The sequence below is a fragment of the Actinoplanes sp. 13 genome (assembly GCF_056134165.1).
The window spans coordinates 56,674-113,222 of the sequence record NZ_JBVYOQ010000008.1 but is presented as its reverse complement, the minus strand read 5'-3'; the positions used below and the strand labels follow the sequence as shown (position 1 = coordinate 113,222).

The window sequence follows — 56,549 nt, the reverse complement described above, 5'->3', positions numbered from 1 at the left end:
TACCCGGTGATCGCCGCCTGGCTCGGGCGGCTGCCCTTCCCGGAGTTGCCGGCCCGGGCCGAGGAGATCCTCGACGACCGGCCGATGCCGCGCCGGGCCGACGTCTTCGCCGCCGTGGTGCGCTCCGCCGAGGTGCTCAGCGGGCTCCTGCTCTCCGCCGCCCTGTGCAGCTTCGTCGCGATGACCTTCCTCGCGCTCGCCCGTCCCAGCGTCTCCGCCGTGCTCCTGATGATCGCCGCGATCGCCGCCCTGCTGCTGCGCGCCCGGCTGCTGCCCACGCCCGCCCAGCGGGTCCCGTTGCTGGTCGCGGGCCTCACCGGCCTGGCCGGACTCGGCTTCGGCTCGGTGGTCACCGGCGCTCTCCCGGGCGTCGCCCTGCTCGCCGGCGCCCTGCTGGTGGCCGCCGGCGCACTGCCCGCCGCCCTGCTCTTCAGCCGCAAGCCGCCGTCGCCGTACCTGGGCCGGGCCGCCGACATCCTCGACGTGGCCGCCATCATGGCCCTCATCCCGCTGGCCTGCGGCGTCATCGGTCTTTACGGCGCGATCCGCGGTCTGTTCGCCTCGCTCGGCGGGTGAGCATGACCTCCCGCCGCGACCAGCTCCAGTCGTACCAGTTCATGAACCAGCGGGTCATCTCGGCGCTCGTCATGCGCGAGACCGATCCCGCCCAGTCCCCGCTGCGCCGCGGCATCGGCGCCCTCTTCGCCGGCCTGATGGTGGCCGTCCTGGTCGCCGCCGGCTTCGGGGTGTACGGCCTGCTCACCCGCACCGGCGACACCCGCTGGCAGGCCGAGGGCTCGGTGGTCGTCGAACGCGAGACCGGCGCCACCTTCGTCTATCTGCGGGACCGCCTGACCCCGACGCTCAACCTGGCCTCCGCGAAACTCGCCTCCGGCCGCCGCAACCCGCCGGTCTTCCGCATCACCGCCGAGTCCCTGGCCGGCACCGCCCGCGGCGCCCTGATCGGCATCCCCAACGCCCCTGACTCGCTGCCCGCCGCCGACCGGCAGGTCCGGCTGCCCTGGACCACTTGCACGGTCCCCGGCGAGACCCCCACCTCGGCCCTGCTCATCGCGTCCGCCGGCCCCGCCGCCACCCCCTTGGCCGACCGCGGGCTGCTGGTCACCGGCGGCGACCTCACCCACCTGGTCGCGCAGGGCCGCAAGCACCGCATCCGCAACGCCCGCGTGACCATCCCCGCCCTGTTCGGCGCCGCCCAGCCCACCGAGGTCACCGCCAGCTGGCTGGACACCCTCCCCACCGGCGCCGACATCGCCCCCGTCGACGTCGACGACCGCGGCGACCCCTCCGGCGCCGTCCCCGGCCGCGACAACGGCGACGTCCTGTTCACCGAGACCGGCACCGGCCGCCAGTTCTACCTGGTCCTCGACGACGGCCTGGCCCCCGTCTCCCCGCTGCAGCAGGCTGTGCTCAACGCCGCCTTCCCCGCCGAGCCGCAGGAGATCGAAGTCAGCGAAGTCTCCAGGTCCCCCACCAGCGACGCCCTCGCCAACGCCCCCCAGCCGCCCGCTGCGGTCCCCGACCTGGCCCCTCTCCCCCCGGGGCAGGCCGCCTGCGCCACCACCCGCACCGCCACGGACCCTCCCACCCTCACCGTCGGCGGCTCGCCCACCGCCTTCGCCGACGCCATCCCCACCTCCGCCGGCGAGGCCGTCCAGATCCCCGCGGGCCGTTTCACCCTGCTCCGCGCCACCGCCGGCTTCCTCGTGATCACCGACCAGGCCCGGCGTCACCCCGTCCCCGGCGACGAGGCCCTGTCCCGCCTCGGCTACTCCCCCGACGCCGCCATCGACGTCCCGCCGGCTCTGTCCGACGCCGTTCCGGCAGGCCCGGCCCTGGATCCCGCCGCAGCCCTGCGACCAGCCACTTCTTCGAACTGACGAACCCCTTCTGTCGTACGACCGAAGCCCCTTCCGTGCTCCACCTCTTCCGGCCCGCCCGCCCGAGCCCCGTTCCCCGCCAACCGGCCGCGCCGCCCGTCCGAGGCCCCGTTTCCCCGCCGTCCGCCCGCGCCGCCCGTCCGAGGCCCCGTTTCCCCGCCGTCCGCCCGCGCCGCTTCCCCGCCGTTCGGCCGCACCACCTCCGGCACCGCGGCCGTATCAGCCGAAGCCGGCCTGCGCCACGACAGCTCCAGCACACAGCCGGCGGTCGTTTCTCAGCCGTTTCGATCCCCCGGCTGTCTGCTGGAGCTGTCCGCGGGTCTCGATGGCAGCCCTGGCCGACAGCCGGATGCCCGGACGACCCGACTGGATCGGCGAGCTGCGGCAAGGAGCCGTCCCGCCCCCCGACGACATCGAGGTTCGGGCATACTCATGCGATGCCCAGCATGGTGCCGCCTCAGCTCGCGATTCGTGACGGTGTCCCGGTGCTCACGCTGGCCGTCGATGTGCCTGGTCAGCTGGTGGAGAGCGAGTGGTCGCTCGTGAACCGGCTCACCGTGGTGATGGTCGACGGCCCCGGCGACGAGGGTTTTCTGATGCCCCGCCTGACCCCCGACGGCGACGCCGCGCCGCCCGGCTGGGACGACGCGGTCGACCGGGCCGGGGGTAGCCACGTCCGTTTCGGCACAGGCGCCGACGCGCCCACCATGTTCGTCCGCAACCTGCTCTGACCGGGCGCCGCAAGGCCGCGGTATCGCAAAACAGCGCCGCGGCAAGCGACAGCCCGTGGCAAGCCACAGCGCCGCGACGGCCACGCCGGCCGAAGCCGGGGCGTGACCGTCGCCGTTCACCTGCCGACGCTGTTCACATGCCGGCGGCGATCTGCTGATCCACCTGCTGCATGCGGGTCGCCGACTCGCCCAGCCGCACCCCGACCGTCGCCAGCGCGGCCTTGATCTCGGCGGCGCCCTGGTTCCACTTCTGGCGGGCGTCGTCGCACGCCACGCCCGCCGCGCCGGTCCAGTCCTGGGCGAAGAGCTGGGTGAACGCCGTGTACAGGTCGTTCAGCTCGCGGTCCATCTGGTTCTGGAAGGTGTTGATGGCGGCCGAGACCTCGCCGATCTGGCCGAAGTTGTAGGTGATGTTCATGAGTCAGCTCCTTCAGCCGCGCAGGATGGTGACCACGGAGCCGTCGGCGACGGCACCCGCTCGGATCGACTGGGCCGCCTCTTCGTCGTTGACGCCGTACGTGGAGGCGGCGGACGACATCTTGCCGCCCAGCTCGTCCAGCGCCGTCATGATCTTCCGGAGGCCGTCGTTGAGCTGTACCGAGACGTCCTGAAGGGCGTTGTTCGCGGTGCCCTGGAAACCGCCGCCGCCGAGGGCCTGGATCTGGCCCATCAGCTGGTTCATGCCGGACGAGACGGTCTGCCCGGTCTCGCCGCACCGCCGCGCCATCGCGGTCAGTTGTTCCTGAGTGGCGTGGAACTGACCTGCTGCCATGGTCATTCTCCCGAAGTCCGGTGGTGGCCTATGACTGCCCGTACACCGTTTGCACACGGACGGTTCGAACCGGTTTCCGAAGTGGCGTGTACACGTCGGCATGAGTGCGGAGAATCCCTACGCGGAGCAGACCGCGGCGAACACCGGCACACCCTGGCTCGGCGACGGCCCGAAGGTGGAGGTCGATCTCGACGGGCTCCGCGAGTACGCCCGGCTCCTCGCCGACCAGCAGGCCGACCTCGCGGCCCGGGCGGCCCGTCTGGCACCGCTGAGCGAGATGCCGCACGCGGCGTGGGACGGCGACGTGCTGGGCGAGGCGGACGCGGTCAAGGCACAGCTGCTGGCCAACGCCGCCGAACTGACCATCTACCTCGGCAAACTCGGCGAGTCGCTGCGCAACATCGGGAACGCGGCGCAGTCGATCGCGAACCGGTACCGGTCGGGCGACGCGACCGCGGCGGCCTCCCTCGCCGACGTGAAGGCGGCCTTCGCGGTGACTCCGGGCAGCACCGGACCGGCGGCGGCAGTGCCGGCGGCGGACAGTCCGATGTGGCGGGAGGGGCCGGTTACGCCGGTCAACGCGTACCAGACCGCGCAGACCGCCACCGGGCCGAACGGGGAGCGACGCGAGGTACTGACGTTCACCGGGCCGGGCGGGGCGACGACGGTGACGATCACGGTCGCCGGGCCGGGCGGCGAGACGATCTCGACCGGCACGACGCGCACGACCACGCGCCAGGACGGCGCGGTCCGGACCACCACGGAGGAGACCTTCGGACCGGACGGCGAGCTCAGCGCCACGACGACGACCAGGCAGGTGTACGACCGGAGCACCGTCACCGACACTTCCACCGAGACTGTCGACCCACGGGGACGGACGACGAGTCTGACCACCGAGAAGCTGGATCCGGCCACCGGGGAGAGCACGTCGAGCACCTTCCGGCCGGACGACAGCGGCCTGCTCGAGGAGATCGACCGGGTGCGGGTCGGACCGCGTACCGCCGGCGCGAACGGCTAGACGATGGGTGAGTACTGGGGCGCGACCGCCGACCCGAACTACGGGTACAGCCCGTACAGCGGGCAGCAGCGCTACGCGAGTCACCCGGCCGCGCAGACGCCGTTCACCTCGCCGCCGGGGCTGGGCAACCCGCTGACCCCGGAGATCGTGGTCGCGAAGATCCGCAACATGCATCCCGAGCAGATGGCCGCGCTCGCCGACCAGTGGCAGAACGCGTGGACGTTCCTGGCCGAGGTCCGGCACTTCGTGGTCCAGCAGAGCACCGTCCTGCAGGACGAGCACTGGCGCTCCCCGGAGGCGCGCGACGCGTTCCTGCGCCGGGGTCCCGGTGAGGCGCTCACCTATCTCGACGTGTGGATGGACGCGCTGCAGCGCAACGTCACCGCGCTGCGCCATCTGGTCCTGGTCAGCCAGGAGGCGCGCCGCGAGGCCGACCAGTTGATGCAGCGGTACGAGCAGGAGATGCGTGAGGCGCGGGCGATCGGTTTCCCGGAGAGTCTCGGCGCGTTCCTGACCCGCGGGCAGAGCTGGGACGCGGCGGCCCGCGAGGAGGTCGCCGCGGACGTGGCCGAGGTGACCGAACGCTACCGGAGTGCGGCGCAGGCACTGGCGGTCAAGTACGGCGACCAGTACTTCGATTACATCGCGGTGGTGGCGAACGGAGCGGGGCCGCCGGTGCAGCCGGTGAACGGAGCGTTGAGCGCGCCGGGTGTGCCGGGTCCGGGGTTCGTCACGAGTCCCGTGGCCGGCAAGCCGGGCGGCTTCGCGCCGCCCGACGGGACCCAGCCGCCTGGTGCGGTCCCTCCCGGTGCTGTCCCGCCCGGCGCTCTACCGCCCGGAGTCGTCCCGCCCGGAGTGGTCCCGCCCGGATTTGTCCCACCCGGTGTCGTGCCGCCCGGCGTCGTGCCGCCCGGCGTCGTGCCGCCCGGAGTGGTCCCGCCGGGTGTGCGGCCTCCGGGAACGGTGCCGCCGGGTGGATCGCCGCCGGGCGCCGTTCTTCCGCCGGGAAAGCTCCCGCCCGGAGCGCTCCCGCCGGGGACCCTGCCTCCCGGGGCACTACCTCCCGGCGCAGTGCCGCCCGGGGTCGCGCCGCCCGGGACTCCGCCCGGGACTCTGCCGCCGGGTGTGCCGGGTCAGAACGGCGGCTCGCTGACCCCGCCGGGCACGGTTCAGCCGCCGCTGCCCGGTCAGTTCGGCCGTGGCGGTCCCGGCGGTACCCCTCTGCCGCCGCCCGGCAACGCCCCGCCGCCGGGACGGTCGGTGCGCCGCCCGATCGGGCCGCCCGATGGTGCTCCGGTCACGCCTCCGCCCGGTAAGGAGATCCGCCGGCCCGGCACCGGCCAGCCGTTGCCGCCGCCGCTCAGGCGGCGCCCCGAGGACCGGGCCGAGGGGCGTGCGCCGGGAACACGAACCACGGGAGACGGGTCGTCCGCCCGCACTTCCCATCCGAGTGCATTGCCCGTACTGAAAAATCCCGCGGAAAACCGTGACCGGCGTCCCGGCAGCAAGGAAGAGCTCAGCTCGCCCGCGGCCGAAGGCCGGCCGACCGCTCAGGGCGCCGCGCCGTCCGTGCTCGGCCGATCCGCGCCCGCCGCGCCGCCGCCGCGGCCGGCGCGACGGGATCGCGGTGCACTCGCATGGCTGGATTTGTTCGGTGCGGGGAAGGCCCGGTCCGGGGCCGGCGGCGGAAGCGTCGAACCGCCGCAGCGTTCGCGGCCGGAGAGCGGGCCGCGGGCGCTGCGCAGCCGGGCGGCCGAGCCGGAGACCCCCGCGCAGCGCCGGACGGTCCCGCCTGAGCTGAGCAAACGCCGGCAGCGCGGTGAGCCGGCCACCGAACGCGCCGACGGCGACATCGTCACCGACGAGCAGGCCTTCCGGGTACGCGGCCCCGGCGGCGGCGTGGTGAAGCGGGATTGACGCCGGGATTGACGCCGCACAGCGTGGTGAAAGCCGGATCAGCGTCGCGGAGCCGGGGTGACGATCGAGCCGGCTGTCCGGTCGTGCAGGCCGCGGCCCTGACTGTTCATGATCAGTGCCGGCACGAAGATGCCGAGCAGGGCCGCCCGCAGCAGGCCGCGACCGAGGCCGAGCACGCCGCCGTCGGGATAGGAGGCACAGCGGATCCGCAGCAGCCGCATCCCGGGGGTCTGCCCGAACAGGCCGACGAAGAACGTGTTCGCCAGCACCAGCACCACCACCGCCGGCCAGGCGACCTCGAACGGGCTGGCATAGAGGCTCGCGATGAGCAGCGAGAGAAACCAGTCGATCAGCAGCGCGGCCAGTCGCGGGCCCAGCCCGGCGGGTTCCAGACCGGCCGGGACCTGGGGCGACGGGTTCACGTCGTTCGTGGAAGCAGCCACGTCTGCCGAGCGTACGCGATAGTGTCCGGGAGGTCGGCTGGCGCTCTCGCCGTGCCCTCCGCGCAGTCCTTAACACGGCGGAAACAATAGGGATACGCCGGGGCAACTCCGCGCCCATAACGTCGCGACCAGCCTTGCCAGGTGGCGGCACCTGCCGCCCGGTATCGGAAAACTGTGCCAGGAGGACGTGTGTTCGCCAATCCCGAGGAACTCCTGCGATACCTCAAAGACGAGGACGTCAAGTTCGTCGACGTACGGTTCTGTGACCTCCCGGGTGTGATGCAGCACTTCAACATCCCGGTCGAGTCGTTCGACGACAGTGTGGTGACCGACGGCCTCGCCTTCGACGGATCCTCGATCCGCGGGTTCCAGGCCATCCACGAGTCCGACATGATGCTGCTCCCGGACGTGGCGACGGCGTTCGTCGACCCGTTCCGCATCCAGAAGACGCTCGCCCTGAACTTCTTCATCCACGACCCGTTCACCCGCGAGGCCTACTCGCGTGACCCGCGGAACGTGGCGAAGAAGGCGGAGGCGTACCTCGCTTCCAGCGGCATCGCCGACACCGCCTACTTCGGCGCCGAGGCGGAGTTCTACATCTTCGACTCGATCCGTCACGAGACCTCCGCCCACCAGGCGTTCTACTACATCGACTCGATCGAGGGCGCCTGGAACTCGGGCCGCGAGGAGGAGGGCGGCAACCTCGGTTACAAGACCACCTTCAAGGGTGGCTACTTCCCGGTGTCGCCGGTCGACCACTACTCCGACCTGCGCGACACCATGGTCCGCCAGCTGATCGACACCGGCTTCACCGTCGAGCGCTCGCACCACGAGGTCGGCACCGCCGGCCAGGCCGAGATCAACTACAAGTTCTCGACCCTGCTGCACGCCGGCGACCAGATGCAGCTGTTCAAGTACATCATCAAGAACACCGCGCGGGCCGCCGGCAAGACCGTCACCTTCATGCCCAAGCCGCTGTTCGGTGACAACGGCTCCGGCATGCACACCCACCAGAGCCTCTGGCTGGGCGGCGAGCCGCTGTTCTACGACGAGACCGGTTACGCCGGCCTGTCCGACATGGCCCGCTGGTACATCGGCGGCCTCCTGCACCACGCGCCGTCGCTGCTCGCGTTCACCAACCCGACCGTCAACTCCTACCGGCGCCTGGTGCCCGGCTACGAGGCCCCGGTCAACCTGGTCTACTCGCAGCGCAACCGCTCCGCCTGCACCCGCATCCCGGTGACCGGCAGCAACCCGAAGGCCAAGCGCGTCGAGTTCCGCGTGCCGGACCCCTCGGGCAACCCGTACCTGTCGTTCTCGGCCCAGATGATGGCCGGCCTCGACGGCATCAAGAACAAGATCGAGCCCCCGGCCCCGATCGACAAGGACCTCTACGACCTGCCGCCGGAGGAGTGGGGCAGCGTCAAGCAGGTCCCGGGCTCCCTGGACGCGGTGCTGAACTCGCTCGAGGCCGACCACGAGTACCTGACCGCCGGCGGCGTCTTCACCGACGACCTGATCTCGACGTGGATCGACTACAAGCGCGCCAACGAGGTCGACCCGGTCCGCCTGCGGCCGACCCCCCACGAGTTCGAGATGTACTACAACGTCTGACGCTGACCAAGGCTCTGACCAGCAGTTCCACCCGCTGATCTGATCTTGGGCACAACTCGGGCACAACTCCCGGGACGGCGGTCATGCTCGGCTCCCAGCCGACGTGGCCGCCGTTTCGTGTGTGCCGAGCGCCGCGTCGACGAGCGACCCGAGGACGTCCGGCCACTCGTGCACGTACACGTTGAGGGTGATCCTCGGAGCGGAGTGACCGAGCGCCAGTTGCACCGTCTTGACACTCGCCCCGGCGTGGATCAGCAACGTCGCGTAGTAGTGCCGTAGCCCGTGGAACCCCCACCGCATCGGCAGACCGACCTTGGCCCGCACCGGTGTCCAGGTCCGCGAGAAGGCCGAAGCGATCACCGGCTTACCGTTAGCACCTCGGAAGATGAGTGAGGCGGGCCGCCGAGTCGGCCGGCGAGGGTCGGTGTCGTCGTCGACTTCAACCGGATCTCCCAGGGTCTCCAGTTGTCGCCGGAGTGCCGCGCGAGCACAAGACTCCGGTCACGTACCCACGCCTGCACCTTGCTGGGACGCACCTGCCCGACTTGCAGATGTCCGAGGCCCGGGGTCTGTCTAGATGCCGGTCTGTCAGTCAAGTCCTGAGGCCCCCCAGAACGCGACGGCGGATGCGACGGCGGAGCAGGTGAGAACTTTCTCTACGTCTTCAAGGCGCGGCTCGGATCCGGTGCCTTACGCCTTCGGCCCGGCCGCGCAGTGAGAACTCTCGTCGGACACGACGAAGCTCCGACTTCGCGACCTAAGCCAAGGAGGACCAGCAGATAGGTCGCCCCTTATGAAGAGTGACCCAGATCACTTGCTCAACTCATTGCGCCCAATTGGTAGCGCAGACGGTACGGGCAGTGACGCTTCTCGCCGCGCTTCTATGGCGCACCCTTCGCCGTAACGTCGTCCGCCTCCGCGCAACCGTCTTCAACCGAGCCTGCACCGCTGGCGTGTTCGTCCTACTCGGAACCTGGGTCTGGTTCCGGTTCATGGCCTCACCAGCCGATGTGGCCGATCTGCTCGCGCCGTACCTCGCGGTTGCTACCTCTACATTCGCCTGGATCCTCACGCCTCCGCGCCGAGGCGACCACAGGCAGTCGTCCCACGAGCTGGCTCACCGCTCGAAAGTTCGTGCTCTAGCCGGACCAGGTTCCGTGAAGAACACGCGCCGCCAGCGGCCCTACCAAAAGAAGTAAGCCTCCGGCGCCCAGACTCCGCCCGGACCCGCTGAGAAACATGCCTCCGGCGGGCGCTCTGGGAAGCGGCTCCCCGCCACGCGCCGGAGGTCATCAGGTCGGGTGGCCGGATGAGGCAGAGCCCGCGCGACGGGAAGCCACTCGGCCCCTCGTTGGTAAAATCAAAGTCTGCCCGCGCCGAATACGCGCCGACACTACCGACACCAAGGGCCCACCCGCGCCCGCCGTCACTGGTCGACGGCATGATCAGACCCGGACCGGGCGTCGCTTTCCGGAGGCAACAATCCCGAAGTCGGCCAGCCTTCGGCGGGCAGGATCTCCGGCCCTGCACCCGGAGATTGCCTCCGGAGGCCAGGGCTGCCTGCCCTGGACCCGGGCGGCCCCGCGATGCCCGGCCCGGACGGCCCCTCACCCACCGGAGGCGGCCAGACCACGGCTGGCCGGGGGCCAGCGGGGCGGTGCCTGCGCAACGGGATGCCACCCAAGGCGGGAGGGACCCCCGGCTTGCATCAATCATGGCCCGGACCATCCCGAAGATCACCGGGCCCAACCACGGCACAATCGAGCCCAGAAAGCACTGTAAACGACGGCGATCGAAGGCAGGTTACTGTGCAGCTCAGAGCCTTCATCGGTTGCGTTTCCGCAGGTCGCCGCTCCCATGATTGGTTCGAGATGTACTACAACGTCTGATCCGATAAGCCGCGGTCCTGCGCCCTGCCGCGACCGCTGCTGAACGGCTCGAAGAGTGTGTGAAGGTCGGGTGCGCTACGCGCCCGAACTTCACACACGACGACGGCGGCCATGCCTGGCGTGGCCGCCGTTTCGTGTGCGCCGAGCGTCCAGCGTGGATCCTGCGCCGAGGCGCCGTCTCCGGGATCTCCGGATCAGTGGCTCGCCGGCGCCGGCCTTGGGTCCGCCGGCTATGTGGTGCGGTTGTTGAGTGTCATGTATTTCACGGTGTCGTTCTCCGTCTCGAACTGCAGCACCCAGCCGGAATGCCCCTCGACCGGCACGAAGTGCATGTGCTCGGAGCTGGATTCGAGGCCCGGATAGGCGGCCTTCGCCTCGGCCAGCGACGAGCCCCGCTTGACGCCCTCCGGGGTTGCGGCGTCCGCGGGCGCCGCGATGCTGTCGATCCGGCCGTCGGTGAAAGCGGCGCCGCCGGCGGTGAGGAAGGCGTTCAGGCGTACGGACATCCCGCGCATCGCGGTGGCGCTGAGTTCCATGGCTCGCGCCTGCCCGGCCATCGACGTGTCCTTCTCGGCGGCCGCCAAATCTGTCTCCAGTTTCTCGTCGGCGGCCACCTGGCTCGGGTCGGGCTGCGGTCCGTCCACGAACGAATACACCTTCATGCCCTGAATCGTGGACGTCGGTTCATCCTGGAGTTCACCGGTGGCGAGGGCTTCGGCCTCGGTCATCGTCAGCGTGAGCCTGCCGTAGCCGGCGGGACCGAAGTGTTGCGGTGCAGCGGCCGGTCCGGCCGCCGGTTCCGCGGAGGTGCATGCCGTCAGTGCGGCGGCTGCGGTCAGGGTGAGCGCCCCGGCGAGGAGGCGGCGACGGTCGATCATGGTGGGCAGCTTAGAACGGGGGTACGTCAATGCCGAGCCGCCGCAGGGCAGACTTCCGCACCCGGCAGACGCGGCTGCAGCCGATCGTGCCGTCGGTTCTGCGGATCCGGTAGAGGTCGAGGCGCACCTCGTCAGCCGTGAAGGGGTCCCAGTCGATGCCCCAGCCGCGCAGTCAACGATCCCAGGCCTGGTGCCACTCCCGCTGCGGCACTTCGCCGCTGATGGTCAGGACCACGACCCACTCGCTCATCAGGGCAGTTTACGCCTGGAGATAGTCGTACCGGCCGGGCAGCGGCTCGACGACGACCCGGCCGTCACGCACCTGCCACTCCTGCATCCCGGTCTCCTCGTTGTGGGCCAGGAACAGCCCACGGACCCGGTCCGCCGGCTCGTCCGGCGGCGCCGGGATCGCCGCTGCCTCGCGCAACGCGCCCAGCAGCCGGTCCACTCCGGAGTTGCGGATGGTTCCGCAGTACATCACCGCGACGTCGCCGTTCGGCCCGCGCACCGTCGACCAGCCACCACCGGATAAATCCTCGTCGTGCCGGCGAAGCACCTCACACACAGCGTCCAGCTGTCCGTCGACGCACTCCACCCAGCCGCGCACGCTGACATAGGCTCCCACCGCTTACCCGCCTTTCCTCGAACCGGTCAACTGCCAGCATGACTTACGCCGGCCGGCAAGCGCGCGATCTGGACGAGCGGCGACGCTGACACGGCGCCGGGCCTCGCGAGCCGGCGCCGTGTCAGCGGCTCAGAGCAGCCGGCCCAGGTCGAGGAAGACCGTCTCGCCGGTGGCGTCGTCGAGGCCGTCGTTGTCGGTGACCGCGTAGGTGCGGCCGTTCCCCGCCACCGCCAGCCCTTCGACCTTGTCCTGCACCCAGCCGCCGTCCGCCTTCAACAGCGGCAGCAGATCCTTCACCAGCTTCTTGCGCACCACACCCTGCGGCGACGCCGAGCGCACGTCGAACGTGTAGATCCGCTTGATCGCGGCCTGTGCCCCGCGCTGGTTGTCCCGTTCGATCACGGCGAACCTGGTCGCGTCGACCGCGACCAGCTCGGACAGGCCCACCCAGCCGGCCGGGGCGGCGTCGAGCGGGTAGAGCAGCCACGACCAGGTGCGGGTGACCGTGTCGTAACGGCCGATCCGGGCGGTGTTCGCCGGGTCGCCCGCGACGGCACGCTGGACGGCGACCCAGACCGAGGTGCCGACCTCGGCGACGCCTTCGAGGCCGTTGCTGGTGATCGCGCCGGCCACGTCGGCGGGCAGGGGGATCTCTTCCCGGACCTCGGCGCGCGCGTCCAGGCGTACCAGAAGATCGGGGTTCTTGCCCGCACCGGTTCCCTCGACGGCCAGCCAGTAGCCGCCCTGCTTGCGCACCACCAGGCCTTCGGCGTCGTAGCCGACCGGGACGCCGCCCTTGGTGACGGTGACCGAGGAGTCGATCGTCCCGCGGGTCGACAGGCCGAGGATCCGGGTCGGTGTGTAGACCGCGTCGGTGACCGCGGCCAGCCGGTCGCGCCGTCCCGGCACGGCCGAGAGGGCGGAGAGCGCGCCCCACGGGATGTCGTTCCTGGACACCAGCGTGGTGCCGGCGGGCCGGCCGAGGCCGAAGACCTGCACGGTGCCGCGGATGCCGATCGAGGCGTCGTCCTCCTCGCTGGAGACGACGACCAGGCCGCGGGAGGGGACGGCCACGACGCCCTCGGGACCGTTGGTGGTCGGCAGCAGCTGCTGGAACCGGGGCGCGATCGGGTTGGAGACGTCGTAGACGGCGGTGAAGTTGCCGCGTTCGGAGTTGACGAAGACGTAGGGAGTGCGGCCGATGCGGGCGAACGCCACGTTCTCCGGCTCGATGCCCTTGGCGTCGGAGCGCTTGTCCGGGTAGTGGCCGTGCGCGACCGCGATGTGTTCCAGGGTGTTGCCGGCGTCCCAGACGGCCTTGCCGGTCCGTTTGTCGAAAATCGACCAGCCGCGCGAGCCGCCCTCGTAGTCGCCCTCGTTGGCGGTGGCGAAGAGGTCGTCGGTGATCCAGGCGACGCCGTCGGGTTCGCGCTTCGCGGTGATCGTGCCGTCGAGGGAGATGGTGTCGTCGTCGCGGGTGTCGACGCGGCCGACCGTCACGGCGCCGGCGGTGAAGTGCGAGACGACGCGGCGCGACGGCAGCGAGACGACTGCGAGGTGGTTGTTCTCCTGGAGCGAGACCACGGCCTCGTCACGGGAGTTGATGCTGACGTACTCCGGCTCCGGGTCGGTCGGCGCGACCGCGGACAGGCCGGTCAGGTCGACCTTCGACACCTTCCAGGTACGGGTGTCGATCACCGCGAGCCAGCCGGGCGGCGCCTGCGGGATCGCGCCGTCGTCGACGTCCTCGTCGCGCTCGTTCTCGACGGCGACGGCGATGTAGCGGCCGCTCGGGGCGACCGCGACCGAGTCGGGCTGGCCTCCGAGCTCGATCTCGCGCAGCACGGACCGCGACTTCGCGTCGATCACCACGAGTTTGCCGGACGGCTCCGTGAAGCTCGCCCGGGTGTTCACGCCGGCCAGCAGCAGCCGGCCCAGGTGTGCCACCGAGGTGGGCTCGCCGTCCATCGGCAGGGTGCCGGCGGGCCGCGGCCGGGCCGGGTTCGTGATGTCGACGAAGCCGAGCCGCTTGCCGGGGCTGTCGGTGTAGACGACGGTGCGGCCGTCCTCGGTGACGGTCGAGATCTCGGCTGCCGCGGTGTCGTCGATCGACGAGTTCAGGTAGGCCGGGAACGTGGACAGCCGGTGGAAGGCGTCGGCGCGGCCGTGCGCGGCCGCCGCGGTGGGCATGCCGGCGACCGCGGCGAGGGCCGCGACGGACACGACCGCCGAGGTGGTACGACGTAGGGACATGCGCCCTGACTACGCGATGATCTTGTCCGGTTCGTGGACGTCAGACGAACGACGGGTGCCGATCGGTGTCCGGAGCAGCAGAGCCAGGCTGAACCAGACATAAATGTTGCCGCCGATCAGTTCCAGCGGTGGACGGGGCCGGCTCTCCCAGAGCCAGGTGACGTGCGAGGTCATCACGAGGTAGGCGGAGCCGGCCAGATAGGGGCGGCCGAGCTCCCAGCACCTGATCAGCGCCGGGATCAGCCAGACGCAGTGGTGGATCCACGTGACCGGGCTGATCAGGCACCCCAGCACCCCGGTCAGCGCCAGCCCGCCGACGACGTCCGACGGCGCCGTCCCGACCCGCCAGGCCCAGACCGCCAGCGTTGCCAGCACGCACACCACCCAGAGCGTCGCCTCCACGCTGTCGATCGGCAACCGGGCCAGCAGCCCGCGTTCGGACTGGTTGGAGAGGTAGTGCAGCAGCCCGACCCGGTTGGTGTCCCAGAGCGCCGACGTCCAGAACTCCCGGGACTGGTCGGGGAAGAGCGCGCCGGCCAGCAGGGTGGCGCCGGCCGCCGCGCCGATCGCCGTCGCGGCCGCCCGCCACCGCCGGGTGACCAGCAGGTAGAGGATGAAGACGCCGGGTGTCAGTTTGATCGCCACGGCCAGGCCGATGCCGGCGCCGGCCCATCGGCGGTTCCGGGCGACGCCGAAGAGCATGTCCGCGGCGACCAGCGTCAGCAGGAGAGTGTTCACCTGGCCGAACGTGATCGTCTCGCGGACCGGTTCGAAGCTCAGTGCGAGGCAGAGCGCGACGGCGAAGGCGAACCAGGGGGTCCAGCCCTTGCGCCGGACCAGCGGGCCCACCAGCCACCGGACCAGCAGCGCGGTGGTGACCACGGTGCCGATCGTGGCGATCACCACGACGAGCGGGAACGGCAGGTACGCCATCGGCATCATCACCAGGCCCGCGAACGGCGGATAGGTGAAGCCGTACGGCGTCTCCGGCCGCATCCAGTCGTAGACCATGCCGTCGTCGCGGAACCAGTACTCGACCGCCCCGTAATAGACCTTCGAGTCGAAGAACTCGTTACGGAGCCCGGCCAGAACGATCAGGAGCACCGTGATCGAGGCCAGGCCGGCCACTGTTGCGATTCGCTTCATGCAGCACTTTCCACACTAGATATCCGGCGAGCAGCGTCATCACGATCGCGCCCTGTGTCTTGCTCGCCAACGCCAGGTTGTAACCGTCCGGCAGGCAGAGGGCGGCGGCCACCGCACACGGCGCGACCAGCCAGAGGGTCTCGCGCCGCAGCGTCGCGGCGACGACGGCGAGGGGCCAGAGGGCGTACCAGGGATGGAAGACCGGGGCGAGCAGCACGGTCGCGGCCAGCGCGAACCCCGCGTGCGACAGCGGATCCCGGCGCCGGGCCCGCCACCAGAGCACGACCAGCGTGATCGCCAGCACCACCAGGCCGATGATCCGGCTGACGTCGACCGCTCCCGGCACGCCGAACAGTTCGAGGGTCATCCCGATCGCGGTGGGCGGGGCGGTCCACTGCACCGAGACGCCGCTGCCGGTCAGCCCGGAGATCCAGCCGAGGCCCAGGCCGGAGGCGAGCGACACGACCGCGAGCGCGCCGGCCGCTCCCCCACCGACCGCCGCGACCGCACGCCAGAACCGGCCCGGGTACAGCAGCACGACGAACGGCAGGACGACCACCGCGGTCGCCTTCACCCCGACCGCCAGACCGAGCAGCGCGCCCGCGAGCAGCATCCGGGGCACGGCCGGTGAGGAGGCCGCGATCACCAGCCCGGCGAGCAGCAGCGCGAGCATCACCGCCTCGTTGTGCGCGCCGGAGACCAGGTGGATCGGCACGAGCGGGCAGGCCGGCACCAGCCAGACCGCCCGCGCGGGTGGCACCCCGGCCCGGCGGGCCAGCGCCGGCAGGCAGGCAGCGATTCCCACCACACCGAGCACGGCGATCAGCCGCAGCAGCGCGACGGTCCCGCCGAGCGAGCCGCCCAGCTTCGCGGCCGCCGCGGCGAGCACCAGGAACACCGGGCCGTAGGGGGCCGGGGAGGCGCGCCAGGTCGGTGCGACGGCGTCGGCATAGGGACAACCCAGAAGATCGACACCACCGGCGTACGGGTTGAGCCCGGCCGCCTGCTGCCAGCCCTGACAGGCGTAGGAGTAGACGTCGTAACTGGCCAGTGGCAGACCGGGGAGCAGGGGCGCCGCCCACAGCGCGGCCGTCACGAACGCCCACCGGGTGGACGGGACGTCCCGCCGGCCGGCCCACCAGGCGCCGGTCAGCAGCAGCGTGCCGACCAGCCAGGCCACCGGCAGCAGCACGCCGTCACGCCCGGCGAAAATCGTGGCGGGCGTCACCGTGGGTTCCCACGGGCTCTCCGCACCGCCCTGCCAGGCGGCCACCGCCAGGAGCAGACTGCCTGCCAGCCCCACGTATCGGACGAGGAACGGACGAGGCATGGCGACGACCCTACCGTGACACGCTGCAACCCCCGGCCAACCGGTACTGTCGGCGTGATGTGGGCCCGGCACCGGCTGGAGTGGAGCACCGCGCTGGTGGCGGCGGCTCTCGGCACCGGCTATCTGCTGCTGCCCCCGATGGGCTCGGATCTGGCCGCCCAGAGCGCCCGCGCCGGGTTCTTCGCCGCGCACGGTCTCACCCCGGTCGACCTGCGCTGGTACGCGGGGGTCGAGCAGTTCGGCTACAGCCTGGTCTCCCAGCCCGTGATGGCGCTGCTCGGCGTCCGTGCCACCGGGGTGGTGACGCTCGTCGCGGGTCCGGTGCTGCTGGCGGTGCTGTTCCGGCGTACCGGGGCGGCGCGCCCGTGGCTCGGCGCCGCCCTCGGGACGGTCGGATTCGCCGGGAACCTGGTGAGCGGGCGTGTCACGTACGGCCTCGGGGTCTGTCTGGGAATCGCCGCGTTGACGCTGCTCACCGTGCCGCGGCTGCGCCGCCTGGCCGCCCTGCCGGCCTTCCTCGCCGCAGCGACGAGCCCGGTGGCCGGCCTGTTCACCGGGCTGGCCGGGGTTGCGCTCGCGCTGTCCGGTCGCGTCCGTGCCGGTCTGCTGGTGGCCGTGCCCGCGGCGGTCCCGCTGGCCGTCGTCTCGCTGCTGTTCGGGGACGGCGGGTGGATGAACATCAGCCGCACCGACACCATCCGTGCGGTCGTGACCGGGCTGGTCGTGGCGGTGCTCGTGCCGATCCGGGCGGTGCGGATCGGGGCGGCGCTGGCGTCGGCCGGGGTGCTCGCCGCGGCGCTGATCCACACGCCGGTCGGGTTGAACGCGACCCGGCTGGCGGTGATGTTCGGACTGCCGGTGCTGGCGGCGTACGCCGTCGTGCCGCGCGCCCGGCTGGCGCTTCCGGTGCTTCTCGCGGCGGTCTTCTGGTGGCAGCCGCCGGTGGTGCTCGACGACGTGCGGGACATCGGCAACCCGGCCGCCGACCCGGCCTATTTCGCGCCGCTGCGGGAGCGCCTGGCCGCCGGGACGCTGACCGGGCGGGTGGAGATCCCGCCGACCCGGGCGTACTGGGAGGCCGCCCACATGGGCGAGATCCCGCTGGCCCGGGGCTGGCTGCGGCAGGCCGACATCGACCGGAACCCGCTGTTCTTCACCACGGTGCCGGGGGCCACCGGCACCGGCGTGCCGCTGACCGCGGACAGCTACCGGGCCTGGCTGGCCGAGCAGGCGGTGCAGTTCGTGGCCGTGCCGGACGCCGAGCTCGCGTGGCCGGGGCGGGCGGAGGCGGAGCTGGTGACCGGCGGCCTCCCGTACCTCACGCTGATCTGGGCCGATCCGCACTGGCGGCTGTACGCGGTGGCCGCCCCGCAGCCGATCGTCGCCGCCCCGGCGACGCTGGTCCGGCAGGACGGCGCCGCGATCGTGCTGGACGCGCCCGCGGCCGGCGAGATCGCCGTGCGGGTCCGCCATCACCGCCGGCTGACCGCTTCCGGTGGCGCCGAGGTGACCGCCGACGGCGAGTGGACCCGGCTCCGGGTCCCGGCCGCCGGGCGCTACACGTTGAGCAGCAGCCTGCTCTAGGTCCGTCTCAGTTCGTGCGCCGGGAATCGCGCTCGGCGCGCTTGCGTTCGCGCTGCTCGCGCGTGTAGCGCTTGCGGTTCTCGAGGTCGCGCTTCCACTGCTCACGGGCGAAGTGGTCGGCACCGTGCACCGCACCCTTGGTCTGCGCCGGGCCGATCATCGAGCGGAAGAACCAGTCGTCGAACGTCCGGTGGAACCACGCCGAGAACTTCGACACAGCGCTCTCCTCATCACTTTGTACACAAACCATTGGCACCCCAACTATTGGTAGAGTAGCCGTCGACCTGAGGAGTTGTGCACGTGACTGACCCCCTGGCTCTGGAGCAGCAGGTGTGCTTCGCCCTGTCGGTCGCCGCCCGCAGCGTCGTGGCGATCTACCGCCCGCTGCTCGAGCCGATGGGCCTCACCCACCCGCAATACCTGGTGATGCTCGCCCTCTGGCAGCACGCGCCGCTCTCCGTGCGCCGGCTCAGCGAGCTGCTCCAGCTCGACCCCGGCACCCTCTCGCCGCTGCTCAAGCGCCTCGAATCGATCGGTTACCTGCGCCGCGAGCGGGACCCGGCCGACGAGCGCAGCCTGGCGATCACGCTGACCGCCCGGGGCCGGGAGCTGCGCGCCGAGGCGGAGCGGATCCCGCCCGCGGTGGTGGAGCGGCTGGGCCTGCCGATCGAGGACCTGCGCGGCGTCCACGAGGCGCTGACCCGGGTGATCGCCGCCGCCACCAAGTGATGAATTCGCTGCCCGGAGTGGACCTTACGAGGGACAACCCTGGCGATTGACCGGTTTTCCGGCGCACCTTAAGGACCATGCCGGGACCGGACCGACGGATGTGGATCTGCGCGAACTGCGGCGAGACGAACGTGGTCATGCCGGGGAACTGCTCGGTGTGCGCGCACCCGAGAACGACGGACCGGGAGCTCGACGTGGGGCCGGCCCGCTGGGAGCCGCCACCGGCCCGGCCGGCGCCGCCGCTGCCCGCGCCGTGGGAGCCGGCGGTCGCGACCTGGGAGCCGATCGCGCCGCGGGAGCCGATGCCGACGCAGGAGGTCATGTCCGGCCAGGACCGGCCACCGGGCGCGCAGTGGGAGCCGCCGGGGCGATCCCGCCCGCCCGCGCCGGCACCCGGCTTCCGCGCCGGCCCGCCTTCCGCACCCCGGAACGCGCCGCCCGCGATGCCCCCGCGCCCCCGCGCCGCCCCGCCGGACCCCCCAGGCGCCCGCGCCGACCCGCCGGACTTCACCGGTTCCCGCGCCGACCCGCCCGGGCCCGCGGTCGCCCGCGCCCGCCCGGACGAGCCGTCCGAGCCCACCGTCGTGTGGATACCGGAGCGCGCCGACCGCCCGGTCGCCTGGATCCCCGAACCAGCCGAACCAGCCGAACCCGCCGGGCCCGGCCCGCTCGACCCCGAAGCGCCGCGGCGCAGCCGCCTGGTCCCCGCGCTGCCGGTGGCCGTGCTCGTCGCCGCCCTCGCCGCCGCCGCGCTGCTGGCCGGGCCGCGGCTGCTCCGCTCAGGACCGGGCGCCCAGCCGACCGCGGCCGCCCCCGCCACCACCACCAGGCCCCCGGCGCCCCGGCCCACCCCCACCATCGAGAGCGCCCCGGCCCGGCTGGTGACGGTGGACCCCTCGGTGGCCGACCCGCGGGCCGCGGGCGTCGCCGCGATGTTCGAGACGTACTTCACCGGCATCAACGAGAAGGACTACGAGACGGTCGCCGGGGTCTTCGACCCGTCCGGGGAACTCGACCCCGGCGACCCCGAGCAGATGGCCGCGTTCTCCGACGGCACCGCCACCGCCCGGGACTCCGACGTCGTGCTCCGCCGTCTCACCAGGGCCGGCGGCGGCCGGATGCGTGCCGTCGTGACGTTCCGCAGCGACCAGGAGGCCGGCGACGGGCCCGAGCAACGGCCGGCGGAGACCTGCACGCTGTGGCGGGTGACCTACACGATCAGCGGCAAGCAAGACGCGTACCGGATCGTGCGGGGTGACGGCACGTCCACCCCGTGCTGACCGTCAGGACTCCAGCACCCGCTCCATCGCCGCCCGCGACCGCCGGGTCAGCCGCAGATAACGATCCACGAACTCGCCCGGGTCGCCGCCGCCCATCAGAAGCACCACGCCCGCCAGTTCGTCCCCGTGCCGGGGAAGCTGATCGGTGGGGCGGCCGCGGACCAGCGTGAGCGCGTTGCGCACCTCGGCGGCCAGCGTCCAGCCCGCGGTCATCGCCTCGGCGTCCTGCTGATCCACGAGACCGGCGGCCACCTCCGCCTCGAGCGCCTCGAACGTGCGGGTCCGCCGAAGGCCGGGGAACTCGTGGGCGTACCGCAGCTGAAGCAGCTGGACCGCCCACTCCACGTCGGCCAGACCGCCCCGGCCCAGTTTGGTGTGGGTGTGCGGGTCCGCGCCGCGGGGCAGCCGCTCGGTCTCCACCCGCGCCTTGATCCGGCGGATCTCGATGACCTGCTCGCGGGTGAGCCCCCCGGACGGATAGCGGATCCCGTCGGCCATCTTCTCGAACTCGGCGCCGAGCGACGCGTCACCACAGATGAACCGGGCCCGCAGCAGCGCCTGCGCCTCCCACACCTTCGACCAGCGCGCGTAGTACTGCTGGTACGCCTGCAGGCTGCGGACCAGCGGCCCCTGCCGGCCCTCCGGCCGCAGATCGGCGTCGACGCCGAGGGCCGGGTCGGGCGCCGGGGCCTGCAGCAGCCGGCGCAACTCCTCGGCGATCGCGTGCGCCGCGGGACCGGCCCCGCTGTCCTGCACGCCGGGCGGCGGGTCATAGACGAAGAGCACGTCGGCGTCGGAGGGATAACTCATCTCGTACCCGCCGAGACGGCCCATCCCGATGATCGCGAAACGCATCCCGTCCGGGCCCGGCCTGGCGCGGCAGGCGATCCGCAGCGCCGCGCCCAGCGTGGCGTCGGTGACGTCGGCGAGCGCCACCCCGATCCGGGCGACGTCGAGCGGCCGGTCCGGCGCCAGATCCTCGCCGTTGCGCAGGATGTCGGCGCAGGCGAGCCGGAACAGCTCGCGCCGCCGCAGCGCGCGGACCGCGGAGATCGCCTGGACCGGGTCGCTGTGCCGGTCGCCGGCCGCGGCGAACCCGTCCAGCAGCGACTCCCGCGGGCGGGGCTGCAACTCGTGGTCCTCGGCGAGCAGGCGCAGCGCCTCCGGGTCCCGGGTGAGCAGATCCGTCGCGTACCGGGAGAGGCTCAGCACCCGGGCCAGCCGCCGGGCCACCGGGCCACCGTCGCGCAGCAGCCGCAGGTACCACGGGGTGCTGCCCAGCTTGTCCGAGACGTGCCGGTAGTTGAGCAGCCCGCGATCCGGTTCCGGGGCGTCCGCGAAATCCTGCAACAGCATCGGCAGCAGGGTCCGCTGGATCGCCGCGGTCCGCGTCACCCCGCCGGTCAGCGCCTCCAGGTGCCGCAGCGCGCCACCGGGATCGGCGAAACCGAGGATCTCCAGCCGCTTGCGGGCCGACTCGGGCGTCATCCGCAGCTCCTCGGCGGGCACCCGGGCGACCGCTTCGAGCAGCGGCTGATAGAGCAGCTTGACGTGCAGCCGGCGGACGTTCGCGGCGTGACCCACCCAGTCCGAGCGGAACGCCTCGACCGCGGCCCGGCCCGGCATCGCCGTGTACCCGAGGGCGGCCGCCAGCCAGCGCACTCCGGCCGGATCGTCCGGCACAGTGTGCGTACGCTTGAGTTGTTGCAGTTGAAGCCGGTGTTCGACGCCGCGCAGAAAGCGGTACCCGCGCAGCAACGTCTCGCCGTCCTGGCGTCCCACATAGCCGCCGGCGACCAGGGCGCGCAGCGCCGGAAGCGTCCCCGGCGCCCGCAGCGACTCGTCCACCCGGCCGTGCACCAGCTGCAGCAGCTGCACCGCGAACTCGATGTCGCGCAGCCCGCCCGGACCCCGCTTGATCTCCCGGTCCAGTTCCTTGGGCGGCACGTTGTCGATGATCCGGCGGCGCATGTCGCGGACGTCGGCGACCGCCTCCGGGCGCTCCGCGGCATGCCAGACCAGCGGCGCCAGATCCGCGATCCACTCCTGCGCCAGAGCCAGGTCGCCGGCGGCCGGCCGCGCCTTGAGCAGCGCCTGGAACTCCCAGGTCCGGGCCCAGCGCCGGTAGTACGCCTGGTGGCTGGCGAGTGTGCGGACCAGCGGGCCACGGCTGCCCTCCGGCCGCAACGCGGCATCCACCGGCCAGGCCACCTGCCCGCAGATCTCGATCAGCCGGGCCGCGACCGTGGTGCCCGCGCTCAGATCCTCGTCCCCGGCGGCCACGAAGATCACATCGACGTCGGAGACGTAGTTCAGCTCGTTGCCGCCGCACTTGCCCATCGCGACGACCGCCAGCCGCGGCTCCGGCGTGCCGGCCGGCAGACCGGCCACCGCGATCGCGTAGGCCGCGGCCAGCGTCTCGTCCGCCAGCCGGGAGAGGGCGGCCATGGTGGGCTCCAGCCCTCTGCCGCCGGTCAGGTCGGCTGCGGCGATGCGCAGGAGCGAGATGCGGTACGCCCTCCGCAGCGCCGGGACGGTCAGCTCGCCCCCGTCGATGGTGCCGCTCGGCGCGCTCCCGCCGCTGTCGCTGCTCTTACCGTCGGCGCCGCTCGAGCCGCCCGCGCCGCTCTCCGTCAACGCCAGGCCCCCCTCGGCGTCCGGCGGAAGGCCGCTGCGGCCGGTGGCGAGCGTGCGCCACTCGTCCGGGTTGGCCGCCAGGTGGTCGCCGAGCGTCGACGAGGCGCCCAGCACCGCGATCAACCGGCGGCGCAACCCGTGGTCGGTGTGCAGCGCACCGAGCAGCTCGCCGGTGGCCGCGTTGCTGATCAGCGGTCCGCCCGGGCCCGGCCGGTTCCCCCCGGCCCGCTCCGCCGCCCGCCCCACCGCGTCGACCAGCCGGTGCAGCTGGCGCAATGCCAGGTTCGGGTCGGCGGCCCTGGAGAGCGACTCGAGCAGTTCGGCGGCGGTCCCGTCCGCCGGGCCCTGCGTGCCGGCGTCCCACAGTCGCAGGCCCTCGGCGCCGAGCAGGTCGGTGGCCCGGGCGCCGTTGTCGGCGAAGCCGTACCGGGCCAGCCGGGTGGGCCTGGTCATCACTGCCCCAGCAGCGGCAGGGTCCGGCCGGTGCCGGGATTGGGGATGTCGGCGCCGGGCAGCGTGCCCAGCGCCAGCGAGGCGAAGCGAACCGCGAACGGCTGCCACACCTCCTCCACGTCGGCCAGCGTCGCGGCCACCGCGGCGGTCACCAGCTCCGGGTCGTAGCCCAGCTCATCCAGCTCGGAGCCGCCGATCCGGGTCCAGTCGGCGAACATGTCGGCGTCACACTCGATGTGGAACTGCAGACCCCAGGCCCGGTCCCCGATCCGGAACGCCTGATGCGGGTAACGGCTGGAGGCGGCGAGCAGCACCGCGTTCATCGGCAGCTCGGTGATCTCGTCACGGTGCCACTGGACCACGTCCGGCAGCAGCGGAACCCACTTGAACAGCGGGTCGGAGTCGGCGGCGTCACGCTTGCCGACCAGGCCGGGACCGATCTCCGGCCCGGAGGTGCTGCGCTCGACCGACCCGCCGTGCGCGACGGCGAGCAGCTGGGCGCCCAGGCAGACCGCGAGAGTCGGCACCCGGTAGCGGACCGCCTTGCGCAGCAGCCCCTCCAGCGCCGGGAACCAGGGGGCGCCGGGCTCGCCGGCGGCGTCCGGGTAGGCACTCTGATCACCGCCGAGCACGATCAGGGCGATGTGCCCGTCGAGGTCAGGCGGAAGGGTGTCGCCGGCGTACGGCCGGAGGACGGTGACCTCCAGGCCGGCCTCGTCCAGCCAGTCGCCGAGACGCCGGAGGTCGTCGGTCGGATCGTTCTCGATGACAAGTGCGGTGCCCACGTGTCGAGGCTAGCGGACCGGTCCGGCCGGCTGCCGGGGTCGCTGTGTCCGGCGGAGATCCCCTGACCAACAGGATGGGGGACGCCATCCCGTCGGCACTCGACCCAGGCGGAGCTGCTGGGGGACGCTTTGGTGCGTACAGAAAAAAGAAGCGCGGGCGAAGGCAGTCAGCCTTCGCCCGCGCGGTGTGCCTCGTCAGGAGATGCAGGCGCAGACGATCAGGGCCGCGCCGAAGTGCGAAGCCGCGCTGACCAGGGCGCCGCCGTGGCGTTCGGGAGTGCAGATGACCTCGCCGAGCTTGCCGGGGGTCATCCAGTCGAGCACCAGGAACGCCATGCCCATGATGCCGATGCCGATCAGGCCGAACAGCAGCGTCGAGGCGACGCCCTGGCCGAACGACTCGTAGCTCGTGAAGATCGCGGTGAACACGATCGCCGCGATGCCGAGCTGGTTGGCGGCCAGCAGGAGCGCGGCGTTCGGGTTGCGCTCCGCGAAGATCAGGTCTTTCAGCTTGCCCGGGGTGAGCAGGTCGACCAGCACGTAGCCGACGGCCATCAACCCGATGCCGATCAGCCCGAACACGATGCTGCGCCCGGCGCCCTCCAGCAGATCTTGCAGCACGGCCTTCTCCTCTGTCGCGTGTTATCCGGTCAAGACCGTAGCGGAGTCGATCTACTAGAGCGCGCCGAGATAGCGCTGACGCTCGTACGGTGTGACCTCGCGCCGGAATTGTTCCCACTCGGCGCGCTTGTTCCGCAGGAAGAAGTCGAACACGTGCTCGCCGAGCACCTCGGCGATGAGTTCGCTGCCGGACATCACGTCGATCGCCTCGGACAGGTTCTCCGGCAGCGCGTCGTAGCCCGCCGCCTTCCGCTCGGCCGGGGAGAGCGACCACACGTCATCCTCGGCGCCGGGCGGCAGCTCGTACCCTTCCTCGATGCCCTTGAGACCGGCGCCGAGCATCACCGCGAAGGCGAGGTACGGGTTGGCCGCGGAGTCGATCGAGCGGACCTCGACGCGGGCCGAGTTGGGCTTGCCGAACGCGGGGACGCGCACCAGCGCGGACCGGTTGAGGTGGCCCCAGCTCACGAACGCCGGCGACTCGGTGATCCGGTCCGGCAACTGGAGCGGGAACAGCCGCTTGTACGAGTTCACCCACTGGTTGGTGACAGCCGTGTACTCCCGGGCGTGCACGAGCAGACCCGCGATGAACGCCCGCGCCGTCTTGGACAGCTTCTGCGGGTCCTCGCTGTCGTAGAAGGCGTTGCGCTCGCCCTCGAACAGCGACAGGTGGGTGTGCATGCCGGAGCCGGGCTGGTCGGTGTACGGCTTCGGCATGAAGGTGGCCCGCACCCCCTGCGAGAGCGCCACCTCCTTGACCACGTGCCGGAACGTCATGATGTTGTCGGCGGTGGTGAGCGCGTCCGCGTACCGCAGGTCGATCTCCTGCTGGCCGGGCGCGACCTCGTGGTGGCTGAACTCGACCGAGATGCCGATCCGCTCCAGCGCGAGCACGGCCTGGCGGCGGAAGTCGCGGGCCACGGCGTGCGTGGTGTGGTCGAAGTAGCCGCCGGTGTCCACCGGGATCGGCACCGAGCCGTCGTGCGGCCCGTCCTGGATCAGGAAGAACTCGACCTCGGGGTGGGTGTAGAAGGTGAAGCCCTTCTCGGCGGCCTTGGCGAGGGCGCGGCGCAGCACGTGCCGCGGGTCGGCCCAGGCGGCGTTGCCGTCGGGCAGCAGGATGTCGCAGAACATCCGGGCGCTCTCGCCGCTGACGCCGCCCTCGAACGGGAAGACCTGGAAGGTGGTCGGGTCCGGCATGGCGACCATGTCCGACTCGTAGACCCGGGCGAAGCCCTCGATCGCCGAGCCGTCGATGCCGATGCCCTCCTCGAAGGCGGACTCGAGCTCGGCCGGGGCGACCGACACGCTCTTCAACGTGCCGAGCACGTCGGTGAACCAGAGCCGGACGAAACGGATGTCGCGTTCCTCGAGCGTGCGAAGCACGAACTCCTGCTGACGATCCACTGCCACCCCTCGTCCTCCACACCTGCCTATCGAGCCGAGACTACGCTGACCACCCCCTGTGACGTCGGCCCGGGTCAGGATCGAAAGCCTCCGACAGGGGGAAGAATGTCGGCCATGCCCACGCTGCGCATCGCCCTGGCCCAGGTGAACTCGACAGTCGGTGACATTCCCGGCAACGCGGCGGCGGTCCGCCGCTGGTCACGGGCGGCAGCCGACGCGGGGGCGAACCTGGTGGCGTTCCCCGAGATGATGCTGACCGGCTATCCGATCGAGGACCTGGTCTTCCGGAACTCGTTCGTCGAGGCGTCCCGGACGGCGCTGCGCAAGCTCGCCGCGGACCTGGCCGCCGACGGGCTGGGCGACCTGGCCGTGGTGGTCGGTTACGTGGACGCCGACGGCCCGCCCGCCACCAGCGCCGACGCGGTGCCCGGCAGCGGGCGGCGGGACGCGTCCGCGCTGCTGCACGGCGGCGAGGTGGTGGCCACCTACTTCAAGCACCACCTGCCGAACTACGGGGTGTTCGACGAGGACCGCTACTTCGAGCCGGGCGACACGCTGACCGTGGTGCGGCTCGGCGGGGTGGACGTGGCGCTGACCGTGTGCGAGGACATCTGGCAGGCCGGCGGCCCGTTCACCGCGGCGCGCCGGGCCGGCGCCGGCCTGGTGGTGAACATCAACGCCTCGCCGTACGAGCTGAACAAGGACGACGTCCGCCTGCCCCTGGTGCAGCGGCGCGCGGCGGAGGCCGGGGCGACGGTGGCCTACGTGAACGCGATCGGCGGCCAGGACGAGCTGGTCTTCGACGGGGACTCGATCATCGTGTCGCCGGACGGGGAGCTGCTGGCCCGGGCCGGGCAGTTCACCGAGGAACTGCTGGTCCACGACCTGGACCTGCCGCTCGCCGACGCCGCACCCAACCGGGAGGGCTCGACAGATGCGGCGAAGCCCGAGGTCGAGCAGACGATCGCTGACGACATGGGCATCCAGCGCGCCGAGGTCGCCCTGAACCTCGGGAAGCCGGGACAACGGATCGACGGTGGCATCGCCGACCGGATCGCCGACGAGGAGGAGATCTGGACCGCCCTGACCATGGGCCTGCGGGACTACGTCGACAAGAACCGCTTCCCCTCGGTGATCCTCGGCCTCTCCGGCGGCATCGACTCCGCCGTGGTCGCCGCCATCGCCGTCGACGCCCTCGGCCCGGACCGCGTCGTCGGCGTCTCGATGCCCAGCGGGTACTCCTCCGGGCACTCCCGCGACGACGCCGCCGACCTGGCCGCGCGCACCGGCCTCGACTACCGCTCGGAGCCGATCCAGCCGATGGTCGACGCGTTTCTCGCGAACATGTCGCTCTCCGGCCTGGCCGTGGAGAACCTGCAGGCTCGGGTCCGCGGGGTGATCCTGATGGCGCTCTCCAACCAGGAAGGCCATCTGGTGCTGACCACCGGCAACAAGAGCGAGATCGCGGTCGGGTACTCCACGCTCTACGGTGACAGCGTCGGCGGCTTCAACCCGCTCAAGGACGTGCCGAAGACGATGGTGTGGCAGCTGGCCCGCTGGCGGAACACCCGGCCCGGCACCCCGCCGATCCCGGAGAACTCGATCACCAAGGCGCCCAGCGCCGAGCTGCGCCCGGACCAGAAGGACTCCGACTCGCTGCCCGACTACGCGATCCTCGACCCGATCATCAAGGGTTACGTGGATCACGACCTCGGGCGGGACGAGCTGATCGCGGCCGGCAACGACGCGGCGCTGGTCGACCGGGTGCTGCGGATGACCGACATCGCCGAGTACAAGCGCCGCCAGTCCGCTCCGGGCACCAAGATCTCCGGCAAGGCGTTCGGCCGCGACCGCCGTCTGCCCATCACGAACGCCTTCCGCGAAGGGTCGTGAAACCCTGGTTCCGGGGTGCAGAATGGGCGGCACCCGGGGACCGCATCCGCGCGGCCTCGAGGGAGGAGACCGTCATGTCCGAGATCCCCACGCTGTACGGTGGTCCGCCGACCCGCAGGGTCCGCACCCGCGACCTGATCAACGCGAAGGCCCGCGGCGACCGGTGGCCGATGCTCACGTCCTACGACATGTACACCGCTTCGATCTTCGACCAGTCCGGCGTGCCGGTGCTGCTGGTCGGCGACTCCGCGGCGAACAACGTCTACGGCCACGAGACCACCCTGCCGGTCACGGTCGACGAGATGCTGCCGCTGGTCAAGGCCGTGGTCCGGGCCACGAAGACCGCGCTGATCGTCGGTGACCTGCCGTTCGGCTCCTACGAGGAGGGCCCCACCCAGGCCCTGCGCACCGCCGTCCGGTTCATGAAGGAGGGCGGCTGCCACGCCGTCAAACTCGAGGGCGGCCGCCGGGTGGCGCCGCAGATCGAGGCGATCACCGGCGCCGGCATCCCGGTGATGGCGCACATCGGCTTCACACCGCAGCGTGAGCACACCATCGGCGGTTACCGCGTGCAGGGCCGCGAGAACGAGGGCGCCGAGGTGGTGGCGGACGCCCGGGCGGTCGCCGACGCGGGCGCCTTCGCGGTGGTCCTGGAGATGGTGCCGGGCGAGGTCGCCAAGCTGATCACCAAGGAGCTGCACATCCCCACGGTGGGCATCGGCGCCGGTCCGGACACCGACGCCCAGGTGCTGGTCTGGCAGGACATGGCCGGGCTGCGCACCGGCAAGGCACCGCGCTTCGTGAAGCGTTACGCCGATCTCGCCGGCACACTGACCGAGGCGACACGCCAGTTCGCCGCGGAGGTTCGCGGCGGCGAGTTCCCGGCCGCGGAGCACACCTTCTAAAAACCCTGTTCTGGTACGAGCCGGCCCGGTCCCGAGCCTACGGGCCGGGCCGGCTGCCGTCCCCGGCCTCATCGCGCCCGTTCCGGGCGGACCTGCCACGGCGCGCCCACCCCGCGTGTGAAGTTGAGGCGCGCTCCGCGCCTCAACTTCACACAACCGCCCGCCGCCTCCCCATACTCAGCTGCCCGTTATCGCGCGCCAGCCCACGTGTGAAGTTCGGGTGCGTAGCGAACCGCAACTTCACACAACCGGCTGCCGCCTTCCTCGTGTGAAGTTCGGGTGCGTACCGAACCGGAACTTCACACGCGGGTCAGGGGTATTCGAAGCGGACTGTGCGGGTGGTGGGGTCGGCGGTGGTCAGGCGGACCTCGATGCGGTGCCCGAGCGGCAGGTCGCCGAAGCACTTCGCCCGGACCGCCGGCTCGTCCAGGGCCACCGTGCCCTGCGGCGGGCGCTTCCCGTTGCCCTCCTCCACGTCCACGACCGCCACCTCGAACGTCTCCCCGACCCGGTGCTCCAGCAGGACCGCCTCGGCCAGGTCGATCGCGCCGCGGTCGGCGGCGGACGCCACCCGGTCGGTGCTCGACATTGCCTTCGGCAGGCGCGGCAGTGCCTCGGCGGCCCACTCGGGGACCGGGCTTCGCGCGTACGCCGCAAGGCAGATCTCCGTCGCATAGCGGTCAGCGAGCCGCCGCAACGGCGCCGTGACGTGCGCGTAGGGAGCGCCCACCCCGCCGTGCCCGGCATCCGCGGGCGGCGGTGTGCCGGGGCCGAAAGCCGTGTAGGCCGCACCGCGCAGCAGCTCGGCAGCCTGATCGAGAAAAGCCGCGCCGCGCGGGCTGCCCGGATCCACCGAACCCACCACCGCACCCACCGTCGCGCCCTCGGGCCACCCCACGCCCAGCGGCCCGGCGGCCGCCCGCAGCTTCGCCACCGCCTCCGGCTTCGGGGCCGGCATCGTCCGTAACAGGCCGATCCCGGCGTCCAGCATGATCTGCGCCGCGGCCATGCCGGTGAGCAGCGAGATCTGCGCGTTGTGCTCCTCCACCGGCAGCGGCGCCCGCAGCACCAGCCGCCAGCCGTCGCCGTCCCGTTCGACCTCCTGCGCCGGCAGCGGCAGGTTGACCGCGCCCCGGTCGGCCGCCCGCCGGGCCAGCAACGTGCCGATCTCCGGCAACAGAACGATCGACTCGTCCGCGGTCCCGGCGTCGAGCTGCCGCTGCACACCCTCGTAGTCCAGCTTGGCGCGGCTGCGCACCCGGGCCCGCTCCACCTCGACGGCGGCCGTCGCTCCGTCCGCGTCCAGGTCGATCGTCCAGAGCACGGCCGCCCGGTCACCGCCCGGCAGCAGGCTGACGGCGTCCTCGCTGAGCACCGGCGGGTGCAACGGGATCCGCCCGTCGGGCAGATAGATGGTCTGGCCGCGCACCCAGCTCTCGGCCTCGAGCGGCCCGCCCGGGCGCACGTAGGACGCGACGTCGGCGATCGCGTACCGCACCCGGTAACCGCCGTCCGCCCGCCGGCTCAGGTGCATGGCCTGGTCCAGGTCCCGCGACGTGGCCGGGTCGATGGTCACGAACGGGATGTCGGTGCGGTCGGTCACCGGCAGCGGCGTGGTGCGGGCGGCGTCCTCCGCCTCCGCGAGCACCGCTTCCCCGAACTGCTCCGGCAGGTTCTGCTCGCGCCGCAGCACCGAGAAATCGATCTGCGGGGCCAGCACCACTTTGATCGGCACGGGTCATTCCTACCAGGGGTACGCGCGGAAGCGGGCCACACCGGTCGGCGTGGCCCGCTCGCACTGTCCTGTCGTCCCGCTCCGCTCCCCCGTCGTGGCCGTTGCTCGCGCTACGGCCACGACCGGGTCACGTTCAGCGCCTGCGTGCCGCGGTCCGGGTGGCCTTCGCCGGGGTGGCCTTGGCAGCTGCCGCCTTCGCCGGAGCGGCCCTGGTCGACGCCGCCTTCGCCGGGGTGGTCCTGGCCGACGCCGCCTTCGCCGTGGTCGCCTTGGCCGCGGTGCGCGCGGGGGCCGCCTTGGCCGTGTTGCGTGCCGAGGCCGCCTTGGCCGTGTTGCGTGCCGTCTTCACCGGCGCCGCCTTGGCCGTGTTGCGGGTGGCCTTGGCCGGCGCCGCCTTGGCCGTGTTGCGGGCGGTCCTGGTCGCCCCGGCGGTGCGTGCGCCACCGCTGGTGTTGGCGCCCGACGTACGCGTCTTCCGCGTCGTCTTGGCCTCGTTCGACTGGTCCCGGCCCGCCTTGGCCGCGGTGGAGTTGTTCGCCGCACGCTTGGCCGGCGACTTCGCGGTGACCTGCTTCGCGGCCTTCACGGCCCGTTTCGCGGTGACGGAGGCCGTACCCACCTCGGCCGCCATCTCGCTGACCGCCGCCTCAGCGGCCCGGGCCGCCTTGGTGACAGCCGACCTCGCAGCTTCCACAGCGGACCTGGCCCGAGCCGTCTGCGCGACCGCCCTCTTCTCAGCCGTCTTCAGCGCGGACGCCCGGCCGGCAGCCTTCACCGGTGCGGCCTTGCGCGCCCCGGCCCCGGTCGCCTTGCTCCCCGCAGACCGGGCAGCCGTGCTCTTCACAGCCGCACTCTTCGCCGCCGTGCTCTTGGCAGCCGTCCGCTTCGCCGCCGTGCTCTTGGCCGCCGCAGTCTTCGTCGCCGCAGTCTTCGTCGCTGTGCTCTTGGCAGCTGTGCTCTTGGTCGCCCGCGAACCGGTCGCCTTCGTGGCAGTCGCCTTCGTGGCAGCCACCTTCTTCGCGGTCGCCTTCGTGGCGGTCGCCTTCGTGGGAGTCGCCCTCGTGGCAGCCTTCGCAGCCGTGGCCTTGGCAGCTCCCGCCCTGGTCCTGGCCGCCTTCGTAGCCGTGGCCTTGGTCGCGGTCGCCTTCGTTGCCTTGCTCACAGTGGCCTTCGTGGCCTTGCTCGCCGTCGCCTTGGTTGCCGCGGCCCTGGTACCGGCCGCCTTGGTCGCCGTGGTCCTGGCCGCTGCAGTCTTCGTCGCGGTCCCCTTCGGAGCGGCCTTGGACGCAGTCGCCTTGGACGCAGTCGCCTTGGTAGCAGCGGCCCTCGTCGCAGTCGCCTTGGTCGCGGTCCCGGTGGCGGTTGCCTTGGCTGCGCTCTTGGACGCAGTCGCCTTGGTAGCCGCAGCCTTCGTCGCGGTCGCCTTGCCTGCGGTCTTGGCAGCCGTCGCCTTGGTCGCCGACGCCTTGGTCGCCGACGCCTTGGTCGCCGTGGACTTCGTGGCAGTCGGCTTGGGGGCCGTCTTCGAAACGGTCGCCTTGGCAGCAGCCTTGGGGGTGGTCGCCTTCATCCGGGTCGCCTTGGTGCCCGCCGGCTTGACCTCAGCCGTTCTTCCTGCGCCGGCCCTCGCCCCGACCGCCTTCGTGGCGGTGCCCTTCGGCGTGGCCCTGGAGGCCGTCGCCTTCGAACCGATGGCCTTCCTCGCGGGAGCCGCACCCCTCGGCCTCCGGCCCCGCACACCGCCGGGACGGCCGCTCGTCGCCGTCTCGGCCTCGAGTTCCGCCTCGGCCACAGCCTCGGCTGCCTTGGCCGCGGAACCCGCCGCCATCGCCGCCGTTCCTGCAGCCACTGCCGCGCTCTCCGCCGCCTTGGCCGCTTCACCGGCCGCCTGCGCCGCGTCTCCAGCCGCCGCGGCCGCCGTCTCGGTGATCTCGGCAGCAGCACCGGTAGCTTCCGCCGCCCCGGCCAGCCGCTCCGCACGCTCGGCGCGTTCCTCGGTTCCGGAGCGAGACGCATCGTCTCCGGCCGATTCCGCGGACCGGCCCGCATCCTCGCCGCCGAGTGCCGGGCGGAACGCCCGTTTCGCGGCACGGCTCGCGCGGATCGGGCGGACCAGGGGCGGTTTCTTGGCTGCCGCCACAGCCTCAGGCGTGGCCTCCTCGACCGGCGTCGACGCGCCGGTGGTCCGGTCGACCAGCATGGTGTCCGGTTCGCCGAGCGGTCCCGGCGCGGAAACCCGTGCGACACCCACCGCGGCCGCGTCCGGATTGTTTTCCGAACCGGCCGGCGACCCGCTGAACCGCAGCCCCGTCTCGGCGGATCCGACCGCCTCCAGATCGGGCCGGTCAGCTCCCCACTGCTCGGAGTCGCGCTCCGGGCTGGCCGGTCCGGCGGCCGGGGGGAACCAGCCGCCCAGGAACGGCACATCCGACAAGTGGCTGGGTTCCACGACGCCGGTCTGCGGCTCGGTCCCGGCCGCGCTCGCCGGCTCGTCGAGGTCCCCGGTGGAAACCGTGATCTGCGACTTCGGCAGGTTGCTCATCGCTGCCGCAACCCGGCGTGGCCTGCCACCGGCCCGCACCGGAGCCGCCGGCACGACCACACTGCCCGGCGACCGCCCTCGCCCGGAGGCGGCAGCCACCTTCGCCTGCCCTCGGCCGGGTGTAACAGCGCTCTTCGCCTGCCCACGGCCGGACGCGGCAGCGGTCTTGGCCCGGCCCTTCATGGGCTCGGCCGCCACTACAGCTTTCGTACGGGTCCGCGCCGGCCCGGCGGCTACAACAGCTTTGGACCGAGCCGCCCGGGGCACGGGTGCCGTCTTCGACCGTCCGGTCTGGACCGGTGTGCCGGCGGCGGTCCCGGCACGGCTCTTCGGAGCAGCTACCTTGCCCGCCGTCCATCCTGCCTGCGCGGGAACCTTCGCCTCGGGAGCCTTCTTGACCGCCGCCTTCGAGGCTGGGGCCTTCACCGCAGCGGCCCGCGTACTCGCCGCCTTGGGTGCCACGGCCTTGCTGACAGCCTTGGGCGCCGTCGCCTTCACACGAGTCGCCTTGGTGGCAGTGGCCTTGGTAGCGGCAGCCTTGGTGGCGACAGCCTTGGTGGGCGCAGCCTTCGTGGCCGCCTTGCCCGAGGCCGTCTTTCCGATCGTCGCCTTGGCCGGCTTCGCGGCGGCCGGTGTCTTCAGCGTCACCGACGTGGCAGCGGAGCGGGCCGCCTTCGAGGTGGTCGCGGCCGCGACGCGCTTGGCCGGCGCGATCTGCTTTGCCGACGTCGTCCGGGCCCCCTTCGCGGCCGGAGCAGCCTTGGTGGAGCCGCCCGCCCGGGGTGCGGGCGCCGTCTTCTTGGCGGCTGTCGCGGGTGTGTTCCGCACCGTTTTCGCCGTCGTCCGCGCAGCAGTCTTCGGAGCCTTCGGCCCAGCAGCCTTGGCAACAGCACTCTTGGGGCCGGCAGCTCGCGGGGTCGTCTTCGCAGCGACGGGCGCGGCCTTACGCGTGGACGCGGGCACCGCGACGGGCGCGGCCTTACGCCGGGGGGCGGGCGCGGCGGCGGACTTGGCCTTGGCGGCCGAAGCAGGGGCGGCGTTGCGGGCGGCGGCCGGCTTGGTCTTCGCGGCCGAAGCAGGGGCGGCGTTGCGGGCAGCAGCCGGCTTGGTTTTCGCGGCTGTGGTGGGTGCGGGGTTCCTGGAGGCAGTGGGCCTGCGGGCCGGGACGGCGGCGGCCGCGCTTCCACCCGTACCCGGGGAAGTGCTCTTGTTCTTTGAGGCCGCGCCGGGGGCAGCGGGTCTCGCCGAGGCCCTCTTTGAAGCGGGCATCGAGGCAGCGGGCATCGAGGTGTTCCTCCTTGCGGATGACTGCGGGCACGTCCGCGCCTGGGATGCGCGGCTCCGGTTGGACTCCCGGCACCGGGCGGTTAGCTGGCTTCCCCTGTCCAGCGGGCGTCCTCGGCATCCCAATCGGCATTGCGCTTCTCGACCGTCTCGAGTGCCCGCGTCGCTTCGTCAGCCGTGGCGTAGGGACCGAGCCGGTACTGAGCGGGACAGACGTCGTCGCCGCTCTCCACCCGGTGGTCGCGGAGGCACCAGAAGTAGCCCGCTCCGCCGAGCCCACTGTCGTTCATTCCATCACTGTGCCGCTAAAACCGGCCAAGCGCTACCGATTCGGGCAAAAAGTCCTAGATTTCCATTGTGGAAAGGCCAGAAAACGACGAAACCGCCCCGGCCGATATGGGCCGGGGCGGTTTCTGGCGCGTGGAGGTCAGCTCAGCTCGGTCGCGAGCAGCTCGGCGATCTGCACGGCGTTGAGCGCCGCACCCTTGCGGAGGTTGTCGTTGGAGATGAAGAAGGACAGTCCGTTCTCCGCGGTCGGGTCGACGCGGAACCGGCCCACGTAGGACGGATCGCGGCCGGCCGCCTGCAGCGGGGTGGGCACGTCGGAGATCTCGACGCCGGGCGCTGCGGCGAGCAGCTCACGCGCCTGCCCGGGCGTGAGCGGCCGGGCGAAGCGGGCGTTGACCTGGAGCGAGTGGCCGGTGAAGACCGGCACCCGCACACAGGTCCCGGAGACCAGCAGCTCGGGCAGGTCGAGGATCTTGCGGCTCTCGTTGCGGAGCTTCTGCTCCTCGTCGGTCTCGAAGCTGCCGTCGTCGACGAACGAGCCGGCCTGCGGGATGACGTTGAACGCGATCGGCTTCGGGAAGACCTTGGGCTCACCGAACTCCACCGCGGACCCGTCGTGGGTCAGCTCGGTCGCCCGGTCGGCCACCTTCTTGACCTGCTCGTCGAGCTCGGCCACGCCGGCCAGACCGGCGCCGCCGACGGCCTGGTAGGTGGTGGCGATGAAGGAGACCAGGCCGGCGGCGTCGTGCAGCGGGCGCAACACCGGCATCGCGGCCATCGTGGTGCAGTTCGGGTTGGCGATGATGCCCTTCGGGCGCACCCGGGCGGCGTCCGGGTTCACCTCGGCCACGACGAGCGGCACCTCGGGGTCCATCCGCCAGGCGGACGAGTTGTCGACGACGACCGCGCCGGTCTCGGCGACGCGTGGCGCGTACTCCTTGGAGCCGCCCTTTCCCGCGGAGAAGAGCACGATGTCGAGGCCGCGGTAGTCAGCCGTGGCGGCGTCCTCGACGGTCACCTCGCCGTCGCCCCAACCGAGGGTGCGGCCCGCGCTGCGGGCGGAGGCGAAGAGCCGGAGCTGGGTCACAGGGAACTGGCGCTCGGCCAGGATGCGGCGCATGACGCCACCGACCTGTCCCGTCGCGCCCACGATGCCGATCCTCATGGACACCAAAATACGGCCTGAACTGCGTACCAAGAAATCACGTTGTTCAAATAGTGGGAACGGTGTCCCACATTTGAGGATCGAAGGTCTAGCTTCGAGGGCATGGCGACGTACACGCACGGGCACCACGAGTCGGTCTTGCGCTCACACCGCTGGCGCACCGCAGAGAATTCGGCGGCGTACCTGTTGCCGCATCTTTCCTCCGGAATCTCCCTCCTGGACGTCGGATGCGGTCCGGGCACCATCACCGCCGACCTGGCGGGCAGGGTCACACCCGGCCGGGTCACCGCCCTGGAGCGCACCCCGGAGGCGCTCGGCCTGGCCCGCGACCAGATCGACCTGCCGAACGTGGACTTCGCGGTCGGTGACGTGCACGCCCTGGACTTCCCGGACGACAGCTTCGACGTGACCCACGCTCACCAGGTGCTGCAACACGTCGCCGACCCGGTGGCCGCGCTGCGCGAGATGCGCCGGGTCACCCGCCCCGGCGGGCTGGTCGCCGCGCGGGACAGCGACTACGCGGCCTTCACCTGGTTCCCGCTGTTGCCCGAGCTGGACGAGTGGCTGGCGCTGTACCAGCGGGTGGCCCGGGGCAACGGCGGCGAACCGGACGCCGGCCGGCGGATGCTGTCCTGGGCACGGGCGGCCGGGTTCACCGACATCACGGCCACGGCGAGCGTCTGGTGCTTCGCCGACGCGGAGGATCGCGCGTGGTGGGGCGGCATGTGGGCGGAACGGGTGCTGAAGTCGGAGATGGCCACGACCGCGCTGCGGACCGGCGCCGCGACCGAGGCCGACCTGCAGCGGATCTCGGCCGGCTGGCGGCAGTGGGCCGGCGACGAGGACGGCTGGCTGGCCATCACGCACGGCGAGATCCTCTGCCGGGTCTGATCCCCGCCGGGCCGGCCGGGATCAGGTGGGTGGGCGGAACGCCCAGTGCCACGGCTCGCGGGGGACGTTCTCGGTGAAGCCGTACTTCTCGGCGTTCTGCCGCATCCAGCTCAGCGCCTTGGTGTTCAGGTCCAGGTCGGTGGCCATGCCCCAGCCGTGCTCACTGGTGCCGGGTTTGGCCGCCAGACCGCCCTGCGAGTACAGGCCCTTGCGCCGGGCGAGATCCACCTGCTCGGTGTAGGGGCGGTACGAGTCCGTGATACCGATCGTCACGCCGTCCCGTTCGGCGTCCTCGATCATCCGGTTCAGGTTCTCCGCCGCCGGCGCCCACAGTTTGTGCCGAGTTCCACCGACCTGGGTCAGTGCGCTCTCCGGAATCCGTCCGTTCCCGTACGCGGCGAGGTCGACCGGAATACCCTTGGCGTTGAGTTTGTGTGCCTGATTCGTCGCCGTCGTCCCCTGTGCCGACGCCACGGCACTCTGCAGATGGTTCGCGAAGGTCGCACCGCTGGGCGTGGTGGTCCGAGCCGCGGTGGTCGTGGTGGCCTGCTGTGTCTGCAGCGCGATGATCCGGCTCTGGATGTCGGCGATGCGCGCGTTCACTCCCTCGATACCCACGCTTTCTCGTTCGGCGCACGCAACGAAAACTGAGCCGCAACGCGAAAAACCTCGTCAGCTCGCCGGTGCCCGGTCGCCCTCCAGGCGGACGGTGAGGTCGAGATCCAGCTCCGAGGTCCGGTCCCGCCTGTTCGGCAGGATGTTGGTGATCAGCACGATCAGGCAGCCGATCACCGCGTACAGCCCGAGGACCATGAGGTGCCGGCCGATCGGAGCGCCGGGGAAGTACAGGTTGTCGCGTACCGCCTGGACGCCGGCGCCGGTGGGCAGGTTCTCGCCGAGGTGCCGGCCGAACGCGGGAAGGAACTCGGGCAGGATGCTGGCGCCGGAGATCACCGTGCCGATCGTGAAATAGAACGCGCCGACCAGCGCGCCGGCCGGGCCGATCAACGCCACCGCGCCGGCCGTCGACCCGGTCACCGCCAGCGAGATCAGTGAGAAGATGCCGAGCATCTCCGCATGGTCGGCGCCGGCGCCGACGCCGAACCAGGTCATCGACCACAGCACCGCGGCGGCGGAGCCGACCGCGTAGAGGATCAGGGTGGCCAGGTGAGCAACGCCCCGGCGCCAGCTTCTTCGGGTACGCGGAATGAGCCGGCCCAGTCCCATCGAGGCGATCGTGCCGCCCAGTGAGAGCGCCTGGGTGAGGAATCCGAGCGAGACACCGTTCACGTCGTCCGCGGGCAACGGCACCACGTCGGTGACCCGGGGAGCGGCGACGAGCGCCTGTGCCTGCGCTGTGGCGATCCCGGCGCCGGTGAGCTGTGCCAGCTCCTCGGTCTTGCGCTGCTGCATCACGCTGCCGTAGGTCGAGCGCAGCAGTGCGGCGGCCGACGCCCCGGCGGCGCTCGCCACATAGAGCATCGGCTGGTCGCCGGTGAGGTCCACGCCGCCGTAGACGTCACGTTCCCGGATCGCCTCGGTGAGCCGCTCCGCCGACGGGAAGTCGGTGACCGCGAAAGCGCCGTCCTGCTCCAGCAGGCTGGTGGCCCGGGCGCGCTGCGCGCTGTCGGCGATCAGGCCGACCGGCAGGTCGTGCGGCGCCGCCCGGTGGCCCATGCCGAGGTAGTACGCCGTCAGCAGCAGCTGGACGAGCATGCCGATCGCGCACACCACGAACGCGAAGCGCCGGAAATCGACTTGGTTCTCCTCGGCCACGACCCGAGCCTCGCCGACCCGGGGGCGCCGTGCGGGCGATTCAGCCCAGATCGGCGGGATTCGTGTTGGCCCCGCAGAGCAGCACCACGACCCGCTCCCCCGGCTCCGGCCGGTACGCCCCCGACAGCAGCGCCGCCTGCGCCGCCGCGGTGCCGTGCTCGACCACGATCCGGTAGTCGTCCCAGAGCCGCCGGCGGGCGTCGACGATCGCCTCGTCGGACACGAGCACCGACCTGATCTTCGCTTCGGCCGCCATCTCGTACGCGATCTGCCCGGCCCGCCGAGCGCCCAGGGAGTCGGCCGCCACCCCGGAGACCGGCACGTCCACCGGCTCGCCGGCCGCCAGGGCCGCGTGCAGGGCACGGGAGGACTCCGGCTCCACCGCCACGATCCGCTTGTCGCCCAGCGCGGCGATCACGCCCGCGACCAGCCCGCCGCCGCCGACCGCCACGAGCACCGTGTCGAAACCGTCCGGCAGCTGTTCGAGCAGCTCCAGGCCGAGCGTGCCGTTGCCGGCCACCATCGCGGGATCGTCGTACGCGTGACAGAACAGCGCACCGCTCTCCTGCGCACGTTCGCTAGCGGCCGCGTACGCCTCCGCGTACTCGTTGCCCGCCTGCATCACCCGGGCGCCGAGCTTGCTGAGTTTCGCCACCTTCACCTGCGGCGCCGTGACCGGCACGAAGACCTCGGACAGCACACCCAGCTCGCGGGCCGCGAAGGCGGCGGCCAGGCCGGCGTTGCCCCCGGAGGCCGCGATGATCCCGGCGTCCGGGAGCGCGCCCCGCTCCATGCCGGTGAGGATCTGGTTGACCATGCCGCGTGTCTTGAAGGAGCCGGCGAGCTGCAGGTATTCGAGTTTGAACCACAGGTCCGGACCGGCGCCGAGGATCGGGGTGCGGCGGATCCGCCCGTGCACACGGCGACCGGCGGCCTGCACCTCGGAAAGACTGATCATCAGGAGGAAAGGTTACGCGACACTCCAGCTCGCCCGGCTGGAAGGGACCGGTAAACGCTCACCGACCAGGCGGGCGAGATCGAGTAATCGGTTCGAGAAGCCCCACTCGTTGTCGAACCAGCCGCGCACCTTCACCCCGCCGTCCGCGGTGGTCTGCGTGCCGGACGGGTCGAACAGGCAGGAGGCGGGGTTGTTCTTCACGTCGATCGACACGGTGGGGTCCGGGTCGTACGCCAGGATGCCGCGCATCGCCCCGGCCGCGGCCTCCGCCATCGCCCGGTTGACCTCCTCGACCGTGACCGGCACGTCGGTCTGGCCGGACAGTTCGGCCAGCGAGCCCACCGGGGTCGGCACGCAGTAGTAGCTGTACCGCATCTCGCCGATCTCCGGCAGCGCCGCCCGCACCAGGTCACCGACCACGTAGTTGTGCGGGATGATGCTCTCCGCCGTGGCCCGGCCGAGCCGCGGGTCGTCGCGGGACGTGTCGATCACCGAGTCCTGCACACGCTGCCAGCCCTGGCTCGCCAGCATCACCGAGGTGTTCACCGAGCGCAGGCCGAAGCGGTCGAGCAGCACCTTCGCCATCACGGTGAGGGCGTTCACCCCGCACGAGGCGGGCGAGACCACGTCGTGCGCCGACGGGTCGTAACTGAGGTGGTTCGCCCCGACGACCAGGAACGCGTCCGGGTCGTCGGCCGAAGCACTGATCACCACCTTGCGCGCGCCACCGTGGGTGATGTGGGTCCGGGCCGTGCTGCCCGCCCGGAACCGGCCCGTCGCCTCGATGACCACGTCGACACCCTCCTGCGCCCACGGGATCCGATCGGGGCGCTCCTGATGGAAGGCCCGGATCGTGTGGTCGTTCACCACGAGGTAATCACCGCGTGCGGTCACCGTGCCCGGGAAGGGGCCGCGGAGACTGTCGCGGCGCAGCCCGTACGCGAGCTTCTCGGTGGACGCGATGTCGTTCACGGCGGCGATCTCCACGCCCGCATGGGGCAGGGAGGCGACGATCCGGGTCAGGCTCCGGCCGATCCGCCCGAGTCCGTTGATCCCGATCGCGACAGTCATCGAGCGCTCCTCGACTCCGGATGCTTTGTCAGCATTTTTGCCGTGACCCGGCTGCCCCGTTTCCGTAAGCGTCCACCCGCCGTCACGACACCGACACTATGAGTTGTGCAAGTTGCACGTCAACGCACGACACTCTCACACCGCCGCAGTGATCGTCTTCGAAGCCCGCAAGACACTGTGGACTTTCTTGCGGCATGCTGTGGACGTGCCCATATTCGTCTCCCACGCCGTCCCGGACGGGCCATGGTCACAGTGGATGGCCCGCGAACTCAGGGCCGCCGGGCACCAGGTGCACATCGACGTGGCAGGTGCCGATTTCGCCGAACGGATTTCAACCGCGCTTTCCGGCAACGCCCTCGTTCTTGTGCTCTTCTCCGCCGAACATCGCGGAACGGACGCCGACTGGACCCGGATCGCAGCCGGATCCACACCCATCGGCCGGCTCGTCGTCCTCCGCCTCGACGCCGCCGGCCCACCGGCGCCGCTGCACGCGGTGCCATGCCGGAGCCTGCACGGCCTGGACGAGGAAGACGCCCTGGACCTGCTGCTCAGCCTCGTCGGCGGACCACGCCGCTGAGGACCGTTACGCGAGGAACGCGCGGTAGAACAGGATCAACCCGATCACCGTGCCGAACGTGACGATGAGACGGCGGAGAACCCGGGCGGGCAGGCGACGGGCGAGACGCGCTCCCCCGTACCCCCCGACGATCGTGGCCGGCGCGAGCGTGAGCGCCGCACCCCAGTCGACGTCCGCGAAGATCGCGAAGACCAGCAGCGTGATCAGGCCGACCGTCGCGGAGAGCACGTTCTTCAACGCGTTGATCCGCTTCAGCGGCTCGTCGAGGATCAGCGCGAGCGCCGCCACGTACATGACCCCGAGCGCCGCCCCGAAATAGCCGCCGTAGATCGCGCCGACGAACACCACCGCCTGCAACGTGACCGCCGCCCGGCGCGGCGACATCGCCCGCGGATGCCCGACCAGGCCCCGCAACCGCTCCTGGAAAGCCAGCGTCGCCGCCGCCGCCAGCACCAGGAACGGCACCACCACCTCGAACGCCCGCGCCGGCGTGAGCAGCAGCAGCGCACACCCGGCCGCGCTGCCGACCACGGCCGACACCACCGTCACCCGCACCCGCCGCCCCTGTCCGGCCAGATCGGCGCGGCTGCCCACCACGCTCGACACATAGCCGGGAAAGACCGAGACCGAATTGGTGACGTTCGCCTCCACCGACGGCAGCCCGATAGCGATCAGGGTCGGGAACGTGATCAACGACCCACCACCGGCGATGGCGTTGACCGCACCGGCGGCGACACCCGCCGACACCAGCAGCAGAATGTGCGCGATATCCATGGTGGGAGTGAATCTACGGCCTGCGGGCACCCGGAAACCCACGGCACGTACTATTGCGGCGCGACGGACGAGTCGGCTGGGCGGCCGCGTCGGCGCCCTTCGAGGCGTCACCGAGGAACGTCCGGACTCCGCAGAGCAGGGTGGTTGTTAACGGCAACCCGGGGCGACCCGCGGGACAGTGCCACAGAGAACAGACCGCCGGCACGCGCCACGGCGCGGCGCCGGTAAGGGTGAAACGGTGAGGTAAGAGCTCACCAGCACCCCGGGTGACCGGGGTGGCTAGGTAAACCCCACCCGGAGCAAGGCCAAGCAAGGCCGCCGCCGCGAGGCGGTGGCCGGCGCAGGCGTTCGAGGGCTGCTCGCCCGAGCCTGCGGGTAGGCCGCACGAGCCTGCCGGCGACGGCAGGCCGAGATGGATGGCCGCCACCGGCGACTTCGGTCGCCGGCCACAGAATCCGGCGTACAGGCCGGCTCGTCCGCCGCCCTCAAGGCCACGACTGCCTTGAGGGCTCTGACTTCTCCCTGTTACTAGGCGCCCTTGGCCAACATTGGGCGACCCTGGCTGACGCCCGACGCCCTGGAGACGCCCTGTCGCAGCACACCAGGAGCACCCCGCCCTTTACACCACGTCACTGGTCGGCCACGCTCGCAGCGTTCTTCGGCCGCCCCTGGCCGGTGCCGAGTCAGACAGGGTCGATCACGAGGTCGGTCACCTGGTCGTCCATGATGCCGAACACGAACGCGAAGGTCAGCGGCCCACCGGGGAAATCACCGTTTCCGGAGGCCACCAAGCGGTCGCCCGCGAACGAGGTCGGCGTGATCACGATCTTGGGGCTGATCAGGTGCGCCTGGATCCACTCGCGGATCTCGGCCGCGCCGGCGTAGGTCTTCCCGTCGTCGCGCACGGTGGCCCCGTCGCCGAAGAGCGCGGCCAGCGCGTTCCCGTCGTGCGCGTTGGTGGCCGCGATGAAGTTCTCGACAGCCTTCGGCAGAGTGATGTCGTTCATTTGTGTTCTCCGATCTTTCTCGGGTGCCCGGGCGCGGGCGCGTCCTGGCACATTTCTGCGCCACCTCAGCAGCAAGATGGCGATGCTGCGTGCGCGGTGTGGTCACTTCCGCGAGTTACCGAAACAGCTTCTGGTGCCCGGCTCAGAAGTCCGCACCGCGGGAGAGCTTTTCGTTCGCGCGCAGCTCCGCGAGTGCGTTCTCGTGCATCGCGACAACGACGTCGTAACCAGAGTTGCCGAGCACGATCCGTTTCGGCGGAACGGGTGCGTTCATTGCGCTGATCACGGCCTGCACTCCACGTCGAGGGTTGCCCGCCTGCTTGCCGTCGGCGTCCACGAACGCCGCCTTGACGCCCTCGACCATCGGCACGTAGGCGTCGACGGTCTCGTCGACGGGCTCACTCCGGAAGCTGGCGAAGGCCTTGGTGCGGAACGCTCCCGGCTCGACGACGAGCACGCGCACACCGAACGGCTCGACTTCATCGCGCAGTGTCTCCGACAGGCCTTCGAGCGCGAACTTCGCCGCCGCGTAGTAACCGAACCCCGGTGCGCCGACAAGACCTGCCACCGACGACATGTTCACGATCCAGCCGGCGCCGCGGGCCCGCATACCCGGCAGGACCGCGCGCGTCATCTCGACCACGGCGAACAGGTTGAGGTCGAACGTGCGGCGGATCGTCTCGTCAGGGGACCCCTCGACCGAGCCGAACCAGCCACGGCCCGCGTTGTTGACGAGCACATCGATCCCGCCGAACCGCTCCTCTGCCGTCTTGACCGCCGCACGCACCTGCCCGGCATCGGTGACATCGAGCTGGAGAACCAGCACCCGGTCACCGTGCGGTTCAGCCCACTCCTGCAGTTCAGCGGGCCGGCGCGCGGTCACCACCACCTGATCACCCTGTTCCAGCGCAGCCTCGGCATACACCAGGCCGAACCCTCCGGGCGTTCCGCCAGTGATGAACCAAGTCCTCATGGACTTCTCCTCTCGCTATAGCAAGCAATGTAGCGCTATATAAGCTACTATAGCAAGCATGCCAAACGCACGAGATCGACTCCTGCTCGCCGCGGCGGAATTACTGCAGAGCGGCGCGACGGTTTCCACGAGAACGGTGTGCGAACGCGCCGGGGTGCAAGCCCCGACGCTGTACCACCACTTCGGCAGCAAGCAGGGCCTGATCGACGCCGTGGCCAACCACGGCTTCACCCAGTACACGGCGGTCGAGAACTCCGGCGACCCGCTGCACGACCTGCGCGAGGGCTGGGACAGGCACGTGCAGTTCGGGCTCGAGCACCCCTCGTTCTACGGGCTGCTCTACGGCCGTGCCGAGCCGGGAAAGCCCTGCGCCGTCACCGCACCCGCACACGCCGCATTACGCGAGCGGCTCACCGCCGCCGCCGCCGTGGGCCTGCTCAAGGTGCCGGCCGACGACGCCGCCGAACAGGTGCTCGCTGCCAACGTCGGCATCACGCTCACCTTGATCAGCCAGCCGAAGCCGGACTTCGCGCTTTCCGGGCGCGTCCGCGAGGCCGCGCTGGCCGGGGTCCTGCACACGTCCACCGCCGACGCCACCGCGACCCGGGCGAGCGCCGCACTGACATTGCGTGCGCTGGTCGGCAACGACCCGGGCGACCTCACCGCCGGCGAACGCGCGCTGCTCGGCGAGCTGCTGGACCGCCTGGCCGGCTAGACAGTCCGGCGTACCGGCCGGTTCGGTCGGCGCCGGGCTGTCTCGCGGGACGGGGAACGACCCGGGGGACAGCAGCCCTAGCGCACCCGGCGGGTCGAGCGGGCGACGATCTTCTCGTACTCCGGGTGCTTGTCGAGCCACCCACTGAGGAACGGGCACATCGGCACCACCGTCCGCCCTTTCGCGCGTGCGTCGTCCATCGCCGCGCGGGCCAGCGCCGACCCCGCGGCCTCGTCGGTGAACGTCGTGTGGGTGTGCACCACGATGTTTCCGCTCACCTGGTAGGTCGCCACGCCGGCCACCTCGCCCGCCTCGTCACGCGCCTCGAAGCGCTCCTTCTCGGGGACGTCACTCACTGTGAAACTCACCCGGCGATTCAACCACTTCCGGCGGTCACGGGGCTCGGTGTGCCCCGGCCAGCAGAGGGCCCTCGCCGGCCGGGGCGCGGTCCGCGGTGAGGATCTCCTCGACGGTGCGCTCCGCGCGTACCCTCGCCTTCTCCGCCGCCTTGGCCGCCCGCAACCGTGCCGTTTCCGCCCGGGCCTGCTCCTCGGCGGCCTTCGCCGCCTGTTTCGCCTGCCGCGTCTGCGCGGCTTTCGCGGCCCGGGCGCGCGCCACCTCGGGGTCGAGCTTGCGGCTCGGCCGCACCTCCTTGATCACCGAGACCTCGCGTTCTTCGATCGCTGCGAAGTCCGGGCGGATCTTGGCGGCCACCCATTCGACGCCGGCCACCAATCCGACCACCAGGGCGAAGATGATGCGCAGGCCGAGCGGGCCGGGTGCGGCGAAGTTGACCGCCGCGGAGATGACCACGACGACGGCGAGGATCTTCATGGCGGCGCGTTTGGCGTCGGCGGCCATCCCGGTGGTCTGCGTGATCGTCAGCATCGAGAGCATGGCCAGGTCGAAGACGGCGGGCACGATCCAGGCGAACATGCCGGCGCCGAGCGCGGCCAGGTAGTGCGCCTGGTGCAGATAGCTGGCCGCCAGCGCGCCGATCAGGATCAGGCTGTTGGCGCGCTTGATGGTCCGGATGGCCCGGAGCATGCCGGGCACCGCGCCCTTGGCGTACTCGGTGGCGAACTGGGCCGTAAGACTCGACTGACTGGACACCGTGAGGCTCCTCCGGGCGGGACAGAACGCCGCAGGAGCGACAAGGGCGACGTCAGAGACGAACGCTACCGGATGGGACGCGAGTGGCACTCCGATTCGCCGAGCTTGCGGTCGGCGAGAACAAAAAGCCGGCCGGCGCCCTCGCGGACGCCGGCCGAACCGGGTGGGGAATCAGGTGGAGGAGACGTTGTCGACCGGGGTGGTGCGCTGCTTCTCGATCCGGGGGTCACCCTCGTCGGCGAAGTAGTCGGTGGGCTCGGTGCCGTCCACGCCCTCGGGTGTCTTCGCCGCCCGCAGGGCCAGCGTGACGATCGCCGCCACCAGCAGGTTGACCAGCACCGTGACGAAGCCGACGTAGATCGTCTTCGAGGTGTCGAAGCCGAACTCGGACAGCGGGAAGGCCGACCCGCCGAAGTGCTTGCGCCCGGTCGCGGCGTTCGGGATCTGCCAGAGCATCCAGAAGCCGAGCGCCATGCCGGCCGCCCAGCCGGCGATCAGCGCGCCGCGGTGCAGCCAGCGGGTGTAGAGGCCGATGACCACGGCCGGCGCGGTCTGCAGGATGATCACGCCGCCGATCAGCTGCAGGTCGATGGAGAACTGCGGGTCGAGGAAGACGATGCAGGCCACCGCGCCGACCTTCACGACCAGCGAGGTGATCTTGGCAACGTTCGCCTCCTGCGCGTGGGTGGCGTCCTTGCGCAGGTACTCCTTGTAGATGTTGCGGGTGAACAGGTTCGCCGCGGCGATCGACATGATGGCGGCGGGCACCAGCGCGCCGATGCCGATCGCGGCGAACGCGAGGCCGGCGAACCAGGACGGGAACTGCTGATCGAAGAGCAGCGGCACCACGGTGTTGCTGTCCACGGTGCCGGGGCTGGCGCCGGGCAGCGGTTTCACCCCGGCCGCGATGGCCATGTACCCGAGCAGCGCGATCAGGCCGAGCAGCAGGCTGTACGCCGGCAGCGCCGACATGTTCCGCTTGATCACGTCCCGGTTCTTGCTGGCCAGTACGCCGGTGATGCTGTGCGGGTAGAGGAAGAGCGCCAGTGCCGAGCCGAGCGCCAGCGTCATGTACTGCAGCTGGTTGTTGGCGTTCAGCAGGATGCCGTCGTTGGGCGCCGGTGACGCCTGGAACTTCGCGTCGGCGGCGTCGAAGATCGCACCCCAGCCGCCCAGCTTGTACGGCAGCCAGAGCACCGCCACCAGGATCACGATGTAGATCAGGGTGTCTTTCACGAACGCGATCAGCGCGGGCGCCCGCAGCCCGGACTGATAGGTGTAGGCGGCCAGGATCGCGAACGCGATGATGATCGGCAGGTGCCGGGCGAGGACGCTGTCGCCGGTCACGCCCATCGTCTTGAGGACCGCTTCGATGCCGATCAACTGCAGGGCGATGTACGGCATGGTCGCCACGATCCCGGTGATCGCGATGAGCAGCGCCAGCAGCGGCGAGTCGAACCGGGTGCGGACGAAGTCGGCCGGCGTCACGAAGCCGTGCCGGTGCGACACCGACCAGAGCCGGATCAGGATCAGGAAGAAGAGCGGATAGATCACCACGGTGTACGGCACCGCGAAGAACCCGGCCGCGCCGGCGCCGAAGATCAGGGCGGGGACCGCGACGAAGGTGTACGCCGTGTAGAGGTCACCGCCGACCAGGAACCAGGTGATCCAGCCGCCGAAGCTGCGCCCGCCCAGGCCCCATTCGTCCAGGTGCGCCATGTCCTTCGGCGCGCGCCAGCGGGACGCGACGAAACCCATCCCGCTGACCAGCAGGAACAGGAACGTGAAGACGACGATCTCGGTGATGTGCTCGCTCATCCGCGCCCACCCCGCTTCGTCATCCGATAGACGATCGTCGTGGTGGTGACGCCCAGCAGGATGAAGGCGAACTGCAGCCAGTAGAACATCGGGAAGCCGGCGATACGCGGCTCGTCGTGGTTGTAGAGCACCGTCAGCAGCGGCACCACGATCGGTATGAGCAGCAGCCAGTTCCAGGGACTTCTATCGGTACGCGGAGTTTCCGGCTCAGCCATGGTTCTCCCTTGTCCAGGCATTGCGTGTGGCTTACGTCACGCTAACGAGGCATCGGAAGATCGGGCGATACCTGGTGCGCCGAACGGCCGAGGCGCTGCGCCGAATGGACCGTGCTCACAGTGATGGGCGGCGCCGGAGTTCAGCGCCGCCCATCGTGGAGAACGAGAACCTACTTCAGGCCGGCCGCGATCGCCCTGGTCAGCGACGCCTTGTCGTCGTCACCGTCGAGCGACCACATCATGGCGCCGCCCAGGCCCTTGACCCGGATGTAGAGCGCCTTCTGCAGCAGGACGGCCGGGTCGTCGTACGTCCAGAAGGTCGTTCCGTCGTACAGCCAGGCGTGCCCGTTACGCAGGTCGCGGTGGACGGTGAAGCCCTGCGAGCGCAGATTCTTGAGCACCTTGTAGTCCTCGGTGCCGGCCGCATGCACGCCCGGCGCCGGGCCGGTCGCGGCCCCGAACAGGCCGTTACGCCCGCCGGTGACGCCGGTCCAGCCCTGCCCGTAGTATGGAACGCCGAGGATCAGCTTCCGCTTCGGCGCACCGCCGGCGAGCCACGCGTTGATCGTGTTCTCCACCGAGAAGTCCGGGTTGTCCGGCGCGCCCGCGGGGACCCGCAGCGCCGACTGCTGGTTGGCCACCGGCTCCCACGTGCCGTGGAAGTCGTAGCCCTGCACGGTCGCGAAGTCCAGGTACTTGAAGATCTTGTCGACCTCGAAGCCCGCGTCGATCTTCGCCGGGGCCGCCGGGACGAACGCGGTGAGCAGGTACTTCTTCTTGGTGCTCCGGCTCAGCTTGTCGAACTGGGCGCGGAACTCCTGGACCAGCGCGGTGAAGTTCTGCTTGTCCTCGGGCCGGATGACGTTGCCGGTGTTGCCGGACGAGCCGGGCCACTCCCAGTCCAGGTCGACGCCGTCGAAGATGCCGGCGCCGGTGCCCGCGGGCAGGCCGGTCAGGTTGCCCTTGATCCACAGATCGATGCAGGAGGACACCAGCTTCTTGCGGGAGGCGTCGGTCAGCACCGCGTCCGAGAAGTACGCCGAACCGGTCCAGCCGCCGAGCGAGATCAGCGCCTTGAGCTTCGGGTTCTTCTTCTTCAGCTCGGCCAGCTGGTTCAGGTTGCCGGAGATCGGCTGGCCGGCCACGTCGGCCACGCCGTCCACACTGTTCTCCGCGGAGAACGGCGTCTGCCAGTCGGCCCACGGGTCGGACGAGGCACAGACGCCGTCCGCGGTGACCGGCCCGAACGCGTAGTTGATGTGGGTGAGCTTGGCCGCCGCCCCCGACTGCTGCACGTCGGCGAGCTGGAAGTCGCGGCCGTAGATGCCCCACTGGGTGAAGTACGCAACCTTCAGATAGTCGTCTTTTTCATGTGCCTGAGCGGGAGTCGGTGCGGCCGCCACGAGTGTCACGGCAGCGGCCGCCACGGCGATGAGGCGGCGGGTGGAACCGCGCATGAGTCCTCCAGGGCGAAACGTTGAAGAAAGTTTCCTAATCGAGGAAGCTAAACGTCACGCCCTGGCGGGTCAACAGCGACTATCGAAGATGGGCGGTCTCGTTGACCGAACGCACCGCGATGTTGCCGTCCGGCCACACGTCCATCGTGGAGACGCCGGCCGCGTCCAGGAACAGCCGATGCAGGAAGGCGTCGCCGGCGGCGAGCGCGTCGCGCAGGATCAGCTTGATCGGGGAGACGTGCGAGACAAGAACGACGGTCTTTCCGGGGTACGCCGAAAGCACGGTCGCCATGGCCCGGCGAACTCGTTTCGCCACGGCCTGGAACGACTCACCGCCCGGCGGCGCGACGCTGGTGGAGTCCAGCCACGCCTGCATCTCGGCCGGCCACTGCTCCTGCACCTCGGCGAAGGTCCGCGCCTCCCAGGCCCCGAAGTCGCACTCGATCAGGTCCGCCATCACCGTGACCGGCACCCCGCCCACCTCGGCTGCGATCAGCTCCGCGGTGCGCGTACACCGGGACAGGGGTGAGGCGACGACCGCCGCGACGTCGCGGCAGATGCCCGCCACCCGCCCGGCCGCGGCCATCGCCTGGGCCTCGCCCTCGTCGGTGAGCGGCACGTCGCCGCGCCCGGAGTACCGGCCCTGCGCGGTCAGCGGGGTCGCGCCGTGCCGGACCAGGATGATCCGTGTCGCGTTCTCCAGCGACGGTGGCGCCCAGGACCGCGGCTTGGCCGCCGCCGAAGGCAGGGCGGTCGCGGCCGGCACGTCGGGGACACGCTTGCCGGCGGCCTCGTCCATCGCGCGGTTCGCGAGGGCGTCGGCCTCCTTGTTCCGCTCCCGGGGGATCCAGTCGAAGGTGACCTCGGCGAACTTGCCGACCAGCACGGCCGCCTCGGCGGCGAGCGGGCGCAGACCCGGGTTCTTGATCTGCCAGCGGCCGGACATCTGCTCGATGACCAGCTTGGAGTCCATCCGGACGTCGACCCGGTCGGCGTTCAGCTCGGCGGCCGCGCGCAGGCCCGCGATCAGGCCGGAGTACTCCGCGACGTTGTTCGTGGTGACCCCGAGCGAGTCGAACCGCTCCAGCAGCACCTCGCCGGTGGCCGCCTCCTTGACCACGGCGCCGTAACCGGCCGGACCGGGATTGCCCCGGGAACCGCCGTCCGCCTCGACGACGACGCGCAGGCTCACAGCCCGGACTCCGCGGTGCGCACCATGATCCGGCGGCACTCCTCGCAGCGGACCACGTCGTCGGCCGGAGCCGCCTTCACCCGGGCCAGGTCGGCGCCGTAGAGCTCGATCCGGCAGGCGCCGCAGCGCCCGGCGCGAACCAGCGCGGCGCCCATCCCGGTCTCGGTGCGGATCTTGTCGTAGAGGGTGATCAGGTCGGCCGGGAGGTCCCCGGCCAGCGGAACCCGGGCGGCGGTCTTGAACTCGTGCTCCTGGCGCAGCTCGGTCAGGCTCTCGTCGCGGCGGCGCTCGGCGTCGGTGCGCCTGCTGACCGCCGTGGTCAGCCGGCCCTGCACCTCGTCCAGGGTCGCCGCGGCGGCCTCCCGCTGCTCCATCAGCTCCAGTTCGGCGTCCTCCAGCTCGGACTGCCGCCGGTTCAGCGTGGCCAGCTCGTGCTCGAGGCCCTCGATCTCCTTGAGCGCGCCGCCGGACTTGAGCCGCTGCTGGTCCTTCTCCTTGCGGAGCCGGACCTGCTCGATGTCCTTCTCGTACCGGGAGATGTCCCGGTCCAGGTCGTCGACGGCGACCTGGGCACGGACCCGTTCGTCCTCGAGCGCGGAGATCTCGCGCGCCGCGGCGTCGATCTCGGCGAGCTCGGGCAGCGTCTTGCGGCGGTGCGCGAGCTGGGCGAGGGCGGTGTCGACGGCCTGCAGGTCGAGCAGGCGGCGCTGAGCTTCCGGGGCGGCCTTCACGGGTGGATCTCCTTCTGGTCGGAAGCGGAATGGACGGTCCAGGGGTCGGTGTCCAGATCGGACACGACCACGTCGACGGGAAAACCGGCACGCAGCCAGACCGCCACGTCGTCGAGCCAGGGTCGCTCGCTCGCCCAGTGTGCGACGTCGAGCAGGGCCGGGCCACCATCCGCCAGATGCTCGCCGGCCGGGTGATGACGAAGATCGGCACAGAGGTACGCGTCGACGCCCGCCCGGGCAGCGACGGTCAGGAAGGAATCGCCCGCGCCACCGCAGACCGCGAGCGTCCGGATCGTCCGTCGCGGGTCGCCGGCCGCGCGGACCCCGGCGGCGGTCGGCGGCAGGCGCCGGGCGGCGAACCGGGTCAACTCCTCGAGGGTGAGCGGTTCCGGCAGCTCGCCGATCCGGCCCAGGCCGCGCCCGTCGCCGGCAGCCGCGCCCTCGGCGGGCGCCAGCGGTCGCAGGCCGGTCAGGTCGAGACGGGCGGCGAGCGCGTCGGAGACGCCGGGATTGGCCACGTCAGCGTTGGTGTGCGCGGTGTAGAGCGCCACCCCGGCCCGGATCAGCCGGTGGATGATCCGGCCCTTGAAGGTGTCCGGGGCGATCGACGAGACCGGCTTCAACAGCAGCGGGTGGTGCGCGACGATCATGTCGGCGCTGGCGCCGAGCGCCTCGTCGACGGTCTCCGGGACGCAGTCGACGACGCAGAGGACGCGCTCGACCGGCTGGTCGAACTCACCGAGCACCAGGCCCACGCGGTCCCAGGACTCCGCCCAGGCCCGTGGGTAACGGGCGTCCAGGGCGTCGGTCAGGGTGCGGACGGTGCAGTCGGTCACGAGGCGAAACTCTATATGCCTAAGGAACCGCTCCAGGCTCGACTCGGCTGCTCGCCGCCTTCACCGCCGGGCTGACCGCCTGCAGAGCGCGCCGCCACGGGAACTGCCCGCGGAACCGGTCGGTCTGACCGGGTCCGCCCAGCCGGCACACGTCCTCGCCGTAGAGCACGTGCACACCCCAGTCCCGCAACTTGGCGAGACTCTCGTGCAGCGCGGGGTGCAGGGCCATCACCCGGTTGGTGTACGGCACCACCGCGGTCGGGATGCCGTATCCGTACCCCTCGACGAGCAGGCCGAGCACCAGGGTGTCGGTGATCCCGGCGGCCCACTTGTTGACCGTGTTCACCGTGGCGGGCGCGACGATCATCGCGTCCGCCGGCGGCAGCACGTCCGGGTCGCCGGGACTCTTGTACGACGAGCGCACCGGATGTCCGGTCTGAGCCTGCAGGGCCGCCACGTCGACGAACTTGCGGCCGTCCGGGGTGGTGACCACGCACACGTCCCAGCCCTCGTTCTGGGCGAGCGTGACCAGGATCCCGACGTCCCGGGCCATCGGTGAGCCGCACACCAGCACGTACAGAACACCGGGTGAGGGGTTGCCCGTCATCACGCGCGGACCCCCCACGCGCCACGCGTGACCCGAGTGAAGGCCCCCCTCATACACCGACTCCCATCTGCTCGGCCAGCTCCGCGATCGGAGCCGGGGGTGTGCCCCGGGTGCGCCGGAGCACGTCGGAAAGGACCTCGTGGGCGAGCGGGCGGCAGCGGATCTCCGACGGGGCGAGCCGGTCGCCCTCCAGGAGCATCTCGCCGGCCCTCTCGATGTCGCCGATCTGCGTGTAGCCACGGGCGATGTCCAGGTAGTGATGGGCACGCCGCTCCGGGAGCATGGCGTTGAACCCTTCCTTGTTCATCCGCTCGTGCGCCTCCACCGCGAGCCGCCCGTCGCCCAGCTCGACCGCGGTGGCGCAGCGGTGAAGCTCCACGTTGGTCGGGCCGAAGCTGGTCCAGTAGTGGTTGAAGTCGCCGCCCAGCTGCAGCGACGCCTGCTCGGCGCCGCACAGCAGGTCGCGCACGGTCGCACTGTCGCCGATCCGGGCAGCCGACATGGCGCCGTTGAGCAGCAGCATCCCGTACACCGAGAGCTGGTCCCCGCGGGGCCGCTCGGAACCGGGCGCCAGCCGGTTGGCGATGTTGACGTTCACCTCGAGCGACGGCCGCACCCGGCCCAGCGCGAGCAGCGCGCTGCCCACCCGGTAACTGGCCAGCCCGGCCAGCAACTGGTCGCCGGCCCGCTGCGAGACCGCGATCGACCGGTCCGCGGCCAGCCAGGACAGTTCGTGCTCGCCGACCTTGCGCAGCGCCGACGAGGCGATCTGATAGACCTGGCCGAGCAGGTGCGCGGCGTGCGGCGCCTCGTCGCTGTTGGCATGCGCGCTGTCCGCGGCCTGCGCGTCGCGCAGGAGCTTGGGCAGCGCCCGGGCCAGTACGCCGTACTTGGCGTGCTGATAGGTCAGCCAGGCATGGCTGACCGCTTTGCGCATCTCGGTGAGCGGTGGCGAATTCGGCACCGCCTGAAAGAACGCGCTCATCTGGTCATAACGCTCCAGAGCCGCACGAATCTCCTCGACCTCGACTTGGTCGATGCAGTTCTGCGTCTCCGGCTTGCGCTCCACCTCTTTGCCCAGCAGCAGCTGGACATCGACCTGGAGCACGTCCGCGATGTCGTACACGACAGAGAACTTGTCGAGCCGGCGGACTCCCCGCTCCACCTTGTCGACCCAGCTCTTCGATTTGCCCAGCCGGTCCGCGAACACCTGCTGGGACATCTTGCGTCGGCCCCGCCAATAGGCGACGCGGCGGCCGATCGGCAGCTCGTCCACGGTGCCTCCCCCACTCAACCGACGGCCCCTCCGCCGGTGAGCCATCCGGTGTCACTCGCAGTGTGGACCGCTCACGCTCGCACATGTCGCACAGCGTGTGTGATCGCCTGCTCACCGATGCTCGTAGTTTTCGTTGCAACATGCAAAGGGTGAATCTGACCGGGCCAACGATGAACGTCACGACGGGATACGGCCTGCTCGCCCGATCTGGCACGTTCGACCTGGGGAGTGGACCAGCGGTCAGCCGTTCGTCCGATCCGGCGCCCTCGATCGGCTCGGCCGCGATCGGCTCGGCCGCGATCGGCTCAGCCTCGATCGGCTCGGCTCAGGCGGCCAGATCCCGGTAGGCGGCGATCACCGCGGTGGTGCGGTCGGCCAGATCCGGGCCGCTGTCCGCGGCGGCCGGGGCGCCGGTCACCCGGGCCAGCGTGCGCTCCGCGTACCGGGCGGTGGCGGCCACCTGCCGCTCCCGGATGAAGCTCTCACCGGCCCGCGCCGCGGTGTCGATGCTGCGCAGGATCCGGTCCGCGGCCGCGTCCTCGGCGCGCCACAGCTGCTCCGTGCGCTCCCGCTGCTCGTCCACAGCGGACCGGGCCGGGCTGTCCGCCGGGATGTCGGCGTTGCGGACCCCGTCCAGCTCGGCGCGCAGCCGCGTCAGCTCCTGCCGGCGGGCCAGCACCCCGCCCAACTCGCCCAGCGCCCGGGTCAGCGACCGGTCGGCGAGGACGGGATCGATCATGCCGCCGAGGGCGGGCCAGGTAGCGCGGACCCGGCGCGAGGCGATCACGGCACGCTCGAACGCGGCACGCTCGGCGGCGGTCCACAACACGGGCGACTCGGTGTCACGGGGCACGGCGATCACCCCACGCCGGGCGGCGCGGGCCTGCATCCGCCACACCTGGGCCACCAGCGCCGTGCTGCCCGCCATGACCAGCCACCAGTTCATCCCGGCGGCGGCGAGAACGGCCGACAGCAGCATCAGCGGGAGCGCCAGCCGGGCGGCGACGGTCACCCGCTCCGCGCGGGTGCGCCCCGAGGGCGGCCGGGGGAAGGACTCGACCAGCGATCCGGTCCGGGTGCGCCGCAGGCGCCCGCTGCGGGCCTTCAAGGGGTACGCGGAGACGACCACCTTCTCGGTGTCCACGCCGATGTGCAGTTCCGTGCTCACGGCCGGCCTCCGTCTCGCCCCGCATCCGGGCGGGCCCGGCCGCCGAGGGGAAACCGGCCGGGACCCGCCCACCGGCGGGTACTCCCCGCCGGCAATAAGGGTTTCGGTTCCCCGGCGGGCTGGTTGAGGTTGCCGGTGGTGCATGCCGGGTGCGTGCCGGGCGCGATTCGGTGCGGGCCCACGCCGGCTCGATCCTCGCGTCCGTATCCTCGCGTCCGTCTTGATCCTCGCGTCCGTATCCTCGCGTCCGTGGAAGCGGTCGATCTGGTGTTGCGCAAGTACGACGGGCGGCCGCACCGGCGGGTGACCGGCCGGCTGCTCGGAACCGACGAGTACGGCACGTGGATCGGCACGCCACGCGGCACCCGGGTCCACTTCAGCTACGGCCGGCGCCGGGTCGAGACCACCCGGCAGGACGCGGTCCGCCTGCTGCCGTACGACGGCTGGTGGATGGCGATGTTCCTGGCCGAGCCGAGCCGCTCGGAGGTCTACTGCGACGTCACCACGCCGGCCGAACGCACCGGCCCCGCCGAGTTCACCGTGATCGACCTGGACATCGACCTGATCCGGTTCCGCGCCGACGGCCGGGTCGTGATCGACGACGAGGACGAGTTCGAGGCGCACCGCCACCAGTTCGGTTACCCCGATGAGGTGGTGACCCGGGCCACCGGCGCGGCCGCCGACCTGCACCGGGCGCTCACCGGCGGCGCCGAGCCGTTCGCCACCCATTACCGCAGCTGGATGAGCCGCCTGCCCACGACGGCGGAACACCCTCGGCGACGCTGGTTCCGCTGACCGCGACCACCTCCCGCCACCGCGGTGAAACTGTCGGAGGGCAGCCCTAAAGTCGCCCCATGAACGACACAACCCTCCAGACCGCACCGATCACCCTCGATCGGCGCCTCCTGCTCGGCGACACGGAATACCAGGTCACAGTCTTCCCGTCCGACGAACGCCGGCTCGACCTGTGCATCGTGAGCAGCGACGGCGACGGCCGGGTGGTGAGCGAGATCAGCGGCGGCCTCGCCCCGTCCGACCTGCCCGGCCTCACCGACGTGCTGACCTCCACCCTCGCCGGCCTGATCGCCATGACCCGCCGCCCCGAGGCACACGTCCCACCGGCGCCCGAGCGCCGGGACCGGCCACCCAACCAGGGCACCCGCTGGACCCCGGAGGACGACACCCGCCTGCTCACCCGCTTCCGCGCCGGCGCCACACCAGCCGAGCTCGCCCCCGACTTCGGCCGCACCGCCGGCGGCATCCAGGCCCGGCTCGAACACCTCGGCGAGCTGCCACCCAGCGGCCGATGGCCGCTGGCCCGCCACAGCCCCGACGCCACCCCCTGACCGCACCGCCCTCGCGGGCCGGTCCCAGCACCGGCCCGCGACCGCACGGGCGAGAGCAGGCAGGGACCGAGACGGCCGGGGTCGGGACGGCTGCGCCGCCAGCACCTGAGCTGTGCCGCGAGGTGCTTGATCGATGGTGGGCGCGGTAGGTTTCGAACCTACGACCCCTCGCTTGTAAGGCGAGTGCTCTCCCACTGAGCTACGCGCCCGGCTTCGGCTGTGC

Annotated in this window: 52 protein-coding genes, 1 tRNA gene and 1 other RNA gene (1 of these 54 running past the window's edge); 17 read left to right on the top strand and 37 right to left on the bottom strand. The window is 71.4% G+C overall.

Features of this window, described 5'->3' with window-relative positions; all coding sequences use genetic code 11:
- From eccD to AC0NH5_RS18705, 3 genes are all read left to right on the top strand, one after another.
- On the top strand, positions 1-576 hold the final stretch of the coding sequence (eccD, locus tag AC0NH5_RS18715; protein ID WP_474405359.1) for a type VII secretion integral membrane protein EccD. 828 nt of this gene lie to the left of the window's left edge; only the last 576 of its 1,404 coding nucleotides appear in the window; its start codon lies beyond the left edge, outside the window; its stop codon occupies positions 574-576.
- A 2-nt stretch (positions 577-578) separates the two neighbouring features.
- Positions 579-1,901: a type VII secretion protein EccB gene (gene eccB / locus AC0NH5_RS18710; RefSeq protein WP_474405692.1), complete on the top strand. Its 1,323-nt coding sequence runs from the start codon at positions 579-581 to the stop codon at positions 1,899-1,901.
- A gap of 437 nt (positions 1,902-2,338) precedes the next feature.
- On the top strand, positions 2,339-2,632 hold the full coding sequence (locus AC0NH5_RS18705; protein WP_474405357.1) for a hypothetical protein: 294 nt from the start codon (positions 2,339-2,341) through the stop codon (positions 2,630-2,632).
- A gap of 133 nt (positions 2,633-2,765) precedes the next feature.
- On the opposite strand, the gene AC0NH5_RS18700 is transcribed toward AC0NH5_RS18705, so the two are convergent.
- Together AC0NH5_RS18700 and AC0NH5_RS18695 are read right to left on the bottom strand one after the other, a co-directional pair.
- A complete protein-coding gene (locus AC0NH5_RS18700; RefSeq protein WP_474405355.1) occupies positions 2,766-3,050 on the bottom strand; it encodes a WXG100 family type VII secretion target in 285 nt (94 codons plus the stop codon).
- A 12-nt stretch (positions 3,051-3,062) separates the two neighbouring features.
- Positions 3,063-3,404, bottom strand: coding sequence for a WXG100 family type VII secretion target (locus AC0NH5_RS18695; protein WP_474405353.1), 342 nt, complete (start codon positions 3,402-3,404; stop codon positions 3,063-3,065).
- 100 nt (positions 3,405-3,504) lie between these two features.
- On the opposite strand from AC0NH5_RS18695, the gene AC0NH5_RS18690 reads away from it, so the two are divergent.
- Both AC0NH5_RS18690 and AC0NH5_RS18685 read left to right on the top strand, forming a co-directional pair.
- The gene (locus AC0NH5_RS18690; protein WP_474405351.1) at positions 3,505-4,422 is read left to right on the top strand and encodes a hypothetical protein; all 918 of its coding nucleotides are present in this window, start codon (positions 3,505-3,507) and stop codon (positions 4,420-4,422) included.
- A gap of 3 nt (positions 4,423-4,425) precedes the next feature.
- Positions 4,426-6,339, top strand: a complete 1,914-nt coding sequence (locus AC0NH5_RS18685) for a hypothetical protein (RefSeq protein WP_474405349.1) — start codon at positions 4,426-4,428, stop codon at positions 6,337-6,339.
- Between the two features lie 38 nt (positions 6,340-6,377).
- On the opposite strand, the gene AC0NH5_RS18680 is transcribed toward AC0NH5_RS18685, so the two are convergent.
- Positions 6,378-6,782 carry an RDD family protein gene (locus AC0NH5_RS18680; protein ID WP_474405347.1) on the bottom strand — a complete coding sequence of 135 codons (405 nt, stop codon included), beginning with the start codon at positions 6,780-6,782 and terminating at the stop codon, positions 6,378-6,380.
- A gap of 189 nt (positions 6,783-6,971) precedes the next feature.
- Here AC0NH5_RS18680 and glnA (AC0NH5_RS18675) point away from each other — a divergent pair, with 189 nt between their 5' ends.
- Positions 6,972-8,396: a type I glutamate--ammonia ligase gene (glnA, locus tag AC0NH5_RS18675; protein WP_474405345.1), complete on the top strand. Its 1,425-nt coding sequence runs from the start codon at positions 6,972-6,974 to the stop codon at positions 8,394-8,396.
- Between the two features lie 81 nt (positions 8,397-8,477).
- Here glnA (AC0NH5_RS18675) and AC0NH5_RS18670 read toward each other — a convergent pair whose 3' ends face one another.
- From AC0NH5_RS18670 to mptB, 6 genes are all read right to left on the bottom strand, one after another.
- The gene (locus tag AC0NH5_RS18670) at positions 8,478-8,783 is read right to left on the bottom strand and encodes a tyrosine-type recombinase/integrase (protein ID WP_474405690.1); all 306 of its coding nucleotides are present in this window, start codon (positions 8,781-8,783) and stop codon (positions 8,478-8,480) included.
- 1,732 nt (positions 8,784-10,515) lie between these two features.
- A complete protein-coding gene (locus AC0NH5_RS18665) occupies positions 10,516-11,163 on the bottom strand; it encodes a hypothetical protein (RefSeq protein WP_474405343.1) in 648 nt (215 codons plus the stop codon).
- Between the two features lie 259 nt (positions 11,164-11,422).
- Positions 11,423-11,788, bottom strand: coding sequence for a hypothetical protein (locus AC0NH5_RS18660; protein ID WP_474405342.1), 366 nt, complete (start codon positions 11,786-11,788; stop codon positions 11,423-11,425).
- A gap of 129 nt (positions 11,789-11,917) precedes the next feature.
- Positions 11,918-14,041 (bottom strand): esterase-like activity of phytase family protein, encoded by a 2,124-nt coding sequence (locus tag AC0NH5_RS18655; RefSeq protein WP_474405340.1) that lies wholly within the window; start codon positions 14,039-14,041, stop codon positions 11,918-11,920.
- A 9-nt stretch (positions 14,042-14,050) separates the two neighbouring features.
- Positions 14,051-15,187 (bottom strand): glycosyltransferase 87 family protein, encoded by a 1,137-nt coding sequence (locus tag AC0NH5_RS18650; RefSeq protein ID WP_474405338.1) that lies wholly within the window; start codon positions 15,185-15,187, stop codon positions 14,051-14,053.
- The gene (mptB, locus tag AC0NH5_RS18645; protein WP_474405337.1) at positions 15,114-16,517 is read right to left on the bottom strand and encodes a polyprenol phosphomannose-dependent alpha 1,6 mannosyltransferase MptB; all 1,404 of its coding nucleotides are present in this window, start codon (positions 16,515-16,517) and stop codon (positions 15,114-15,116) included. Before mptB ends, AC0NH5_RS18650 begins: the two co-directional genes overlap by 74 nt.
- A 57-nt stretch (positions 16,518-16,574) precedes the next feature.
- Here mptB and AC0NH5_RS18640 point away from each other — a divergent pair, with 57 nt between their 5' ends.
- Positions 16,575-18,101 carry a hypothetical protein gene (locus AC0NH5_RS18640; protein ID WP_474405335.1) on the top strand — a complete coding sequence of 509 codons (1,527 nt, stop codon included), beginning with the start codon at positions 16,575-16,577 and terminating at the stop codon, positions 18,099-18,101.
- Between the two features lie 7 nt (positions 18,102-18,108).
- On the opposite strand, the gene AC0NH5_RS18635 is transcribed toward AC0NH5_RS18640, so the two are convergent.
- Entirely contained in the window at positions 18,109-18,318 is a 210-nt protein-coding gene (locus tag AC0NH5_RS18635) for a hypothetical protein (RefSeq protein WP_474405333.1), read from the bottom strand.
- Between the two features lie 83 nt (positions 18,319-18,401).
- On the opposite strand from AC0NH5_RS18635, the gene AC0NH5_RS18630 reads away from it, so the two are divergent.
- Positions 18,402-18,830 (top strand): MarR family winged helix-turn-helix transcriptional regulator, encoded by a 429-nt coding sequence (locus AC0NH5_RS18630; protein ID WP_474405331.1) that lies wholly within the window; start codon positions 18,402-18,404, stop codon positions 18,828-18,830.
- A gap of 77 nt (positions 18,831-18,907) precedes the next feature.
- Positions 18,908-20,110, top strand: a complete 1,203-nt coding sequence (locus tag AC0NH5_RS18625) for a hypothetical protein (RefSeq protein ID WP_474405330.1) — start codon at positions 18,908-18,910, stop codon at positions 20,108-20,110.
- A 3-nt stretch (positions 20,111-20,113) separates the two neighbouring features.
- On the opposite strand, the gene AC0NH5_RS18620 is transcribed toward AC0NH5_RS18625, so the two are convergent.
- The 4 genes from AC0NH5_RS18620 to glnA (AC0NH5_RS18605) all read right to left on the bottom strand — a co-directional run bounded on the left by AC0NH5_RS18620 (position 20,114) and on the right by glnA (AC0NH5_RS18605) (position 26,013).
- A complete protein-coding gene (locus AC0NH5_RS18620) occupies positions 20,114-23,200 on the bottom strand; it encodes a bifunctional [glutamine synthetase] adenylyltransferase/[glutamine synthetase]-adenylyl-L-tyrosine phosphorylase (protein ID WP_474405329.1) in 3,087 nt (1,028 codons plus the stop codon).
- The gene (locus AC0NH5_RS18615; RefSeq protein WP_474405327.1) at positions 23,200-23,985 is read right to left on the bottom strand and encodes a type 1 glutamine amidotransferase; all 786 of its coding nucleotides are present in this window, start codon (positions 23,983-23,985) and stop codon (positions 23,200-23,202) included. Before AC0NH5_RS18615 ends, AC0NH5_RS18620 begins: the two co-directional genes overlap by 1 nt.
- A gap of 195 nt (positions 23,986-24,180) precedes the next feature.
- The gene (locus AC0NH5_RS18610) at positions 24,181-24,606 is read right to left on the bottom strand and encodes a DUF350 domain-containing protein (protein WP_474405325.1); all 426 of its coding nucleotides are present in this window, start codon (positions 24,604-24,606) and stop codon (positions 24,181-24,183) included.
- A gap of 54 nt (positions 24,607-24,660) precedes the next feature.
- Complete coding sequence (gene glnA, locus AC0NH5_RS18605; RefSeq protein WP_474405688.1) at positions 24,661-26,013, bottom strand: type I glutamate--ammonia ligase; 1,353 nt, start codon at positions 26,011-26,013, stop codon at positions 24,661-24,663.
- Positions 26,014-26,127: 114 nt separating this feature from the next.
- On the opposite strand from glnA (AC0NH5_RS18605), the gene AC0NH5_RS18600 reads away from it, so the two are divergent.
- Both AC0NH5_RS18600 and panB read left to right on the top strand, forming a co-directional pair.
- Positions 26,128-27,906 (top strand): NAD+ synthase, encoded by a 1,779-nt coding sequence (locus AC0NH5_RS18600; protein ID WP_474405323.1) that lies wholly within the window; start codon positions 26,128-26,130, stop codon positions 27,904-27,906.
- 74 nt (positions 27,907-27,980) lie between these two features.
- Positions 27,981-28,811, top strand: a complete 831-nt coding sequence (gene panB / locus AC0NH5_RS18595; RefSeq protein WP_474405321.1) for a 3-methyl-2-oxobutanoate hydroxymethyltransferase — start codon at positions 27,981-27,983, stop codon at positions 28,809-28,811.
- A 310-nt stretch (positions 28,812-29,121) separates the two neighbouring features.
- On the opposite strand, the gene AC0NH5_RS18590 is transcribed toward panB, so the two are convergent.
- From AC0NH5_RS18590 to AC0NH5_RS18575, 4 genes are all read right to left on the bottom strand, one after another.
- Positions 29,122-30,546 carry an RNB domain-containing ribonuclease gene (locus AC0NH5_RS18590; protein WP_474405320.1) on the bottom strand — a complete coding sequence of 475 codons (1,425 nt, stop codon included), beginning with the start codon at positions 30,544-30,546 and terminating at the stop codon, positions 29,122-29,124.
- Positions 30,547-30,679: 133 nt separating this feature from the next.
- A complete protein-coding gene (locus tag AC0NH5_RS18585; protein ID WP_474405318.1) occupies positions 30,680-33,916 on the bottom strand; it encodes a hypothetical protein in 3,237 nt (1,078 codons plus the stop codon).
- 539 nt (positions 33,917-34,455) lie between these two features.
- Entirely contained in the window at positions 34,456-34,662 is a 207-nt protein-coding gene (locus AC0NH5_RS18580; RefSeq protein ID WP_474405316.1) for a hypothetical protein, read from the bottom strand.
- A gap of 137 nt (positions 34,663-34,799) precedes the next feature.
- Positions 34,800-35,825: an aspartate-semialdehyde dehydrogenase gene (locus AC0NH5_RS18575; RefSeq protein ID WP_474405314.1), complete on the bottom strand. Its 1,026-nt coding sequence runs from the start codon at positions 35,823-35,825 to the stop codon at positions 34,800-34,802.
- Between the two features lie 102 nt (positions 35,826-35,927).
- On the opposite strand from AC0NH5_RS18575, the gene AC0NH5_RS18570 reads away from it, so the two are divergent.
- Complete coding sequence (locus AC0NH5_RS18570; RefSeq protein ID WP_474405313.1) at positions 35,928-36,716, top strand: methyltransferase domain-containing protein; 789 nt, start codon at positions 35,928-35,930, stop codon at positions 36,714-36,716.
- 21 nt (positions 36,717-36,737) lie between these two features.
- On the opposite strand, the gene AC0NH5_RS18565 is transcribed toward AC0NH5_RS18570, so the two are convergent.
- The 4 genes from AC0NH5_RS18565 to AC0NH5_RS18550 are packed head-to-tail and all read right to left on the bottom strand — an operon-like array spanning position 36,738 to position 40,521.
- Complete coding sequence (locus AC0NH5_RS18565; RefSeq protein WP_474405312.1) at positions 36,738-37,334, bottom strand: M15 family metallopeptidase; 597 nt, start codon at positions 37,332-37,334, stop codon at positions 36,738-36,740.
- A gap of 54 nt (positions 37,335-37,388) precedes the next feature.
- Complete coding sequence (locus AC0NH5_RS18560; RefSeq protein WP_474405311.1) at positions 37,389-38,492, bottom strand: hypothetical protein; 1,104 nt, start codon at positions 38,490-38,492, stop codon at positions 37,389-37,391.
- A 40-nt stretch (positions 38,493-38,532) separates the two neighbouring features.
- Positions 38,533-39,450, bottom strand: coding sequence for a serine/threonine dehydratase (locus AC0NH5_RS18555; protein WP_474405309.1), 918 nt, complete (start codon positions 39,448-39,450; stop codon positions 38,533-38,535).
- Positions 39,451-39,462: 12 nt separating this feature from the next.
- Positions 39,463-40,521, bottom strand: a complete 1,059-nt coding sequence (locus tag AC0NH5_RS18550; RefSeq protein ID WP_474405308.1) for a type I glyceraldehyde-3-phosphate dehydrogenase — start codon at positions 40,519-40,521, stop codon at positions 39,463-39,465.
- Positions 40,522-40,633: 112 nt separating this feature from the next.
- Between AC0NH5_RS18550 and AC0NH5_RS18545 the strand changes: the two genes are divergently transcribed.
- On the top strand, positions 40,634-41,098 hold the full coding sequence (locus AC0NH5_RS18545; protein ID WP_474405306.1) for a toll/interleukin-1 receptor domain-containing protein: 465 nt from the start codon (positions 40,634-40,636) through the stop codon (positions 41,096-41,098).
- A gap of 6 nt (positions 41,099-41,104) precedes the next feature.
- Here AC0NH5_RS18545 and AC0NH5_RS18540 read toward each other — a convergent pair whose 3' ends face one another.
- Positions 41,105-41,872, bottom strand: a complete 768-nt coding sequence (locus tag AC0NH5_RS18540; protein ID WP_474405304.1) for a sulfite exporter TauE/SafE family protein — start codon at positions 41,870-41,872, stop codon at positions 41,105-41,107.
- A 68-nt stretch (positions 41,873-41,940) separates the two neighbouring features.
- Between AC0NH5_RS18540 and rnpB the strand changes: the two genes are divergently transcribed.
- Positions 41,941-42,351, top strand: an RNA gene (gene rnpB, locus AC0NH5_RS18535) — RNase P RNA component class A.
- Positions 42,352-42,555: 204 nt separating this feature from the next.
- Here the strand turns inward: rnpB and AC0NH5_RS18530 are convergent.
- On the bottom strand, positions 42,556-42,879 hold the full coding sequence (locus AC0NH5_RS18530) for a nuclear transport factor 2 family protein (RefSeq protein WP_474405303.1): 324 nt from the start codon (positions 42,877-42,879) through the stop codon (positions 42,556-42,558).
- 142 nt (positions 42,880-43,021) lie between these two features.
- Positions 43,022-43,852, bottom strand: coding sequence for an SDR family NAD(P)-dependent oxidoreductase (locus AC0NH5_RS18525; RefSeq protein ID WP_474405301.1), 831 nt, complete (start codon positions 43,850-43,852; stop codon positions 43,022-43,024).
- A gap of 58 nt (positions 43,853-43,910) precedes the next feature.
- On the opposite strand from AC0NH5_RS18525, the gene AC0NH5_RS18520 reads away from it, so the two are divergent.
- A complete protein-coding gene (locus tag AC0NH5_RS18520; protein ID WP_474405300.1) occupies positions 43,911-44,567 on the top strand; it encodes a TetR/AcrR family transcriptional regulator in 657 nt (218 codons plus the stop codon).
- 77 nt (positions 44,568-44,644) lie between these two features.
- Here the strand turns inward: AC0NH5_RS18520 and AC0NH5_RS18515 are convergent, their stop codons facing one another.
- From AC0NH5_RS18515 to AC0NH5_RS18465, 11 genes are all read right to left on the bottom strand, one after another.
- Complete coding sequence (locus AC0NH5_RS18515) at positions 44,645-44,935, bottom strand: N-acetyltransferase (protein WP_474405299.1); 291 nt, start codon at positions 44,933-44,935, stop codon at positions 44,645-44,647.
- A gap of 25 nt (positions 44,936-44,960) precedes the next feature.
- The gene (locus AC0NH5_RS18510) at positions 44,961-45,680 is read right to left on the bottom strand and encodes a DUF2637 domain-containing protein (protein ID WP_474405297.1); all 720 of its coding nucleotides are present in this window, start codon (positions 45,678-45,680) and stop codon (positions 44,961-44,963) included.
- A 171-nt stretch (positions 45,681-45,851) separates the two neighbouring features.
- Positions 45,852-47,498 (bottom strand): monocarboxylate uptake permease MctP, encoded by a 1,647-nt coding sequence (mctP, locus tag AC0NH5_RS18505; protein ID WP_474405296.1) that lies wholly within the window; start codon positions 47,496-47,498, stop codon positions 45,852-45,854.
- The gene (locus AC0NH5_RS18500; RefSeq protein WP_474405294.1) at positions 47,495-47,713 is read right to left on the bottom strand and encodes a DUF3311 domain-containing protein; all 219 of its coding nucleotides are present in this window, start codon (positions 47,711-47,713) and stop codon (positions 47,495-47,497) included. The genes mctP and AC0NH5_RS18500 overlap by 4 nt, the downstream gene beginning before the upstream one ends.
- Before the next feature lie 170 nt (positions 47,714-47,883).
- Entirely contained in the window at positions 47,884-49,170 is a 1,287-nt protein-coding gene (locus AC0NH5_RS18495) for a glycoside hydrolase family 18 protein (protein ID WP_474405292.1), read from the bottom strand.
- A 79-nt stretch (positions 49,171-49,249) separates the two neighbouring features.
- Positions 49,250-50,362, bottom strand: a complete 1,113-nt coding sequence (locus AC0NH5_RS18490) for a bifunctional RNase H/acid phosphatase (RefSeq protein WP_474405290.1) — start codon at positions 50,360-50,362, stop codon at positions 49,250-49,252.
- Positions 50,359-51,093 carry a zinc ribbon domain-containing protein gene (locus tag AC0NH5_RS18485; protein WP_474405288.1) on the bottom strand — a complete coding sequence of 245 codons (735 nt, stop codon included), beginning with the start codon at positions 51,091-51,093 and terminating at the stop codon, positions 50,359-50,361. Before AC0NH5_RS18485 ends, AC0NH5_RS18490 begins: the two co-directional genes overlap by 4 nt.
- Positions 51,090-51,905 (bottom strand): Nif3-like dinuclear metal center hexameric protein, encoded by an 816-nt coding sequence (locus AC0NH5_RS18480; RefSeq protein ID WP_474405686.1) that lies wholly within the window; start codon positions 51,903-51,905, stop codon positions 51,090-51,092. The genes AC0NH5_RS18485 and AC0NH5_RS18480 overlap by 4 nt, the downstream gene beginning before the upstream one ends.
- A gap of 43 nt (positions 51,906-51,948) precedes the next feature.
- A complete protein-coding gene (locus AC0NH5_RS18475) occupies positions 51,949-52,536 on the bottom strand; it encodes a flavoprotein (RefSeq protein WP_474405286.1) in 588 nt (195 codons plus the stop codon).
- A 49-nt stretch (positions 52,537-52,585) separates the two neighbouring features.
- The gene (locus AC0NH5_RS18470; RefSeq protein ID WP_474405284.1) at positions 52,586-53,812 is read right to left on the bottom strand and encodes a helix-turn-helix domain-containing protein; all 1,227 of its coding nucleotides are present in this window, start codon (positions 53,810-53,812) and stop codon (positions 52,586-52,588) included.
- Between the two features lie 325 nt (positions 53,813-54,137).
- Positions 54,138-54,980, bottom strand: coding sequence for a hypothetical protein (locus AC0NH5_RS18465; protein ID WP_474405282.1), 843 nt, complete (start codon positions 54,978-54,980; stop codon positions 54,138-54,140).
- A gap of 249 nt (positions 54,981-55,229) precedes the next feature.
- On the opposite strand from AC0NH5_RS18465, the gene AC0NH5_RS18460 reads away from it, so the two are divergent.
- Together AC0NH5_RS18460 and AC0NH5_RS18455 are read left to right on the top strand one after the other, a co-directional pair.
- A complete protein-coding gene (locus AC0NH5_RS18460) occupies positions 55,230-55,775 on the top strand; it encodes a DUF402 domain-containing protein (protein ID WP_474405280.1) in 546 nt (181 codons plus the stop codon).
- A 59-nt stretch (positions 55,776-55,834) separates the two neighbouring features.
- Positions 55,835-56,326, top strand: coding sequence for a hypothetical protein (locus AC0NH5_RS18455; RefSeq protein ID WP_474405279.1), 492 nt, complete (start codon positions 55,835-55,837; stop codon positions 56,324-56,326).
- Between the two features lie 134 nt (positions 56,327-56,460).
- On the opposite strand, the gene AC0NH5_RS18450 is transcribed toward AC0NH5_RS18455, so the two are convergent.
- Positions 56,461-56,535: transfer RNA gene (locus AC0NH5_RS18450), tRNA-Val, on the bottom strand.
- Positions 56,536-56,549: the final 14 nt, after the last annotated feature.

Excerpts from the sequence above, each read along its gene's own strand:
- mptB (WP_474405337.1), bottom strand. The coding sequence starts at position 16,517 with ATGCCTCGTCCGTTCCTCGTCCGATACGTGGGGCTGGCAGGCAGTCTG.
- eccB (WP_474405692.1), top strand. The coding sequence starts at position 579 with ATGACCTCCCGCCGCGACCAGCTCCAGTCGTACCAGTTCATGAACCAG.
- AC0NH5_RS18550 (WP_474405308.1), bottom strand. The coding sequence starts at position 40,521 with ATGACTGTCGCGATCGGGATCAACGGACTCGGGCGGATCGGCCGGAGC.
- AC0NH5_RS18575 (WP_474405314.1), bottom strand. The coding sequence starts at position 35,825 with ATGAGGATCGGCATCGTGGGCGCGACGGGACAGGTCGGTGGCGTCATG.
- AC0NH5_RS18665 (WP_474405343.1), bottom strand. The coding sequence starts at position 11,163 with ATGATCGACCGTCGCCGCCTCCTCGCCGGGGCGCTCACCCTGACCGCA.
- AC0NH5_RS18580 (WP_474405316.1), bottom strand. The coding sequence starts at position 34,662 with ATGAACGACAGTGGGCTCGGCGGAGCGGGCTACTTCTGGTGCCTCCGC.
- AC0NH5_RS18600 (WP_474405323.1), top strand. The coding sequence starts at position 26,128 with ATGCCCACGCTGCGCATCGCCCTGGCCCAGGTGAACTCGACAGTCGGT.
- AC0NH5_RS18455 (WP_474405279.1), top strand. The coding sequence starts at position 55,835 with ATGAACGACACAACCCTCCAGACCGCACCGATCACCCTCGATCGGCGC.
- AC0NH5_RS18700 (WP_474405355.1), bottom strand. The coding sequence starts at position 3,050 with ATGAACATCACCTACAACTTCGGCCAGATCGGCGAGGTCTCGGCCGCC.
- AC0NH5_RS18695 (WP_474405353.1), bottom strand. The coding sequence starts at position 3,404 with ATGGCAGCAGGTCAGTTCCACGCCACTCAGGAACAACTGACCGCGATG.
- AC0NH5_RS18655 (WP_474405340.1), bottom strand. The coding sequence starts at position 14,041 with ATGTCCCTACGTCGTACCACCTCGGCGGTCGTGTCCGTCGCGGCCCTC.
- AC0NH5_RS18555 (WP_474405309.1), bottom strand. The coding sequence starts at position 39,450 with ATGATCAGTCTTTCCGAGGTGCAGGCCGCCGGTCGCCGTGTGCACGGG.
- mctP (WP_474405296.1), bottom strand. The coding sequence starts at position 47,498 with ATGAGCGAGCACATCACCGAGATCGTCGTCTTCACGTTCCTGTTCCTG.
- AC0NH5_RS18685 (WP_474405349.1), top strand. The coding sequence starts at position 4,426 with ATGGGTGAGTACTGGGGCGCGACCGCCGACCCGAACTACGGGTACAGC.
- AC0NH5_RS18475 (WP_474405286.1), bottom strand. The coding sequence starts at position 52,536 with ATGACGGGCAACCCCTCACCCGGTGTTCTGTACGTGCTGGTGTGCGGC.
- AC0NH5_RS18525 (WP_474405301.1), bottom strand. The coding sequence starts at position 43,852 with ATGAGGACTTGGTTCATCACTGGCGGAACGCCCGGAGGGTTCGGCCTG.
- AC0NH5_RS18570 (WP_474405313.1), top strand. The coding sequence starts at position 35,928 with ATGGCGACGTACACGCACGGGCACCACGAGTCGGTCTTGCGCTCACAC.
- AC0NH5_RS18705 (WP_474405357.1), top strand. The coding sequence starts at position 2,339 with ATGCCCAGCATGGTGCCGCCTCAGCTCGCGATTCGTGACGGTGTCCCG.
- AC0NH5_RS18640 (WP_474405335.1), top strand. The coding sequence starts at position 16,575 with ATGTGGGCCCGGCACCGGCTGGAGTGGAGCACCGCGCTGGTGGCGGCG.
- panB (WP_474405321.1), top strand. The coding sequence starts at position 27,981 with ATGTCCGAGATCCCCACGCTGTACGGTGGTCCGCCGACCCGCAGGGTC.
- AC0NH5_RS18495 (WP_474405292.1), bottom strand. The coding sequence starts at position 49,170 with ATGCGCGGTTCCACCCGCCGCCTCATCGCCGTGGCGGCCGCTGCCGTG.
- AC0NH5_RS18625 (WP_474405330.1), top strand. The coding sequence starts at position 18,908 with ATGCCGGGACCGGACCGACGGATGTGGATCTGCGCGAACTGCGGCGAG.
- AC0NH5_RS18690 (WP_474405351.1), top strand. The coding sequence starts at position 3,505 with ATGAGTGCGGAGAATCCCTACGCGGAGCAGACCGCGGCGAACACCGGC.
- AC0NH5_RS18650 (WP_474405338.1), bottom strand. The coding sequence starts at position 15,187 with ATGAAGCGAATCGCAACAGTGGCCGGCCTGGCCTCGATCACGGTGCTC.
- AC0NH5_RS18620 (WP_474405329.1), bottom strand. The coding sequence starts at position 23,200 with ATGACCAGGCCCACCCGGCTGGCCCGGTACGGCTTCGCCGACAACGGC.
- AC0NH5_RS18500 (WP_474405294.1), bottom strand. The coding sequence starts at position 47,713 with ATGGCTGAGCCGGAAACTCCGCGTACCGATAGAAGTCCCTGGAACTGG.
- AC0NH5_RS18540 (WP_474405304.1), bottom strand. The coding sequence starts at position 41,872 with ATGGATATCGCGCACATTCTGCTGCTGGTGTCGGCGGGTGTCGCCGCC.
- AC0NH5_RS18530 (WP_474405303.1), bottom strand. The coding sequence starts at position 42,879 with ATGAACGACATCACTCTGCCGAAGGCTGTCGAGAACTTCATCGCGGCC.
- AC0NH5_RS18520 (WP_474405300.1), top strand. The coding sequence starts at position 43,911 with ATGCCAAACGCACGAGATCGACTCCTGCTCGCCGCGGCGGAATTACTG.